Origin of the sequence: Corynebacterium glyciniphilum AJ 3170, assembly GCF_000626675.1 — a bacterium.
In the GTDB taxonomy this organism is placed as follows: Bacteria; Actinomycetota; Actinomycetes; order Mycobacteriales; family Mycobacteriaceae; genus Corynebacterium; species Corynebacterium glyciniphilum.
Window position 1 is genome coordinate 2,684,875 of sequence record NZ_CP006842.1, and the last position, 57,671, is coordinate 2,742,545.

The window sequence follows — 57,671 nt, forward strand, 5'->3', positions numbered from 1 at the left end:
GCGCCTCCTGGACGATATTCTTCGTCACCTCACTGATCAGGTACGCAGCAATAACGCCCAGACCTCCGATCACCAGGCGACGCAGTACCCCGTGGTCACGGACCAGCGCCCACACTGCAACGATCCCCGCCGTTGCGACGAGAGCGAGAAGCGCCGCTTCGGTGAACACGCTCACCGCCCCACTGAGCGGTGATTCCGCAGTCCCTTCCGCGACCGTCCGGTACAGGGCGTCACGCACCGGGTAGGTCACGACGGCAGTCAACACCAGGACGAGGACGACGGCACCGGTGGTGCCGGCGGTGCGTGGGGCAATAGCTGATCTCGACATTGGGCTGAACGCTACCAACCTGGTGCCCCTGATCCCAGTCAGCCCGACCGGAAGTTTCGGTTGACAATCCATCACGCTCCGCCCTACACTTACCGAACGATCGGTCAGTTCATGGCCGAGGCAACGACCGGAGGTAACCATGACTGCCACGACGACACCGGACCAGGCATTCAACGAGCTCATCGACAACGACGCCCGCATCGAATCGACAGACTGGATGCCCGAGAAGTACCGCAAGACCCTGACCCGCCAGATCTCACAGCACGCGCATTCGGAGATCATCGGTATGCAACCTGAGGCCAACTGGATCTCACGGGCCCCCAGCCTCAAGCGCAAGGCGATTCTTATGGCCAAAGTCCAGGACGAGGCCGGCCACGGCCTCTACCTCTACTCCGCTGCCGAGAGCCTCGGAACCGACCGGGCCACGTTGGTGCAACAACTGTTGGACGGCACCGCAAAGTACTCCTCGATCTTCAATTATCCGGCGCGTACCTGGGCCGACATCGGTGCGATCGGGTGGTTGGTCGACGGCGCCGCGATCGTCAACCAGGTTCCGTTGTGCCGTTGCTCCTACGGCCCGTACGGGCGGGCCATGGTACGCGTCTGCAAGGAGGAGTCCTTCCATCAGCGTCAGGGATGGGAGATCCTGCACTCCCTGGCCAACGGCACCGCTGCTCAGAAGCAGATGGCACACGAGGCGATCAACCGTTTCTACGGCCCTGCCCTGCAGATGTTCGGCCCACCCGACGGGGACTCCCCCAATTCCGAACAGTCCATGGCCTGGAAGATCAAACGTTTCTCCAACGACGAGCTCCGTCAACGTTTCGTCGACACGATCGTCCCCCAGGCGGAGGCACTCGGGCTCAGCTTCGACGACCCCGACCTGGTGTGGAACGAGGAACGCGGCCACTACGACTACGGCGAGCTCGACTGGGACGAGTTCATGTCCGTCATCAAGGGCCACGGCCCGTGCAATACGCAGCGCATGGAGCACCGGCGTCAGGCCCATGCCGATGGAGCGTGGGTCCGCGATGCCGCCGCCGCCTACGCCGAGCGCTCCAACGCCGTCGAGACCGCACTGATCAGCGCCTGACCGCCTGACCACGTGCCTGACTTGTAGACAGACGAAAGAGAAGAGGAACACTATGTCCACCAACTGGCCGCAGTGGGAAGTATTTGTCCGGTCGACCCGGGGTCTCTCCCATGTCCACGCTGGCTCCCTGCACGCTCCCGACGAGACCATGGCGCTGCGTAATGCCCGTGACCTTTTCACCCGTCGCAATGAAGGCACGTCAGTCTGGGTTGTTCCGTCAGCGGCGATCACCGCGTCCGACCCGGACTCCAAAGGCGGTTACTTCCAGTCGTCCTCCGGGAAGAACTACCGCCACGCGACGTATTACACCGCCTCAGAAGGGGTGAAGCACCTGTGAATACCACCACTGCTGTCAGCACGGACTCCGCCACACACATGTCCGTCGGCGACGCGATCACTGCCGAGCAGGTCACCGACATGATTGCGAGCACCGGGGGGAATGCCTCGCGGGAAATCGCTGACTACGCTCTCCAGCTCGCCGACGACTCGCTGGTCCTCTCCCAACGCCTGGGGTGGTGGATTTCGCGCGCGCCGGAGATGGAGGAGGATGTCGCCCTGGGCAACATCGCCCTCGACGTCCTCGGCCACGCCCGGTTCCTCTATACCTACGCAGGCAGCGCCTGGGGAAAAACCGAGGACGAGCTGGCCTATTTCCGTGACGAAGAAGACTTCCGCTCCTGCCGGCTCGTCGAACAACCCAACGGGGACTTCGGCCACACGATCGCACGCCAGTTGATCTTCAGCCTCTACGCCGGCGAGCTCTACTCACGACTGTCCGCCTCCACCGACCCCATGCTCGCCGCTATCGCGGACAAGGCCGTCAAGGAGGTTAGCTACCACATCGACCACGCCATCCAGTGGTTACTGCGTCTCGGTCTGGGCACCGACGAATCCCACCGCCGTATACAGGCCGGGCTGGAATCAATGTGGCCGTACAAGGATGAGCTGTTCACCGACACCGAGACCATCGACCGGGCGAACGAGAAGTCGCCGGGGGCGATCGTCCGACCGTCGACTCTCAAAGAGACCGTGGACGCCCACCTGGCGACGGTGATCGAGAAGGCCGGACTGTCGGTGCCCACCGTGCCGGCGGCCGCCGACCTGGGATACGCCCGAACAGGACGGTTCAGTGAGCACCGCGGCTACATCATCACCGAGATGCAGTCGCTGGCCCGCCAACACCCGGGAGCGACATGGTGACCGCCGACTCGACTGCACCGGACACACAGACACAGGTATGGGCTGCCGCGGCAACGGTCACAGATCCGGAGATTCCCGTCCTCACGATTGCCGACCTGGGGATCTTACGGAAGGTCGCTGTCGACGGTGACTCCGTGACGGTGACGATCACACCGACGTACTCCGGTTGCCCGGCGATGTCCCAGATCACCGCCGACGTCACAGACGCTGTGGCACGCACCGGATTCGACCACTCCCGGATCCGGGTAGAGACCGTGCTCAGCCCGGCCTGGACCACCGACTGGATGACCGAGGAGGGCAAACGCAAGCTCACGGAATACGGCATCGCCCCGCCGACCCACCGTTCCACCCCCACCGGCCCGGTAAGTCTGCAACTCGGTCTCCCCCGTCCGGATGTCCCCTGCCCCCGGTGCCAGTCCCACAACACCCGTGAACTGACCCGGTTCGCCTCCACCTCCTGCAAGGCGCTGTACGTGTGCAATGACTGCCACGAACCCTTCGACTACTTCAAGGTGCACTGATGACAACCACGACCCCCCGCACCCGTGCCCGGTTCAATCCCCTGACGGTCTCCGAGGTCAGGCCCCTGACGGAGAATGCCGTGGAAGTGTGTTTCACGGTGCCCGAGGACCTGGTCGCCGACTACAACTACGTCCCGGGCCAGTACGTGGCCCTACGAGCAACCATCGACGGGACCGAGGTCCGGCGGTCGTACTCCATCTGCGCCGCCCCGGTGCCTGGCGAGATCCGGGTGGCGATCAAAAAGACCCTGGGCGGCGTCTTCTCCACCTGGGCCAACGAGGCTCTGGCTGCCGGAGACGTCATCGAGGTGATGAACCCACAGGGGGCCTTCACCCAGAAAGTGCGGACCACGGCGATGAACGACCCGGCAGAACTCGTCGCCGAACAGCTCGACCATAATCCGCGGGCCCGTCTCGTCGCTTTCGCTGCGGGTTCGGGAATTACTCCGGTCATGGCGATCGCCACCGCAACGCTGGCCGGTTCCCCCGACGCCACCTTCGAACTTGTCTACGCCAACCGGTCGACGGTGGACGTGATGTTCGCCGAAGAGATCGGCGATCTGAAGGACCGCTACCCTGACCGGTTCACCGTCCACCACATCCTGTCACGTGAGAACCGGACGAGCCCACTGCACACCGGGCGCGTCGACGACGAGAAACTCTCCCTCATGCTGGACCGCATGCTCCGTGCCGGGGACGTGGAGGAGTGGTTCCTCTGCGGTCCTTTCGACATGGTGCAGCTTGCCCGTGATGAGCTGAAAGACCGGGGTGTCCCGGAGGAGCGCGTCCGATTCGAGCTGTTCAGCACGGGAAAGCCGTCGAGTCCGGACGGTCAGCACGGACGTGTCGTCGAGGTCAAGGACAACGAGCCGACATACGAGGTCGAGTTCACCTTGGACGGCTCGTCGTCCACTGTGGACTCCCCTCGGTCCGCCCGGGAAACCATTCTCAACGCCGCGCTGCGCAAGCGTCCGGATGTCCCCTTCGCCTGTGCCGGAGGCGTCTGCGGCACCTGCCGGGCGAAGTTGGTGACGGGCACCTGCGACATGGACGAGAACTTCGCCCTGGAGCCGGATGAAGTCGACGCCGGGTACATCCTCACCTGCCAGTCCCGGCCGACCAGCGACGCTGTGAGTGTGAACTTCGATGCCTGAGCAGCACGACGACACCCACACCGGGCGCGCCACCGTCACCCTGTCCGTGACCGACGCTGTCGCGGAACTCGTCCTCGATGCTCCGACGAAACTCAATGCGCTGACCGCAGGTGACCTCGGCGAGCTTCGTTCTCTTCTGGACGACGCCACTGCACAGGCCCGGCGCGGGGAGGTACGTTCCCTCGTCCTACGCGGGCAGGGTCGCGGATTCTGCGCCGGACGCGATGTAACCGGCACTGCCCCCGACAACGACGACGCTTCCGGATACCTGGCTACCCTCGAACCGGTCCTCCATGCTCTGGAAGAGTTCCCCGCACCGACATTCGCCGCCGTCCATGGAGCCTGTCTCGGGGTCGGTTTAGGGTTGGCCATCGCCTGTGACGTGGTCTATCTGTCCGAGACGGCGAAGCTCGGCTCCCCCTTTGCCGCACTCGGGGCGACGCTGGACTCCGGCGGTCACGCATATTTCCTGTCCCGGCTCGGCAGGCACCGTTCCCTTGACCTGATCTACAGCGGTGAACTGATCAGCGGCGGACAAGCGGTCAGCGAAGGATTGTTCTCCCGGTCCGTGCCTGAGGACCAGCTCCTGGAGTTCACCCGGTCAGCAGCCCGGAAAGCAGCGACGGGTCCCACCGCCGCCTTTCTCGAATCCAAACGACTGCTGACCACCATTGATTCTGACTCCCTCAGCCCCCGCGAGGCGCTCACCCTCGAAAATGCCGCTCAGGTCAGACTGTCCCACACTCCCGATTACGCCGAAGGTTTCCGCGCTTTCCAGGAAAAGCGGACGCCTGTCTTTACCGGAAAGGCCCACCGATGACTCACCTTGATTCCCGCGCCGCCTACATTGTCGAGGCACGCCGGACCCCCGTGGGACGCTACGGCGGTGCATTGGCGTCGGTACGTCCCGACGATCTCGCCGCCGCCGTCATCTCCGACGTCCTGGAGAAATCCGGTGCCGACCCGTCCTCAGTGGATGAGGTGATCCTCGGCAACGCCAACGGCGCCGGTGAGGAGAACCGCAACGTCGCACGGATGGCCTGGCTTCTCGCGGGCGGGCCCGAGCATGTGCCCGGCATGACCGTGAACCGTCTCTGTGCCTCCGGTATGAGTTCGGTCGCCGACGCCTGGCACAAGATCGCGGCCGGCGTCGCCGACCTCATCGTCGCCGGTGGAGTGGAGTCGATGACCCGCGCCCCATGGGTCCAGGAGAAACCATCCACGGCGTGGGCGAAGCCCGGACCGAGCTTTGACACGTCGATCGGCTGGCGCTTCACGAATCCGAAGCATCTCGAGGTCGACAAACGGACCCTGTCGATGCCGGAGACGGCCGAAGAGGTCGCCGACGTCAAAGAGATCACCCGGACGGATGCAGACGCTTTCGCACTTCGCTCGCACACCCGGGCGCTCGCTGCCATCGAGGCAGGGCAGTTCGCCGCTGAAATCACCCCTGTCACTGTGCACGGTCGCAAGGGCGCAGTGACTGTCATCGAGACTGATGAAGGCCCGCGTGCGGACACCACTCTGGACACACTGGCGACCCTGCGTGCGATTGTCCGTCCGGACGGCGTCGTCACCGCGGGAAATTCATCGTCACTCAATGACGGCGCCTCAGCTCTGGTCATCGCCTCTGGTGAGGCGTGCCGTCGCTACGGGCTGACTCCGCGCGCCCGCGTTGTCACCGACGCTGCAGTTGGTCTCGCCCCCGAGATCATGGGCATGGGGCCGGTCCCTGCCACCCGGAAGGCCCTGGACAGAGCTGGGTGGAGCATTGACGACCTTGACGCGGTGGAACTCAACGAGGCATTCGCCAGTCAGTCCCTGGCCTGTATGCGCGAGCTCGGCCTGGACGTCCGCGACGATATCGTCAACGCCTCCGGTGGTGCCATCGCCCTCGGCCATCCTCTTGGCTCGTCGGGGTCCCGGCTCGTTGTCACACTGCTGAACCGGCTTGAGCGGGAGGGCGGTCATCGTGGCCTGGCTACGATGTGTGTCGGCGTCGGGCAGGGAACGGCCATCCTCATTGAGCGGGTGGACGCATGACGTTCTCCACACTCTCCTTGACCGACGAGACGCGCGGAGCAGCAACCTATGCTGTGGCCAGGCTGAACCGCCCCGATGTACGCAACGCCATAGACCAGGCAATGGTGAACGACCTGCACGCCGTGTGCACAGATCTCGAAGAACGCCCCCGCACGCTCGTCCTTACCGGCTGCCAGATTGACGGCACGAACGGACCCAGGGGAATTTTCGCCTCGGGTGCAGACATCACCCAGCTTCGGGAGCGCCGTCGTGACGATGCCCTGCGGGGGATCAACTCGCAGGTATTCGACCGGATCGCGAAACTGCCGATGCCGGTTATCGCAGCGATTGACGGTGCAGCCCTGGGCGGAGGCGCAGAGCTCGCCCTCGCCGCAGACTTCCGCCTCGGAACCCCGGGTACTCGTTTCGGGCAGCCGGAGACCGGGCTCGGCATTGTTGCCGCAGCCGGTGGTCTCTGGCGGCTCAAAGAGGTCACCGGTGAACAACTGGCCAAGGAGATCCTTCTGGCCGGCCGGATCCTCACCGGCGAGGAATGCCGGGACAGCGGGATCCTGCTCTCACTGCACTCTCCTGAGGACCTCGTCGATGCCGCTGCCGCGCTGGCAGAGCGCATCGCCGCCCAGGATCCGCTGGCCGTCCGCATCTCCAAACGTGTCTTCTCCATGCCTCGCGATGCACACCCGCACGTCGACGAACTCGCCCAGGCTGTCCTGTTCGAGTCACAAGAGAAGTTCGACCGCATGCAGGCCTTCATCGACAGAAAGAAGAAATAACATGACCGATCCTGACCACTCCTCCACCTTGCCGGATGTCGTAGGGGTCATCGGTGGCGGACGCATGGGAGCTGGCATAGCTCATGCTTTTCTCGTCGCCGGATGCGCCGTAACCGTGCTGGAGGCTGATCCGGACGCCTCGGCAGCCGCACGCAACCGGGTTATCGACCAGATCCAGGCTTCTGCAGACAGGGGGAAACTTACCGGCTCACCGGTCGAGACCTTCGAGCGTCTCACCGTCTCGGAGACGACCACCGACCTCGCGGGATGCGGTCTCGTGGTCGAGGCGGTCCCGGAGGACATGTCCATCAAGACTGAGGCCCTCACCCGCGCAGCCGCCGTCGTCGGGGACTCTGCCTGGATTGCGACGAACACCTCGTCTCTCTCCGTCGACGATCTTGCTGCCGCGGTCGGGGGCGTCACGGGCCGTCCGGAGAAGGTGTGTGGTCTGCACTTCTTCAACCCGGTACCTGCCTCGAAGCTGATCGAGGTGGTGATCGCTGACGCGACCTCTGCGGAACTCGCCGAAAAGGCTCCCACGTGGGTCACTGCCTTGGGAAAGACACCGGTGGTGGTGAAGAATCGCCCCGGCTTCGCGTCATCGCGGCTTGGTGTGGCCATTGCGCTGGAAGCAATGCGTATGGTCGAGGAAGGCGTCGCTTCTACGGAGGACATCGACAACGCCATGACCCTGGGGTACAAGCATCCTGTCGGCCCGCTGGCCCTGACCGATATCGTCGGACTCGATGTCCGACTCGGCATCGCCGAGTACCTGGAGTCCACTCTCGGGGAACGGTTCGCTCCACCACAGATACTCCGGGACAAAGTCAGTGCGGGGGAGCTGGGCCGTAAGTCAGGCCGAGGCTTCTACGAGTACCCGTCCTGACGTGACGCATAGGTCTGTCCGGATCAGTCCACCGTCCGGTCCCGCCCTGCGAGTACCCCTGCCCAGAGCATCGCGACGTTCACGGCGATGAGCATGGTGAGCGCCGGTGTCCAGGATCCGGTGGCATCATGTAGGGCACCGACGGCAACCGGCCCGAGGGCGGCAAGGATGTAGCCGACGGACTGGGCCATTCCTGACAACGAGGCCGCCGTGGTGTGGTGTCGGGTCCGCAGTCCGAACAGGGACAACGAGAGTACGATACTCGCACCACCACCGATGCCTGCGATGCAGGCCCAGATCCCCGTCAGTCCGGGCGCAATGAGGATCCCGGTGACGGCGATGAGCAGAGTCGCTGGAATGAGGACTCCGAGGACCCGCTGATCCCGCAACCGCACCAGCAGGGCAGAGCAGACGAGACTACCGGCGATGCCGAAGACATTGAAGAAGAGCAGATGGGAACCGGCGGTCGCCCCACTGATTCCGGCGTCCTGCTCAATCGACGGGAGCCAGGTGACCAGGACATAGTACACAGTGGACTGCAGCCCCATGAATGCAGCGACCTGCCAGGCCAGCGCACGGCGCCACACCGGTTCCGGGGCCCGCGCAGCAACCGGTGTTGCCGCGACGGTGGACGTGGAGCTCCCCCTCCGCAGCTGTGGAAGGACGACGGCAATGGCCAGCAGTGCGAGGCCCGCCCACATCCCCAGGGGCAACCGCCACCCCAGGGCCGTCAACCCCGCCACCGGCACCGCTACACCAGCGGCGATTGCGGCGCACCCCGACTGCACTGCAGAATACGCTCCGGTAACCTGACCGATTTTCGTAGGAAAATCGCGCTTCACCAATGCGGGGAGCACGACATTCAGGACCGCGATGGCAATGCCGATCAGGAGGGTGCCGATCCAGAGCAGGGCGATCGGCGGCGTCGACCGAGCGAGCAGACCCGTGGCGAGGACGGCAAGTCCCACAGCGATGATGCGCTCCAGTCCGAACCGGTGTGCCAGTCTCGGCACCAGCGGCGACACGACCGCGAAAGCCAACAGAGGCAGACTAACGAGAAAGGATGCCGCGGACGAGGAGATGCCCAGATCCTCCTCGATGTCGGTGAGTACAGGCCCGACAGTGGTGATCGCCGCACGCAGGTTGCCTGCGACAAGAAGTATCCCGGCCACGACGAGCACGGCAGGGACAGGGGGCGTAGGAGCGGTACGGTGTCGCACCGGGGTCTCGTCTGTCATTGCTGTGCCTCCCGCGGTGCCTGGTCAGGTGAAGACCGGTGGATAGTGGCGTAGTCCTGCACCAGCGAAACAGTACGTGTGGCGGCGTCCGCGGCGGCGTCGGCCTCGTGGTCGGCGACGGCCTGGACGATGGCGGCATGTTCCGCGTCGATGTCGGCGATAGCGCCGGAACGGTCAGCGACGTTGATGTCCTCATGGGAGAAATGCAGGAGTGCCTGCTCATTACCGCCTACTCCGCGGTAGAGCTCCGCCAGCAGGGCATTTCCCGATGCCTCCATGAGTACGCGATGGAAAGTGATGTCCGCGGCTGCGTAGGCGTCGTGATCGGCGGCGACGGCGCGTGAGGCAAGTGCGTCTTTCAATGCACCGATCTGCACGTCGGTGGCCCGCAGTGCCGCAAGCCTGGCACCCTCGCGCTCAAGGACCGCGCGAACCTCGGCAACGTCCTGCTCCCGGTCCTGGTCAATACGCCGTGCAAGAGTCGGGGCAAGATCACTGGTGGCGGTGACGAAGGTACCGTAACCGGCGCGCGCCCCGAGCATTCCAGCGTGCACAAGGGCACGCACGGCTTCACGAACGCTGTTTCGACTGACACCCAGATCCTCGGCCAGGTCATTCTCTGTGGGAATGAGCGCGCCGACCGGGAATTCTCCGGAGGCTATACGCCGCCGCAGCTGGTCGGCGACCTGCTCGGACAAGGTGGGGTGCGGCTGAATCCTGGGCATGCAGAACAGCCTAGCAGCAAAGAGCCAAATGTAGGATAATTAGCCCCCCCCCCGGCGCCCGGAGTCACTGCCGCGACACAACAAGATTGCTGATCCTCGCCGTACACAGGCGACGTCCGCCGTCATCCGTGATGACCACCTCGTGGGAGCAGATCCGCCTCCCGAGCCGTAGCGCCGTCGCAGTCGCCGTGACAGCCCCCGTTCTCACGGACGCATGGTGCGTTGCGTTGATATCCACGCCGACCACAGCTTTCCCCTGCCGTGACGCGTACTTCAGAGCTGCCCACGATCCGACCGCTTCAGCGAGCGCCACCATGGCTCCGCCGTGCAACAGCCCGAGCGACTGCCGGTTTCCCACCACAGGCATCGTTGCAACCACCTTTTCCGGACTCTCCTCAAGGATCCTCACCCCCATCTTCTCGTCGAGCTCCCCCAGCCTGATCTGCCACATCTCGTCGTCCACCCGATCTCCTCACCTGCTGTGTGTTGTATCACTTCTTTTCCATGCGATACTATAGCTCTACCGACCGATCGTTCGGTAACCAAGCATCACAGAAAGGACGGCCGTGACTGCTTCCGCACCTGCACAGACCGACGTCACCACCCTTCCCAGCTACATCGCCGACCAATGGGTCACCCCTGACCCGTCAGCCCCCGGCGCGCACATCACGACCATTGCCGACGCCTCGACCGGCGCAGTCACCGCGCAGACCGTCACCGACGGTCCCAGCTGCCCCATTGACAGCGCCGCTGCCGTTGAGCACGCCCGGAGCGTCGGGCAACGACACCTTCGCGAGCTCACCACCCATGAACGGGCGCTTATCCTCAAGAATCTCGCACTGTACCTCAACGAGCGACGGGACGGCCTCTACCAACTGTCCTTCGCCACCGGAACGACCAGCCGCGACAATCTCATCGACATCGACGGCGGCATCGGGACGCTCTTCGCCTTCTCATCGAAGGGACGCCGCGAACTCCCCAACACCAACGTCATTCCCGACGGCGCCGTCGAAATACTGAGCAGAGACGGCAGCTTCGTCGCCCAGCACATCTACACCGCGATACCGGGCGTGGCTGCACAGATCAACGCCTTCAATTTCCCTGTCTGGGGAATGCTCGAGAAGTTCGCCCCGGCATTCGTCGCCGGAGTGCCGTCCATCGTCAAACCAGCCACCCAGACGGCGCCCGTCGCGGTCGACTGTGTCCGGCTCATGATCGAATCCGGTCTCCTACCCGCTGGTTCGCTCCAGATCATTGCCGGCGCAGGCCGAGACCTCATTGACCACCTCGACGAGCGGGACCACCTCGCCTTCACCGGGTCCGCCGACACCGCCCGCCTTCTGCGTAGCTCCGAGGCCGTCCAGAACCGTGGTCTGCGTTTCTCCGCCGAGGCCGACTCCCTCAACGCCGCGATCCTCGCCCCGGACGCCACACCGGACACCCCGGAGTTCGACGCCTACATCAGGATCCTGTTCGGCGAGATGACCGCGAAGGCCGGACAGAAGTGCACCGCCGTCCGACGCGCGATCGTGCCGTCGACACTCGTGGACACCGTCGTCGACGCACTCGCGGCAAAGATCAGTGACAAGGTCGTCCTCGGCGACCCCCGCGAGGACGGCACCACGATGGGGCCTCTGGTCTCCACTGCTCAGCAAGCCGACGTCGCTGCCGCAGTCCAGACCCTGGTCGATGCCGGTGCGACCGTGCGACACGGTGGCGGAGTCCCGGACGGAATCGACGGAGGCGCCTTCTTCTCTCCCACGATCCTGTCCGTAGACGACGCTCGGACGCCCGCCGTCCACGACACCGAGGCCTTCGGCCCCGTGGTCACCGTCATCGGTTACGACGACAGGCTCACCGGAGACATAGCTGACGCGATCGAACTAGCCAACCTCGGCCGCGGCTCGCTGGTAGCGTCCCTCGTCACCAATGACATGCAGACTGCCGCCACCGTGTCACGCGGCATCGCTCCCCTGCACGGACGCCTCCACCTTGTCAACAGGCAGGACGCGAAAACCTCCACCGGTCACGGCTCGCCACTGCCCGTCCTGGTCCACGGCGGTCCCGGACGCGCCGGCGGCGGCGAAGAGCTCGGTGGTGTCCGCGGCATCAAGCACTTCATGCAACGTACCGCAGTGCAGGGTTCCCCCGACCATCTCACCGCGGTCACCGGTGAATGGGTCCGCGGTGCTGCCGCGCACACTGTCACACGGCAGGCCATCGATGCAGGCACCGGCATCCATCCTTTCCGGAAATCACTGGCAGACCTACGGATCGGTGATCAGCTGGTCTCCGAACCACGGACGGTGACGCTGGACGACATCCAGTACTTCGCCGACACCACCGGCGACACCTTCTACGCCCACACCGACGAAGCTGCGGCTACCGCGAACCCGTTCTTCCCCCGTCGGGTCGCCCACGGGTACCTGCTCGTCAGCTGGGCCGCGGGTCTTTTCGTCGAGCCGGATCCCGGGCCGGTCCTCGCCAATTACGGGCTCGAGAATCTTCGCTTCATCACGCCCGTCAGCTACGACGACACCATCCGCGTCACGCTGACGGCAAAGCGCATCACCCCGCGCGTCACCGACGACTACGGGGAGGTCTGTTGGGATGCCCTGATCACCAATCAGAACGATGACATCGTCGCCACCTACGACGTATTGACCCTCGTGGAGAAGGAAGACACCACCTACGCGACCTGGGGAAAATGATGAGTGCCACTACCACCCTGCAGACCACCGCAGAGACAATCCTCGCCCCCGGCGTCGCCGACGACCCTGCATTTGACTGGGTCCGCGGCATGTTCCGCGACGACCGCGCCTCCCAGTTCCTCGGCATCACGATCACCACACTCTCCGAAGGGCTCTGCGAAGGCGAATTCACCCTGCGTTCCGAGATGTGCAACGGACACGGAAACGCCCAGGGCGGGTTCCTCTACGCCTTCGCCGACTCCCTGTTCGCCGGGGCATGCAACGCCGGCGGGCAGCCGACCGTGGCCGCATTCAACACCATGCACTACATCGCGCCGGGAAAGGAGGGCCAACGTATCCACGGCCGCGCCATCCAGTCCGACACCTGGGGACGCAACGGCATCACTGATGTCGAACTCGCCTGTGACGGTCGTGTCATCGCACAATTCCGCGGCACCTCACGTGCCGTCACTCTCAAGTAGTCCCCGACTATCTCCGCTGTACCCGTCATAGCTGTTCACGCCTGCTCTCCACCGAATCCCTCTGGAGTCCCCCGTGGCTACACTCGCCCCGGGCGCCATGCCCGCGCCCGAACCCACCAGTACCGCCGTCCCCACCGACGTTCGCTCGCCTGAGCGCCGACGTGAGGAACGTCGGGTCCTCGCCGGCACGATGGTCGGCACCACCATCGAGTGGTACGACTTCTTCATCTACGCTCAGGCCGCAGCATTCGTCTTCGCGCCACTGTTCTTCGAACCCGTCGGATCCCAGAGCACACTCGCCCAGATCTTCTCCTGGGCGTCACTGGGCATCAGCTTTCTGTTCCGCCCCCTCGGCGCCGTCATCGCCGGACACCTGGGCGACCGCTACGGGCGGAAGCTTCTCCTCGTCCTCACCCTCGTCGGGATGGGGCTGGCCACCGCACTGATCGGGTTACTTCCCACCTACGCCTCCATCGGGGTCGGAGCACCGATACTGCTCGTCCTGCTCCGCATTCTCCAAGGACTGTCCGCTGGAGGTGAGTGGGGCGGTGCCGCCCTGATGGCCGTCGAGCACGCGCCGCGGGAGAAGCGGGGCTGGTTCGGTGCCTACCCGCAGATCGGTGTTCCGCTCGGCCTCATCCTCGCAACCACATTCATGATGGTCTTGACCAGCTCCATGTCCGACGACGCCTTCCTCTCCTGGGGATGGAGGATCCCGTTCCTCTCGTCGATCATCCTGATCCTGACCGGCTACGTGATCCGCCAGTCTGTGGACGAATCGCCGGTGTTCGTGGAGATGCAGGCCCGCAAGAAGGAGGCGTCCGCGCCACTGAGCTCACTGTTCCGGCACCACTGGCGGGGTGTCGTCCTCGCCGCCCTGATCTTCGCCGGCACCAACGCCGTGGGCTACATGATCATCGCGTTCTTCTCCTCCTACGGCACCTCACAACTAGGCATGACAAAGACATCTACTCTGGTTGTCGCCCTCTGCGGCGGCGCCGTCTGGTTGGTCTTCACCTTCCTCGGCGGGTGGATGTCCGACCGCATCGGCAGGCGCATGACCTTCATGATCGGCTATGCCTTGCTGATCGTCTGGTTGATCCCGATGTGGTCGCTGATCGACACCGGCGAGACAGGGATGTTCATCCTCGCCGTGGTGATCCTGGGCATAGCACTGGGCCCCTGTTACGCACCGCAGCCAGCCCTGTACGCCGAAATGTTCCCCGCCCGCGTGCGCTACTCCGGTACCTCGATCGGCTATGCGATCGGTTCCGTCATCGGCGGGGCTTTCGCACCGTTGATCGCACAGCTACTGCTCGACTCGACAGGACAGTCCTGGACGATCGGCCTGTACCTGGCGATCGTGTGTGTCATTTCCTTCCTGGCCGCCTGGGCAGTTCCGAAGTCCGTGGAGAAGGGGGACCTGCGGGTGTGACAACCGTAAGATGCCCCGGAACAATCAACGCCATCCCCTCCTAGGAGTCATTTTGACCAACTTACCCACCACCCTGCCGCCCCTGCCCTCCAGCTACGACGAGCTACTCGCCGCTGTTTCAGCGACTGCTGACCTGGGACGGCCCGTCTACGATCCAGCGACCGGTGAGCTCATCAGCCATGCACCCGTGCACGGTGCCGATGTTCTCGACGACGCCGTCACCACAGCGCGCACCGCACAGAAGGATTGGGCGCGGCGCACTGATTCCGAACGCCGCGACCTGCTCCTTCGCGCGGCCGATGCACTGGAAGCCGTCGCCGAACCGCTAGCGGAGCTGCTCTCCCGCGAGCAGGGTAAACCGCTGAACGGTCCGAATGCCCGCTTCGAGGTCGGTGGCTGTCAGGCCTGGACCCGTACTGCCGCCACCACGCCGCTTCCCGAAGAAGTCCTGGTTGACGATGGTGAAACCTACGCGACCCTCGCGTACCGACCAATAGGCGTCGTCGGTGCCATCGGCCCCTGGAACTGGCCGATGCTGATCTCCATCTGGCAAATCGCGCCGTCGCTGCGCATGGGAAACACGGTGATCCTCAAGCCATCAGAGAACACCACCCTCTCGGTGCTGGCCATGTGTCACGTAATCAACCAGGTTCTCCCGGACGGGCTCCTGACAGTCGTCGCCGGTGACCGCGCAGTCGGGCGTCTCGTCCCCACCCACCCCGGAATCGACAAGATCATGTTCACCGGCTCGACAGCCACCGGCAGAAAGATCGCGGAAGGTGCGGCGGGGACCATCAAACGTCTCACGCTGGAACTCGGAGGAAATGACGCCGGCATCGTCCTGGGGGACGCATTCGGCGCCGATACTTCCGACCCGGAGGTCGTTGCCGCCAACGACAAGGTCGCCGAAGGGATCTTCTGGGGAGCGTTCATTAACACCGGGCAGACATGCGCGGCCCTCAAGCGGCTCTACGTACCTGACTCCATCTACGACGTCGTCTGTGAGTCACTGGTCCGGGTAGCTGCCAAAATGCCGATGGGGGTGGGATTGTCCGAAGAGAACGTCCTCGGACCGCTTCAGAACCAGAACCAGTTCGACATCGTCGACGATCTCGTGAAGAAGGCCGTCGAATCCGGCGCGACAGTACTCCTGGGCGCCGACCCTGACTACGACGCCGCCGGGTTCTTCTACCCGACCACGCTGATCTCCGACATCGACGGGAACAACCCCCTGGTGACTGAGGAGCAGTTCGGACCGGCCCTGCCGATCATCAGGTACTCCACGTTGGACGAGGCGATCACAGAAGCCAACCGGTTGAACGTGGGCCTGGGTTCATCCGTGTGGTCAGCGGACCGGGAAGCGGCGCGCACAGTCGCGGAACAGATTGAAGCAGGCACGACCTGGATAAACTCCCACGGGACGATCGATCCCCGAGTTCCTTTCGGTGGCATCAAGAGCTCCGGCTACGGGCTTGAGTTCGGGACAGAGGGGCTCAAGCACGTCGCGGTGCCCCATGTGATCAACGGTTGACGACCCCCACGCGGGAAGAAGGCCCCTCGCCGAAGCGAGGGGCCTTTCCATTGGTTCCCTCATGAGGAACATCACGTGTCAGTGTCCGCAGTCGCAGTCCCTGCCCTCGCAGCAACCGTGAGCCTTCGTCGGCTCCGGGACGTCGAGGGCGGGGTTACGATCGAAGAACCCCTCTGCGCGCAATGTAAAACCCACGCTGTCGACCGGCATGATCGGCCAGTCCTCAGTACGGGGAAAGTGTGTGAGGCCGAAGGTGTGCCAGACGACGTCCTGCTGGCCGTCGAGGTCACGGTCCGCCTCGATCCAGTCCGTGATCCCGTCGATCCCCGGATTCTGGTTCGCGAAATCGGACGTCGGGTACTTCTGGGATTCGTCGTACCGTGTCACCCAAAGCGCGTGCCGCATTACCGCAGCCCGACGTGCGATCGACGACTCCGGGTCTGCGAGAAGGGGTGGTCCGCCGTTCGGATGGAGTTTGTATCCGACCGGTTGTCCCAGCCTGTTGACTGATTCGGGGTTCGAAATCACCCAGGCACGTCCCTTCGTACCATCACTGTCGCGTATCGCCTGACGTTCGGTAGGCAACACCGTTCGTTGACGGGTGAATGCATTGCCCCGGGGATTGTCTGGTCCGAGCGGAACCCTCACTACATCCTCTTCCTCAACTCTCGAGGGGCCACCGTCGAGGGCAAAGTCCAGGCGTGCGGCGAAGAGGTGCTGATGGAAAGGCGCTCCCAACCCCGGCGCAACCTCAGACGTGTGGGATGGATCGTCCAGGTACCCGGAGCTAAACAGGATCCCGGTGGCCTTTGCGTCGAACTCAATGGTTCCGTCCAGGTAGAGGTACCAGTAAAACCCGTAGTCGTAGTTCCCCACAGTGGTGAAGAACGAAATCACCAGTCGCCGGTTACGCCGTGTGTACGAGGTCTCCGTCCACAGGTCGGAGTGCTTGGCAAGGATCGACCAGTCTTCCTCGTGCATACAGATGCCGTTACTGATGGTCCGCGGATTAGCGTCATTGTCAGCGATCGTCGGAGAGAGGTAGGTGATCTCTCCCAGACAGTCGCAACCCAGTTCCAGGGAGTTCGCGCATTGGCCGATAAGGTACTCACCCGTGTCGAAGTAGTTCTGCCACGACCGAACCGGGCTGGGGTCTCCGTATGGAACGACCATCTCCGCGATGGAGGCACGATTGAGGATCCGGCGACGTCGTGGGTTGGCGGGGTCGGCGGGGTTGACGTCGTCGAAGCAGACATTGTAAAGGACGAGACCGTCGCGCATGTCAAACCCTATGTCGAGACTCCACCGTTCCCACTCGACATGGTTGCCGTCAGACACGGTGAAGGACGGCCCGTCAGGCTGCGTGATCACAATGGGCTTCTGTGTCTCCCGCAGTGGTCCGGTAAGTTCCTCTGACGTGTAGTCGCCGCTCTCTTCCGGAATGTCGACGACGAAAAAATCCTCTACATCGGTGACCGCGCCGATGGTGAGGTCGATGTGGGCGAGGAGACCCTCGATCGGGTGGGCCCAGGCAGGTTCCTCCGGGGTGGGCTGAACGAAGGCGAGCCCGCGGAGCATGCGATGACCGGCTTCTCCCGGATAATCGAAGACACCTGCGGACAACGGTGCGACACGGACCGTTGCGACGTCGAGACCCCGCTTGTCCAGGGCCGCCAGCCACCGGTCGTCCGCAGCCAGGAGCTCCTCAACGACCCCGAAATCCTCGTCCTTCACAGGGAGTTCGCCAGCAAGACTAGTATCCAGGACCGTCGTCGACTCGATACTCCCCTCCGACACGGACACGACGGTGTCACGCGACGTGTCATCACTGGTTTCGACGGTCTGCACCCTGAAACGCCGGTTCACGGGGGCTTCTTCCACCTCAGGGAACGGCGGATCTATCAACCCGAGGTATGCCAGTCGGGTAGTGCCGGTGAAGAGTCCGGAGGACACGAGAATCTCCCGCACCCTGGTGACTTCCTCCGGTGTCACGAGTGTGTGTGCCATGACTGCTCACTCCTTCGGCCGGTTGTCGACCAGTCGCTTTGCCTTGCCCTCACCAGTGTCAAGCTCCCGGAGGACCTCGACCGCGGTCGAGATTCCGATACGGTTTTTGATCTCACGGGTCAGCCAGGCGGCAGCGTCGTCACGGTGACCGTCACTGAGCCCGTCGACGGCTTCGACCTTGATCGTCAACGTGTCCATCCTCCCCTTCCTATCGAGAACGCACTGGTAGCGCGGACGCAGATCCGTATGTTCAGTGATGATCTCCTCGAACTGGGAGGGGAAGCAGTTGACTCCCCGCAGGATGATCATGTCATCGTTCCGGGCGAGGATCTTGTCGATCCGGCGCATCGACCGAGCCGTCCCGGGCAACAATCTGGTGAGGTCGTGGGTGCGGTAACGAATGACGGGGAACGCCTCCTTGGTCAGTGAGGTGATCACCAGCTCCCCTACCTGGCCGTCCGGCAACTGCTCTCCAGTCTCCGGGTCAACGATCTCCGGGTAGAAGTGGTCCTCCCAGATCGTCAAACCGTCCCGGGTCTCGACACACTCCTGGGCAACCCCAGGCCCCATCACTTCAGACAGGCCGTAGATGTCGGTGGCGGTGATACCCATGACGTTCTCCAGCTCGTCACGCATGCCCGCTGTCCAGGGTTCTGCCCCGAAGATCCCGGCACGGATAGAGGTCCCCGAGGGGTCAATGCCTTCCTTCATCATCCGGTCAACGATATTGAGCATGTACGACGGCGTGCACATGATGCCGTCGGGCTCAAAGTCCTGAATGATCTGGACCTGGCGTTCCGTCATCCCCCCGGAGGTGGGGATAGCGGTGGCACCGAGCTTCTCGACTCCGTAGTGCACGCCGAGCCCACCGGTGAACAGACCGTAGCCGAAGGCGACCTGGATCTTGTCGCCGGGGCGCATTCCACCAGCGCGGAGCGACCTGGCCACCAGTTCCGACCACGTCTCGATGTCCTTGTGGGTATACCCGACAACAGTGGGGCGTCCCGTCGTCCCGGACGAGGCATGGACGCGCGCGATCTGTTCCTGGGGTACGGCGAACATACCGAAGGGGTAGTTCTGTCGGAGGTCCTCCTTTTCAGTCATCGGGAACTTCGCCAGGTCCGCCATCTCCCGGAAGTCATCCGGGTGAACACCAAGGTCGGTGAAGGCCTTCCGGTAATGAGGCACGTTGTAGTACACGTGTCGCAGCGTGGCCTTCGCCCGGTTGATCTGCAGTGCCGTGATCTCGTCACGTGAGGCGTATTCGATGTCCAGTTCCGGGCCGCCGCCGGCGACGCGGTTCGTGATCAGCGCAGTCATGCTCACCATCTCTTCTCGCAGTGGGGATTACCCTGAACCGTCCGACCGTTCGGTCGGTAGGTGGGATGATCGATATCCTACACAAAACATGACCCGAGTCACTAACTACGCGGCGATCCCCCGAAAAACCAGCTGTACAACATTGTCCTGCAGCGCCCCGACACCGGTCTTACCCTCCGAGTCGAACCACTCCACGACAGAATTCACCATGCCGAGCTGAAGCCTCGCCTGGAGTCGAGCATCGACATCCCCCCTGATCTCCCCCGCATCTTGCGCATGAACCATCAGATCCTCCACGAAGCGCGTCAACTCGCGCCGCCGTCCGAGTGCGGCAGTCTCCACCGGTGAATTGCCCCGCAGGCGGAGCAGCAGCGCGACATACGGTCGGTCATCAATCGCCAATCTGACCGACTCTCGCAGCAGGTACTCGAGCTTCTCACTCCAGTTCCCCTCAAGCGCCTCACACCTGCGCCTGGCGGACTCCAGGCCGGCGAGAGCCCGGTCGGATGCCACCTCAAGGATCTCCTCCTTGGAAGCCACATGGTGGTAGATGCCCGCCTTCGATATCCCCAGCTCCTTGGCGAGCATCCCCATGCTGGTGGCCTCATAACCACGACGGTTGAAGACCTCGACACACGTACGCAGGACAGTTTCACGGTCGTAGGCGTTACGCCCTCGAGTCTCAACCACCACAGTCCCACTCCTCACCATTGTCTTTATTCAGACTGTACTCACGAGACTCACCGACGCAGCGCTCCAACCCCTGGAAACCACGAAATAGAGGTACGGGTCGTAGCGGTTCAGAAGTTGCTCCGCAGGAACCCGTAGGCGGGGTTCACTCCCCCGTTGCCCCCGTAGCTCGAGACATGGGCGTACTGCCCCGGCGCCAATCCGAAGGGAACCTCGGCGACCATGCTCCGGTTGTCCGTGCCACGGATGTCGGAACTGCCGGTCAGCCCCTGGTCAAGAGCGGTCATCTGGGTGATTGCCTCCGCGCGGCCACGCGTATTTTTCGTACGCTCATCAGAGTTGCAGATGTAGTCAGCAGAGTCACAGACATCCATGACCCGGTCTGCAAGCTCACCGTAACCTCCGGGAAGTGCCCCAAAAACCCCTTCCCCACCGCGGGCGGTGCCGCCCTCCACTGAACCTGCACCTCGGTTAGGGCTGGAGATCACTGCGGCAGAGCCGAACCTATCCGCATCGATCGGCCCCCGTCCGTGCCCGATATCTGCCGCCACCCGGGACGCCACGTCCGCTCCCAGTGAATAACCGGCGAGACTGATCGTCGACGAGGGACACTGGGCTGCCGTGCCAGCGATGAGCTGACGGGTCTTGGCAATACCGTCCGCCTGGATCTGCGTGTACGCAGTGGAGACGAACGGGACGGCGTTGTAGGCGACCGTCCGGGTCGTGGAGGTCCCGAATGTCTCGAGCATCGCCCCGAGATCCGAGGTGTAAGCACCCACCGGCAGATTGTCGGGCATCCCCGGCGCCGACTGGCCGCCGCCAGGAACAATCACGACGATATCCGGCTCACACCGGGGGATGGCGGGAGTAGCCACGACACCGGTGGAGAATCCGACAGCGGACGCCACCGGAGCGCTGACGACGGCCACCGCGACGGCAACTGCCGCAGCGCCGACAGTTGAGCGCATTCCGCGACGGCGGTGGGAGAGATTGAGACGCACGGGAACTCCTGGGAGGGGTGTACAAACTCCGACATGAAACAACGTCAGGATTATAAGCACGTCTTCTCCCCCGGGGCGCCGCAACCCCGGGGACCGTCCCGGGACCATCCGGGACCGGGCAGGACAGAAAACCCCCGGCCTGCAAATGCAGACCGGGGGCTGTCGGTGGAGCCGCCGGGAATTGAACCCGGGTCCTTCGCGACCTTGCCAGGGCTTCTCCGTGCGCAGTCCGCGGTCATCTCTGCTCGGCTCTCCGGGTCATGCGGACGTGCCCGGATGATGAGCCCAGTCGTCCTGAAATGTCCGCTACTCGCCCGAACGACAGGACGGTAGCGTCAAGTCCCTTAGCTGATGCCAGTGACCGGGTCAGGGACCTACCCGGGCTGACAGACACGCGGTCGCTGATTAGGCAGCGAGGGCGTAGTCGCGCTGAGTGTTCTTCTCGGCGCCTATAGGTTGCTGCGACGCTTACGGTGGTCTCCAGCCTGCACCGGCACGCTTCCCCTGGCTCAATGCACGAAGTCGAAACCTGATCGACCCCTTGTAGTGCATCCCCGCCACCGGAAAGCTCGGCGATGGCAGGATGGCTCACTCTAGTTCGGGTGAGTTACCCCAGTCAACCTGGACGCTCAGCCCTTTATTCCCTTGATCCGGCGACCCAGTTCACGGGTCGCCTCACGCTCCTCGGTGCGACGCTTGATGTCCTGGCGCTTGTCGTAGTCCTGTTTACCGGTCGCCAGCGCCAGCTCAACCTTCAAGCGTCCTGACACGAAGTAGAGTTGCAGCGGCACCAGGGTGTTGTTTCCGTCGCGGACTTTCCCCATCAACGAGTCGATCTCGCCACGGTGGAGCAGGAGCTTGCGAACCCGACGCGGCGAGTGGTTCGTCCACGTCCCCTGTGCATATTCGGGAATGTGGAGGTTACGCAGCCACACCTCGCCGTCATCGATGGTGGCGAAGGCGTCCACCAGCGACGCTTTGCCCTCGCGCAACGCCTTGACCTCGGTCCCGACGAGGGCCACGCCAGCCTCAACGGTGTCGAGGATACGGTAATTGTGGCGGGCCTTACGGTTGGTGGCGACGACGAGCGGGCCACCGTTCTTCGTGCCGGCCTTCCCCGACTTGGCGGCCTTCTCGCCCTTTTTCCGTCCGGAATCCACCGGTGTGCTCTTCTTCGCCATAGCCCGACGAAGTCTACCTGCTTACTTCTTCACGTACCAGCGCAGTGTGACCTGCGCAGTCACCCCGGCGACGAGAGCGCCGGCGACGATGACAAACGGAGAGACGAGCCAGATGTCGGATGCGGTGATTCTGGCTATCAGGTTCGCGTCGTACAACGACCCCAATGCCTGATCCAGCAGGAAGCTCTTGCCCAGCAGCAGCGCCCCCACCGACAGGAGGGAACCGATGAGGGACGCCAGCACGGCTTCGAGGATGAACGGCGCCTGGGTGTACCACCGGGTTGCACCGACCATGCGCATGATGCTGGTTTCGTGACGGCGGGAGAATGCGGCGAGCTGCACCATGTTCATGATCAGGAAGACCGCGGCAACCGCCTGCACGGCGGCCAGAACGAAGCTGGCGTTACGCACCGCATCGAGATTCTGCGTCGCCCCACGCAGGTCGTCCTGCTGGTCGACGATGGTCGCAACTCCGGGCTTCTCGGCGATCTCGTCGATGGGACTGGTGTCCAACGGGTCGGCCAGGCGAACGTGCAGCGCCGCAGGGAAGGCGTCCTGCGAGGTCTGCTCGACGAGGACGGGATCGGACTGACCGAAAAGCTCCACGAAACGCTCGTAGCTCTGGTCCTTGTTGCGGTAGGTCACCGACTCGACGTCGTCGTCATTCTCGAGGGTGTCCCGGATGTCCTTGCAGACATCACTGGAACAGTCGAGGTCGTTGGCGGAGATCTCGTCGTCGAGCTGGACCATCACCTCGATCCGGTCGAGGTAGAGCTCCTTGGTGTCGGCGGTCATGTTGGTGATCAGTACACCGGTGGCCAGCAGGGCCAGGGAGATCGCGGTGGTGATGATCATCGCGACGGTCATCGTCACGTTACGGGTCAGCCCCGCGAAGGCTTCCTTGAGGACGAAACGGATCTTCATGGTCGTGTTCCTTCCCTAGCGCCCGACGGCGTAGATGCCGTGGGCGTCGTCGCGGACGAGCTTTCCGTTGGACAGTTCCAGCACGCGGCGCCGCATGGAGTCGACGGCGACGTCATCGTGGGTACTCATCACGACGGTGGTACCACCGCGGTTGATGCGATTGAGCAGTGCCATGATCTCTGCCGAGGTGTCCGGGTCCAGGTTGCCCGTGGGCTCGTCGGCGAGCAGGACGAGAGGACGGTTCGCTGTGGCGCGGGCAATAGCGACACGTTGCTGCTCACCGCCGGAGAGTTCATCAGGCATCCGCTGTCCCTTGCCCGCGAGGCCGACCATGTCCAGGACTTCCGGGACCGCCTTCTCGATAGCCTCCCGACGCCGACCGGTCACCTCCAGCGCGAAGGCGACATTGTCGTACACATTCTTGTTCGGCAGCAGCCGGAAGTCCTGGAAGACGTATCCGATCTTCTGCCGGAGCTGAGGGGTCTTCCGTTTGGGGAGGGTGTTGACGTGGAAGTCGGCGACGTGGAGATCGCCCGCGTCGACTTCCTCCTCGCGGATCATGAGCTGCAGGAACGTCGACTTTCCCGAACCGCTGGGACCGATGAGGAAGACGAACTCCCCTTTCTCGATCTCAACCGAGATGTCCTGCAATGCAGGCCGGGTGGACGTCCGGTATGTCTTGCTGACCTTGTCGAATGTGATCACGTCGCTACCGTACCCGACCCCGTGGGACAAAAGAAACAGATGTGACTGCTGTGACAGGTCTATTTCTGTGCATTTCCTGCACGTCGCCTGCCGCGTTGGTAGTCTGCTCCCCCATGACGCCACAGGAGACCCCGACCTCGTCGGAGACAGTAAAGACGTCGGAGAAGAAGAGCAGCCGCACCCCCGGCATTCTCGGATGGGTGGAGCGCCTCGGCAATCTCCTGCCGAACCCGTTCTGGCTTTTCGTGTGTCTGGCGGGAATCGTCCTCGTGGCGAGCTGGCTGGGCTCCCTGATCGGGATGCACGCCACCGATCCCCAGTCCGGTGACGACGTCGAGGTCACCAACCTCCTCAGCACAGACGGACTGCAGCTGATCGTCTCTGAGGCCGTCACGAACTTCACCTCCTTCCCACCACTCGGCGTGATCATCACCGTGATGCTCGGCGTCGCGGTGGCCGAGCATTCCGGCCTCATCTCCGCGGCAGTGCGGTCCATGGTGGCCCGGACGGGCCCCAAAACCCTGACTTTCGCCGTCGCCCTGGCCGGTGTCACCGGCTCTATCGCCTCGGACGCCATCTTCATCGTCATCATCCCTCTCGGCGCGATGGCTTTCAACGCCCTGGGACGGTCACCCATCGTGGGCGCGATCGTCGCGTTCGCCGCCGCAGCCGCAGGCTTCGACGCCTCGCTGCTGCTCAACATCACCGATGTCCTGCTCGCCGGCCTGTCGACCAGTGCCGCACAGCTCGTGGACCCCGAGTACGTGGTGAACCCCCTGGCGAACTACTACTTCGTCATCGCCTCCTCGATCGTTCTCGCCCTGATCATCACAGCGCTGACCGAACTGTTCATGGACAAGAAGATCCACCAGATCGTCGATCACGACGACATCAACTACGACGAGGTCAATTTCACCGACGAGGACGGCCATGTCGTCACCGACCTGACGCTGAAGGACAGTGAGCGCGGCGGTCTCAAGCTCGCCGGTCTCGCAGGTGCCGCCTTCCTGGCGGTCTACTTCGCTCTTCTGTTCATCCCCGGGTCACCGCTGCAGGGTGACGGTGGAGCTGTCATGGAGAGCCCGCTGATCACCGACATCGCCGTGCCTATCTCCGTCGGGTTCTTCCTGCTGGGCACCGTGTACGGACTGACCGTCAAGAGCATCACGAAAGCCACCGACATTCCGGACTTCATGGCCAAAGGCCTGCAGACGATGTTGCCGATGCTGGTGCTGTTCTTCGTCGTCTCACAGTTCATCGCCTGGTTCGAGGCGTCAAACCTGGGTATCTGGTTGTCGATCAAGGGCTCGGACCTGCTGCAGAGCTGGGACCTCCCCACCCCCGTGCTGTTCGCGTGCTTCGTCCTGATGGTGGCTTTCCTCAACATGATGATCACCTCCGGCTCGGCACAGTGGGCGCTGATGGCCCCCATCGTGGTGCCCATGATGATGTACATCGGGATCTCTCCTGAAGTCACACAGATGCTGTACCGCATCGGCGACTCCACGACCAGCATCGTCACCCCGATGAACCCCTACTTCGCCATGGCGTTCGCGTTCCTGCTGCGCTACTACAAGAAAGCCGGGCTCGGCACGCTGATGTCGATGACGATCCCCTACTGCCTGACGATGATGCTGGGCTGGTTCCTGCTCTTCCTCGCCTGGTGGGCGCTGGGCGTCCCGCTCGGCCCCGGCGCGCCGATGGAGTACCCGGCGGGCTGAACGCCATGAGTCAGAGGACACGGTACTGCTGCCGCCCCTCGCGATCGCGCACCATGACCCCGCGGCGGCGTAGACCGTCCAACGCCTCCTCGGCCGCACCGGGCCGATCGTCCGCCAACGCCCGACGTCTGGCCCGCAGCAGCTCCTCGGCCTCGTCACCCAGGCGACCGTCGCCCTCGACCCACGTGGTGTAGTCCTGCGAGTACGGGTCGACCGACTCCAGCTCCGGAAAGCCGTGGTCGCGCAGGGCCATCCGCAGGCCCGGGAGCATCTCATCCTCGACCGGACCGCGGAACACCTCGCGTGTCTCCTCGTCGAGGACGATCAGTTCCTTCTTCTCGGCAATCACCCGGCGGGCCCGGGACCGCAGAAGATGCCGGTCAGCATCCTTTGAGTGCACCGTGATCCCGTCCGCCCCGACCTCGACCGACCCCGCACTGTCGGACCAGGACGCGACGATCACGAACCCGACCACCGCGCCGACCACGGTCAGAACAGGCAGGGCCCAGACAAACGACAGTTCAGCGGCGAGACGCAACGGCCCCGGCGCATCCCCGATCAGCCCGATCAACCACCCCACCAGGGGCCCGACGATGAATGCGGCGATCAGCCCCGCTACCGCACCACCGACAGTGAAGATCGTCGTATATCTGGCGGGGATCCGCACAGTTGTCGTGCCACCAGAGTCACTCATGGTCTTTTCCTCCACGGTCTGTTCCTTTCAGGTACCCCAGGACGGTCCGGCGGACTTCGGGGGACGGCGACCGTCCCGGCTCGGCGTTGAGATAGCAGGCGTCGATGATCGTGAGCACCCACTGCGCAGCGAAAGACGGGTCCAACGTCCTGTCGATCTGACCGTCCTGCATTGCGCGGGAGATCAGTGCGGCAAGGCCGGCACGTTGCGTCGCGGCCGCCTGCTCCGACGCCGCGATGAGCTCGGGGTCGTGCCCCATCCTGCGCAGGGACTCCACCAGCATCCCCTGCGCATAGGGGTAGGCGGCCTCCGCTGCCAGCGCGTCGACGATCGCAAGGACCGCCTCGAGCGGGTCCGCAGCATCGGCATGCTCAGCAATGAGCCGTTCTGCGGCCGGGATGTCCTGCTCGAACGGAGCACGGAACAATGACGCTTTGTCCGGGAAGTAGTAGAAGATGCTCGCCGGACTGGTGCCGACGGCGGCGGCGATCTGCGCCACGCTGGTGTTCTCGAATCCCTGGGTCGCGAAGAGACGTGCGGCCTCGTCGGCGATCCGTGACTTCTTCCGTGCCACCTCGTCCGGGTCCGTCCGACGTGCCATGTACTGTCCTCCCTTGCGGTCCGTATTATTTGACTGATCAGTCAGATAATACACAAGGGTGGTCGCCGGGCACACCCGCCAGGGCTCCGTCACCGGCACGCCACCTGCCGTGGGCGTAGGCTCGGGCCTCACATCGCCCACGCGCCCACTCTCCTCTGCCCTTGCGCGCCGTGGAACAGAACGACACCGCCGTCCGGACATGCTCCCGGACGCATACGACGAGAGCGAGGAGCGCCGTGCTGCACGACCTACCGGCAAGCGATCTCATGGCACTGACAGGTCTACGACCCGTCGGCGACCGCCCTCCTGCTGCCTGGTGACCGCCTCAGCCAACCAGCTCATCCCCCGTCACTGATGAACACGGGTCGGCACGCCGACCCACAGGAGATTGATCATGTCACCGCACACGTCACCGTCCACACCCACCGCCGACACCGGTGCGACGTCCCCCGCAACCACCCGTCCCGAGAAAGCAGACGACGTGGAAGCCGTGGTCAAGCGCTCACTCGGGCTCGCCGACAACTGGCTGCAGGTCAAGGAAACGAGCAAGTCGACCAAGCAACTCGCGGACATGGTCCACGAGCCCAGTGGCGTGGAATTCACCTTCAGCTTCGTCGACCGCGTCGCCCGCCCTGAAGACAACAAGGTCGCGGCCGACGAGTTCGCCAAGATCGCCCACCCGGTCAAGCGGCAGGCACCGGTGCCGGGTTTTCTCGGCATCGTCGACCAGATCCTCATGACCGCCGGGTCAATAGCCGCGCCACTGCTTCCCCAGATTGTGATGCCGATCGCGCGTGCGTACCTGCGCTCCGTGGTGGGACACCTCGTCCTCGACGCTGAGGGCTCGACGATGGACAAGATGCTGGACGATGCCCGCGAATCCGGCTTCCGCCTCAACATCAATCTCCTGGGCGAGGCCGTCCTCGGCGAAGACGAGGCCGTGCGCCGTCGCGACGACCTCATCGACCTGGTACGTAACCCCAAGGTCGACTACATCAGCGTCAAACCCTCCGCCGTCGTGTCCCAGCTGAACCACTGGGACCTTGACGGATCCACCGAGAGGCTGAAGGAACGGCTCCGCCCGCTCTACCGTGAAGCCCTGAAGCGCTCACCGCACCCCTTCATCAACATGGACATGGAGGAGTACAAGGACCTTGATCTCACCTTGAGGATCTTCACCGAACTGCTCGGCGAGGACGAATTCCTCGACCTCGAGGCAGGGATCGTCCTACAGGCCTACCTCCCGGACTCCTTCGACGCGCTCCGCCAGCTCACCGACTTCGCCCAGACACGCCGTGAACGTGGCGGGGCGAAAGTCAAGGTACGGATCGTCAAGGGTGCGAACCTGTCGATGGAGCGTGTGGACGCCGAAATCCACGACTGGCCCCAGACGCCCTACCTCACGAAGGCCGAGGTGGACGCGAACTACCTCCGACTGCTCGACTGGGTCCTTCGTCCGGAATACTCCGACGCCATCCGCATCGGTGTGGCCACCCACAACGTCTTCCACATGGCGCTGGCGCACGAGCTTTCCGTCGAACGCGGCGTCGAAGACCAGATCGACGCGGAAATGCTGCAGGGCATGGCGCCGGCCCAGGCCGAAGCCGTGCGGAACGTCGTCGGCGAGGTGATCCTCTACACCCCGGTCGTCAAGAAGGAGAACTTCGACGTCGCGGTGAGCTACCTCGTCCGCCGCCTCGAGGAGAACGGCGCCAAGCAGAACTTCCTGTACGCCATGTTCACTCCCGAAGATGACGAAGAGACCGGCATGACCCCCATGGAGGGGCAGCGCGAACGCTACCTTGCCGCGGTTCGAGACCGGTGGTCCACCGACGCCGGGCCCCGTCGTACACAGGACCGCGCCGAGGAGTCCCGCGAGAAACTCGGTGCCCGCTCTGCCAGCGTCCCCGGCAACTTCGTCAACGAGCCGGATACGGACTCCGACCTGCCGGCCAACCGTGAGTGGGCTGCACGTATCGTCGACCCGTCCTCCGACCCCGGCCCGGCGGTCAGCGAGGAGGTCTCCGACCCCGCCACCGTCGACAAGGCCGTCGAACGCGCCCTGGAAGCACACGATGCCTGGGCGTCGAAAACCGGCGCAGAGCGCGCCGAGATGCTGGACCGTGCCGCCGATGCCCTCGCCGACAACCGCCACCGCCTTATCGCTGCCGCCGTCCACGAGGCGGGCAAGACGGTAGCGGAAACCGACCCCGAAGTCTCCGAGGCCATCGACTTCTGCCGGTACTACGCGGAATCTGCGCGCAAGATCGACCGTCACCGCGGCTCCACCTTCACCCCCTACCGGACGGTGGCCGTCGTCCCACCATGGAACTTCCCGATCGCGATCCCCGTCGGCGGCTGCATGGCCGCACTGGCCGCCGGAGCCTGCGTGATCATCAAACCGGCACCGCAGACCCTGCGCATCGCCGAGATCTTCGTCGAGGCACTGCGCGAGGCGGGCATCACCGAGGACATGCTGCAGCTCATCAACGCCGATGAAGGTGAAGCAGGTAAACGCCTGGTGTCGCACGAGGACATCGATTCGGTGATCTTCACCGGCGGATCCGAAACTGCACGGCTGTTCCGTTCCTGGGATCCCCGGATGGTCATCAACGCCGAGACCTCCGGAAAGAACGCGATCATCGTCACCCCGGCGGCGGACCCGGACCTGGCGGTGTCGGACATCCTGGCGTCCGCCTACGGCCACGCCGGTCAGAAATGCTCCGCCGCGTCGCTGATCATCACCGTGGGTTCCATGGGCAAGTCCAAGCGGTTCATGGGACAGCTGGTCGATGCCGTGAAATCACTGAACGTCGGCCCGGGGCACGACATTTCCACCGACATGAACGGGATCATCGAACCGGCGGGAGACAAACTCCTGCGCGGACTCACCAAGCTGGACAAGGGCGAGAAGTGGCTGGTGAAACCCGAACCGCTGAACGGGACCGCGGAAGACGCCACCCTGTGGAGTCCCGGACTGCGCGACAATGTGCGCCCCGGCGCCTGGTTCCACACCCACGAGTGCTTCGGGCCGGTCGCCGGCGTCATGCACGCCGATACCCTGGAGGAAGCCATCGAATGGCAGAACTCCACGGGATACGGGCTGACGGCCGGCCTGCACACCATCGACCGTGACGAGACGGCTTTCTGGCGCGACCGGGTTGAAGCCGGCAACGTCTACGTTGAACGCGGCATCACCGGTGCCATCGTCCAACGGCAGTCCTTCGGCGGGTGGAAAGGCTCCTCAATCGGCAGCGGTGCCAAAGCCGGCGGCCCCAACTACGTGGCCCAGCAAGGACGCTGGACTGAAGGAGACATCAGCGAGCTCCACAGCGGCAGCGTCTCCACCGCGATCACCCAGATGCTGCGTGAGTTCCACGGTCTGGCGCACCCGGTGCTCACCGAGGACGACCACCGCTGGCTCCGCCGCGCCGCAGAGTCGGACGCGCAGGCCTGGACCTCAGAGTTCGGTATCGAACACGACCGGACGGCTCTGGTGGTGGAGTCCAACGTCTTCCGTTACCGGCCCCTGCTGGAACCGTTGCGCGTGCGTATCGGCGCCCACGCCAACCTTCGTGACCTGCTGCGCCTCTACCTCGGCGCATCGGTGACGGGGACGGAACTCAAGGTGTCCGCCGCACCGGCCGTCACCTCGGAGATGGGTGAGCTGGCCAACCGGATCCGCATGGTCTCCGACATGGAGTTTGCCGCTGAAATCGGGGTGCAGCCCAGTGTGCGGATCCGCACTCTGGGTGACGTCGACGAGAATCTCTACGAGGCCGCCGCACGCTCAGGCTCGGTCGTCCTCGACCAGCCGGTCCTTCCGGACGGCCGGCGGGAGCTGCTGCCGATGCTCCTGGAGCAGGCCGTAACCACCACCGAGCACCGCTTCGGCTACATCCACGGCACCACGCCGTAAGTAGTTGTGGGGCGGGTGCGGGTCCGCCGTAACCTCCACGCCGCTCCCCGTCACGCTCGCCTGACCCCGGGCTGTTGTTGGTCTTAGCCTCCGAAAACCAACAACGGCCCGGGGTTTCGCGATGCGGCATCGTTCCAGGTCCATAATCGATGACTACAATCATCCCCATGACAACCCCAGCCATCTCGGCGTACGGATCCCGTGCCGAGGAGTACACCGAGGCCGTGGGGCACATCGATCATGTCGAGAACGCGGATCTCGAACTGGTCAGTGCCTGGGCTCAGAGCGTCGACGGCCCGATCCTCGACGTCGGTTGCGGTCCCGGTCAGTGGACGCACTGGTTGCACGATCAGGGCGTCGACATCGCGGGCGTGGATCCCGTCTCGGAGTTCATCGACCTGGCACGGCAGACGTATCCAGACGTCCCCTACCGCCTCGGACGTGCCGAGGAACTCGACGTCCCAACCGCGTCCCTCGGAGGAGTCCTGGCCTGGTACTCCTTGATCCACTCCACCCCGACCGACGTTGCTGCGGCACTCAGGGAGTTCTCCCGGTGTGTGCGGCCCGGAGGGGGCCTGCTGCTCGGATTCTTCACGGCCGCCGAGCACGGAACCTTCGGCCATGCCGTCGCCACGGCCTACTACTGGCCACTCACGTCACTGATGCCACTCGTCGAGGACGCCGGGTTCACCGTCACCCACGCTGCGACGCGCCCCGGGCGTCCTGAGCGCGCTCACGGGGAGATCATCGCGGTCAGGAAAAGCGACGCTACGTCCCCTTGACGTTCATCACCTGACGCAGCTTGTGCACCACCCGAACCAACGGCTCTGCGTCTGCCATCACCACGTCAATGTCCTTGTACGCGTCCGGAATCTCATCGACGAATGCGTCACCGGGACGGTAGACGATGCCGTCCATCCGGGCGTCCAGGTCGTCCGCGCTGAACCGCTTACGCGCCTGGTTCCGTGAGAACCGACGTCCGGCGCCGTGGGGTGCCGAGCGCAGGCCCGGCGTGAACCCGCGCCCCTCGACCACGTAGGACGCTGTTCCCATGGAGCCGGGGATCAGGGCTTTCACACCCTCATCCGCGCGGACCGCACCCTTACGGGTCAGCCACACCGTCCGTCCGTAGTGCTGTTCTTCGACGGTGTAGTTGTGGTGGCAGTTGATCCGTTCGGTCTCCTCGACCTGCCTGCCGACCCACTCACCGAGCAGGGTGGAGAACCTGTCCATCATCTCCTCGCGGTTCAACCAGGCGAACCGCTGCGCCCAGGCGAGATCCCGCAGGTAGGAGTCGAACTCGGGAGTACCTTCGGGCAGGTAGGCGAGGTCCTGGTCCGGGAGCTGCACCCAGAACTTCCGCATCAGCCGCTGAGCGGTCTTGATGTGCTTCTGCGCGATCTTGTTGCCGACGCCGCGTGAGCCGGAGTGCAGGAACATCCAGACCCGGTCCTCCTCGTCGAGACACAACTCGATGAAGTGGTTACCGCCACCAAGTGACCCCAGCTGCTGACGCCACTTCTTCGAGTGCCCCAGGTCCACGCCGGTCTCCTCCGCCATGGTGGCGAGCTCACGGGTCCTGGCCTCGGCGGTGCCGCCCAGTACCCACCCGTTGTAGTTGCCCGGGGAGAGCGGAATGGCGAGCTCAATGGCGTCCCGCAACTCCGTGAGTTCCCGTCCGACCAGGTCACTGCTGGTGAACGATGTGCGTACGCCGATCATTCCGCAGCCGATGTCCACGCCGACAGCAGCAGGGATGACTGCCCGCTCGGTCCCGAAGACCGTACCGACGGACGAGCCTTTGCCGAAGTGCGCATCGGGCATCAGGGCGACGTGGGGGAAGACGAAGGGCAGACTGGCAAGCTGGCGTGCCTGGTCAAGGGTGTTGTCGTCGACGTCGGAGGCGAAGCCGAGGAGCTTGTTCTCCTTCAGCGTCACTCCCGGTATGCCGACGGAGTCAGTGGACATGATGGTCGTCCTTTCTGGTGAAAGGGCGAAGCAATCAGGCGCACGTCCGGAGAGGGACTCTGCCGCCACGCGGGTCTACCACTGGTGGCAGATCCTCAGCGGCCTTAAGGCTCTCAGCGTGATCAGCGTGATCAGCGTGATGTCTCAAGCGTGACATTCGTCCGGACGGGGCACCGACGCCTCGCCCGGAACATGGGTGAGAGTCAGTGAAGGCTGCGTAGCTGCAGCGACCCCGTAAAGAGGGCAGCGGGCAACTTGGCGGGCACCGGCAGGTGCTGTTGCACATGCAGGCGCTGGACCTGGCGGTCACGATGCTTCGCGTCCATGCCGCTCCCTTTCCCGGAACACTGACTCGTCATTGGCTTTTACCCGGGGCGTCGTGCTCCGGGCCGCTTGATCATGGCACAGGATCCTCAGTTCGACAAGGGCTCCCTGCGATCTCTACCGGTCTGGGTGGTGCGGGGCGTCCCCATTTCCTTTCGCACGGATACGAGCGATTCCCGCCGCCAGTGCTTCCGCATCGCTCTTACTCACCGCTGGATAGGAACCGTATTCGACGCGCTCTTCAGGGTCCGGTCCGCTCTCACTCCCCATCGACACGAAGATCCGCAGTACGTCGGCGGCTGTGGGTTGCGCATAGTCCGAGATCCTGTCGACTTCCGGGGAATATTCGTCGTCCGGCAAGCCGTCTTCGTCGATTTCCCGGAGAATGTCGCGGAGTCCCCAGGGGTCTACCTCGTAAAACAGAGCAAGGAGTTCTTAGCGGTGCTCGTCCATGCCAGCCAGGCTACATCGTGTCTCCTGCAGGGCCACCGCTATCAGCGTGCTCTACGGCGGACAACAACCCAAGCGGCGCACCATATGATGCCGCAGAACACCAGGGTCATGTCGGTCTTGAGGGGCCGAGACCGACATAACCCCGGGGTCCTGCGAAGGGAGGAGCATCACAGGACGTGCCGCAACACAGCTAGTGGACCCGACGCGCGCCGGCAGACGGGTCAGCGGTGAAGAACGTCGGGACAGGAAAATTCCGCTCACGGGCAGCCGCAGCAACACCCGAGGCAACGGGCTCCACCTGGCCATTCCTCACGATCGCGATCACGCTGCCGCCAAACCCTCCCCCGGTCATCCGCGCACCCAGCGCCCCACAGGCCAGCGCCGTCTCCTGTGCGCAGTCCAGTTCCGGCACCGTCACCTCGTACAGGTCGCGGAGGCTGGCGTGGCTGGCATTCATAAGCTCTCCGAGTGAGCCGGGCGAGCCGCATGAACCGCCGGAGTCAGCGAACGCCCGACCCTCCCGCAGCATCGGTACCGCGTCGTCCCTGGTCCGTCGGATCTCGTTGACGACATGGTGGACCCGGCGCAGCGCGGTCCGGGTGGTCTCATCCTGCGTCATCCCCGTATCATCCAGCAGGTCACGGGCTACCCGCGTGGTTGACCAGGAGGTCACGGCGTCCTGCAGCGGGGAGGCATCCGACGACCTCTCCACCACCTCCCCCAGCGTCGCAACGCCGAGATAGTTCGCAACGGCGTCGATGACCCCACGTCGCGATGCATACTGGCCGTCGACAAGGCGATGTTGTGCATTGGTGTTAATGATCAGCAACGACAGTCCCTCTGCCGCGAGGTCGCAGGGAACCATCTCGACCGAGTCGTCGAGGAAATCGACGGCCAATGCCATGCCCGCACGCCCGTAGAACGCGCTGCGCTGGTCAAGCCCGCCGGTCGACGCCCCGACGACCTCGTTCTCTGCCCGCATGCACGCCGTAACCAGCCGCGGAAGCGCCTCCGTATCTGGCACCCGTCCGGCGGCGAGTTCATAGGCGGCCAGCGCGACGGAGCACTCGAGTGCCGCGGAACTGGACAAGCCGGCGCCGACGGGGACATCGGACACCAAGGCGATATCCAGACCATCGCAGTGCGAAATCACACCGTCCTGGAGCCCCGCCCACACGGCGCCGGCAGCGTAGCCGGCCCAGCCGTCGGGCCTGCCCGGGCCGACAGCATCCAGGCTGATCTCCACGTACTCGGCAGCATCCGCCCCCGGCAACACCGACACCAGACGCAACAGACGGTCAGCCCGACGCCCCACCGCGGCGGCGGTGTTCTGCGGCAGCGCGAACGGCAGGGACATCCCACCGGCGTAGTCGACATGCTCGCCGATGAGGTTTACCCGCCCCGGCGCAGCCCACACACCCTCACAGTGCGCGCTGTCACCGAAGTGGACAGCGAAGAGCGCGCAGGCATCGGACGCGAGACGGTGGTCGTCGCGGGTCGTCCACCAGACTGGTGTCACTGCCATTCCGCCTCCTGCGGCCATACCGCACGAATCCTGTCTGCGACCGCCTCCGGGGTGGTGTCGCTGATCCACGCCCCGAACGCGGATTCTGAGCCGGCGAGGAACTTCATCCGGTGCGGCGAGCGCATCAGGGAGAACAGCTGCAGGTGCAGACGTCCTTCCCCGCGCAGTGACTCGTCGTCCCCCACCAGCCGCGACTGGACCGGCACCTGATTCCACGCGGCGATGTACGGTGTCCGCTCCACGCCCTCGAAATACCGGTCAACGGCGATGTAGAGCGGCTTGAGGATGCACGGGAGGGCCGCGCGTTCGTCCTGCGTGAGGTCGGTGAAGTCCGCGACTGCCCGGTTCGGCACCACCATGACCTCGACGGGCCACTTCGCCGCGGCCGGGACGAAGACAGTGAAGTCGTCTGTGCTGGCGATGATCCGGGTGCCGGCACGATGTTCGGCGGCCAGCACATCGTCGAAAAGGTCGCGTCCGGTGGTGCCTCGATGATCACGTGCGCGTTCCAGGATCTGACGGGAACGCGGTGGGAGGAACGGGTAACTGTAGATCTGGCCGTGGGGATGCTGCAGTGTCACCCCGATCTCTTCGCCCCGGTTCTCGAACGGGGCGACCTGAACGACACCGTCGATCTGTGACAACGCCGCTGTACGGTGCGCCCAGGTCTCGACCACCGTGCGGATCCGGCTCAGCGGCAGGTCGCGGAAGGACAGTGCACTATCCGGGATGAAGCAGATGACCTCACACCTCGCGGCTGCCGGACGTCGCGGGACAAGATCTTCTCCGTCCACCGCCCACGCATAATCCGCCGGGTCGTCCGGCATGGCGATCCGTGTGGAGAAGGACGGGAACCGGTTCTCGAAGACGACGACGTCATAGTCACCAGCCGGGACCTCCGTGGGCAGGTTCCCCGGGGTGGTCGGCGCCAGCGGATTCTCGTTCGCCGGGGGCATGAACGTGCGGTTGTTGCGGTGCGCGGCATAAGTCACCCACTGCCCGGTCAGTGGGTCGCGGCGCATCTCGGACTCGGTCACCGACCCAGGCAGGTCCCGGGAATCACGGCGTTCGCGGGTTACCCGCCCGGCGAGGACCTCCGGGTCGTCGTCGAAGTAGATCAACTCCCGGTCGTCAGCGAGGGTGATGGGGGTGATCTTCAGCGGGTGCTCCCCCATCAGGTGTCCGTCCCGGGCAATTTGTCCTCGTCGATGAGCGATTCGTCGACGACCACCGGGTTCAGCTTCGCCCAGAGGATCAGGGCGGCGGAGACGACGAGAAGCGCGATCCCGGCCCAGACGTTGTCGATCATGGACTTCGCCTCGCCGGTGTCGGGGTTGACTCCGGGATCAAGGAACGCGGCACAGAGCAGCAGGACGACCCCGTAGATGCCGAGGAGGGCCGCGGTGACGGTCCGGATGTCGAAGGCTCCCGCCTTGTGCTTGACAGGTGCCGCCGGATCAGTGGTTGCGGTGTTCACAGGGTTCACAGTGTCGGACATTGTTCTCTCCTTTCGGTGCTGGTCAGTACGGGTCAGTGGAAGATGATGTTGAGGATCACGGTGATGGCGAGAGCCAGCATCCCCAGCGGGACCGTACGGCGGTACCAGGGCAGCTTCTTCTCTTCCGGGTCCTCGAGCATGGCCTTCGGGGTCACCGACTTCACGAAACCGACGAGTTCCTTGTCGGGCTTCGGCGCCGTGAAGGAGGTGACGATCACGGACACCAGGATATCCACCGCGAACGCCAGGCCGGCGGCGACGAAAGCCGTCCCCTGTCCCGGGAGGTTCACCAACGGGTCCTCGCCGAGGGAGAGTGCCCAGAAGATGATGGCGGCGGCGGTACCGGCGACCAGGCCGGACCAGCCTGCGTGCGGGGTCATCCGCTTCCAGAACATCCCGAGCAGGAAAGTGGCGAACAGCGGGGCGTTGAAGAACCCGAACAACGTCTGCAGGTAATCCATGACATTGCCGAAGTTGTTCGCGATCAACGCGGTGCCGACGGCGATCACGGTGGCACCGACGGTCGCCCACCGTCCGACGGTGAGGTAGTAGCCGTCCTCCCTGTCCTTGACGACGTAGGCCTGCCAGAGGTCGTAGCTGAACACCGTGTTGAAGGCTGAGATATTGGCTGCCATTCCCGCCATGAACGAAGCCAGCAGCCCGGCGATGGCCACGCCCAGCAGGCCAGTCGGCAACAGATCGCGCATCAGGTAGAGGATGGCGTCGTTCGGGGCGGCATCCCCGCCTTCGCTGTAGGCCGCCACGATGACGCCGGCGATCATGCCCGGGACGATCACGATGAACGGGACGAACAGCTTCACGAAAGCGCCGATGATCGGGGTCTTACGCGCGGCACTGATGGAATCGGACGCCATCGCCCGCTGCACTTCCACGAAGTTGGTGGTCCAGTAGCCGAAGGACAACACGAAACCCAGCCCCAGCACAATCCCGATGACCGAGAACACCGGGCTGCTGAACCCTGACAACTCCTGCGCCGGCCACGCGTGATTCTGGAAATCCTGGACCTGCTCCTTGAGGGCACCCCAACCACCGACCCGGTTCAGGCCGATGATGGTCAACGGCGCGAGAGCGGCGACAATGACGAAGAACTGCAGGACCTCGGTGTAGATCGAAGCAGACAGCCCGCCGAGGGTGATGTAGGAGAGCACGATCAGCGCCGCGACGATCAACGTGACCCACAACGGCCAGCCGAGCAGGGCATTGACCACCTTGGCCAACAGCACCAGGTTGACCCCGGCGATGAGCAGCTGGGCGACGGCGAAGGACACGGCGTTGACCAGGTGTGCGCCGTTGCCGAAACGACGCCGCATGAACTCCGGCACCGAACGGACCTTCGAACCGTAGTAGAAGGGCATCATCACGATGCCGAGGAAGATCATCGCCGGCACGGCGCCGATCCAGAAGTAGTGCATGGTCTGCAGGCCGTACTCGACACCGTTCGCGGACATGCCGATGATCTCGACGGCACCGAGGTTGGCGGCGACGAACGCCAGCCCGGTCACCCAGGCGGGCAGACCACGCCCGGAGAGGAAGAAGTCGATGGAGCTGGAGACCCTGCGTTTCGCCGCCCAGCCGATGCCGAGGACGAAGATGAAGAACAGGGCGACCAGCGCGTAGTCCACCCAGCTCGCGTCGAGCCGGAGGACGTTCTGTGCGGTCTCCATGAGGGATGCGCTTTCTGTCGGGGTCAGGGAGGGGGTCGGTAAGAATCAGTGAGGGACAAGCACGTCGAGGTGCCAGGAACAGGTCAGGCACTGCCCTGGCGGTAGGCGCGCCAGTCCGGCGCCCGAGTTCAGGGCGTCCGGAGGGGTCGTCATGGGCTCCACGGCGACAGCGCGCCCTCCCGGGCGGCCCGGATACGGCATTCCGGTCCGCACGTCCGGCGTGAAGATCTGGAACCAGCGCAGTTCCGGGGAGGTACTGAGCACCACACCTGCCCCGTCGGGACGCGACAGTGTGAACTGCGGGTCGTCGGTCCACAGGCAGTGGTCGAGCACGCGTCCCGCAAGAGGGTTCACCAGGTGCGGGAGTATGTCGACGTCCTCCTGTTGCTCCCCGCACGGCAGACCTCGCCCATCGAGGGGCAGGTGCAGGTGGTCCGGCACAGCCAGTGAACAGGTGTCTGTCGGTGCCCCGAGTGCCGACGGGTAGAGGTGAAATCCGCAGGCTGCCGGCATGTCTGCCGTGCCGTCGTTACGCAGGGTCAGGTTCGCACGGAGCCCGCGGCCGGTGATGCGGTAGGCCACGGACAGGTGGATCGGCCACGGCCATCCGGGTTGCGGGCCTGGTTCGACGACGAGACAGACAGCGTCCGCGCGATGCTCCACCACCGTCCACTCCCGATCAGAGACGAAGCCGTGCAGGGCGGTCGCCCTCCCCGGTTCCGTGATGCCCAGTCGATGGCGCTGACCGTCGAAGTCGAAGGCCCCGTCCCGGGTTCGGTTCGGCCAGGGGGCGAGGACGACGTTGGCCGACAGAGGTGCTGTGACCTGCTGATCCGGGCCGGCGTATCCCTCGAGCAACTCCTGGCCCCGCCAGGTCAGCCGCGAGGGTCCCCCTCCACGCAGTGCCAGGGTTGCGACACACTCGCCCGAGACGACCGTCACACTCGCCGGGGCAGCTGTCATTCAGCTCACACTAGTCCAGTTTATTTAAGGAAGGAACCTTTCATCCCCGATGCCGCCTCCCACTGCAGGACACCAGGTTTATGTCGGTTTCGCCCCCTCCCGGCCGACACTACCCTGGGGTCCGGCGGGGACGCCCCCGCGCCCCGCATGTCCCCTACGATCCGGTGTCTCGCCTACGCCCCGTCGCCCTGCTGCTCCGCCATCCGCCAGCGGATCCCGGCTTCGAGCAACCCGTCAATGCCACCGTCGAGCACCTTGGACGGGTCGTTGACCTCGAAGTTCGTCCGCAGGTCCTTGACCATCTGGTACGGGTGCAGGACATAGGAGCGCATCTGGTTACCCCAGGAGTTCGAGCCGTCGCCGCGCAGGGCGTCCATTTCGGCGGCCTCCTCCTGACGCTTGCGCTCGAGCAGCTTCGCAGCGAGGACGCGCATGGCCGACGCCTTGTTCTGAATCTGCGACTTCTCGTTCTGGCAGGTCACCACAATGCCGGTGGGAATGTGGGTCAGCCGCACCGCCGAATCGGTGGTGTTCACCGACTGGCCGCCAGGGCCGGACGACCGGTAGACGTCCACCCGCACATCATTGTCGTCGATGTCGACGTGGTCAGAGGTCTCCACCACCGGCAGGACCTCCACCTCAGCGAAGGAGGTCTGACGGCGCCCCTGGTTGTCGAAGGGACTGATGCGCACCAGGCGATGGGTGCCCTGCTCCACCGACAGGGTGCCGTACATGTAGTCGCCGTGGACGACAAAGGTCGCGGACTTGATGCCGGCCTCTTCGGCGTAGGAGATGTCGTAGACCTCAACCTTGTGCCCGCTCTTCTCCGCCCAGCGGGTGTACATGCGCATGAGCATCTCCGCCCAGTCCGCGGCGTCCACGCCGCCAGCGGCGGAACGGATGTTCACCACCGCCTCGCGTGAATCGTATTCGCCGGAAAGCATGGTCGTGACCTCGAGGGAGTCGATCTCCTCACGCAGGTCGGCAAGCTCGGTCTCAGCGAGTTCGGCGGCCTCGGCGGCGTCATCCCCCTCAGATTCCTCAGCCATCTCGTACATCACGGGCAGGTCATTGAGTCGGTCGCGCAGGCCACGCACCTTCTTCAGACGCGCCTGGACGTGGCTGAGCTGACTGGTGATCTGCTGGGCGTGGTCGGGGTCGTCCCACAGGGACGGGTCGGCGGCCTGGTCCTCGAGTTCGCGCGCGCGGGACTCCAGCTCATCAAGGTCGAGCACCTTTTCGATGGTGGTGAGGGTGGAGTCGAGGTCATCGATCGCGGAGATCACATCGGGCTGCATGGTCGTCCAGTCTACTCACCCCAGGGGCGGTACCCGGGCCACACCCCGTGCACAATAGATGCATGAACTCCCCCATCCCCGCGGACGCCCTGCAGGCCATCACGAAGACGTTCATCATCTCGCACGACCGGGACGACGACGGCACCCTCGCCCAGGCGTTGGTGTACAACGCCGGGCGACTGGCCTGGCGGATGCGGGAAGCGGGTGTCACCACCGAGTTCAAGACGTCGGTCTCCGACGTGGTGACGGCGGCGGACCGCGCGGCCGAAGACTTCGTCGCCGAGGCGCTGCGCACGCTACGCCCGCAGGACGGCCTGCTCGGCGAGGAGGGCACGTCCGCACCGTCGGAATCAGGTCGCACCTGGGTGATCGACCCGGTGGACGGCACATACAACTTCACCACCGGCTCCGACTACTGGTGCTCGGCCCTGGCGCTGGTCGACGGCGATCCCGAGGATCCGGAGAAGCTGCACTTCGGCGCGGTCCACCGTCCGGCAATGGGGTACACCTGGTTCGGCGGGCCGGACCTGCCCACCACGCTGGACGGCACGCCGGTCGGCACGCTGCCGGACCTCCCCCCGGAGAAGTCCTGTCTGAGCGGCTACCTGCACCCCACGGACATCGCGACCCCGGAGCTGAACCGTGTGTTCACCGGCACGGTGAAGGACTTTGCGACGGTGCGGTTCAATGGGTCGGCGTCGGTGGACATGGCCGGGGTGGCGTCAGGCAATGCGGGCTGCTGGTTCCAGCACAGCGTCCTGCCGTGGGACCTGCTGCCCGGGCGAGCATTGATCGAGGGCGCGGGCGGCCGTTGTGAACGCGTCAGCGCCGGCGGCAAACGGTGGTCGGTGGCAGGCTCCCCCTCCAGTGTCGGTCACGTGGTGGAGAACCTATCCTTGGAGCCATGAGTGCACCCACGTCTGACTGCCCCGACTATTCTGACGACCTGACCCTGGCGCTGTACCTCGCCGACGTCGCCGACAAGGTCACCATGGACCGTTTCGGGGCGGGCGATCTGGAGATCACCACGAAACCGGACTTGACCCCGGTGTCCGACGCTGACACCGAGGTGGAGCGGCAGCTGCGCGAGATCCTGTCGACCCGCCGTCCCGACGACGCCGTGCTCGGCGAGGAATTCGGTGGGGACACCGGGGACGCAACGAGGACGGGCCGGCAGTGGGTCATCGACCCGATCGACGGGACGAAGAACTTCGTCCGCGGGGTGCCCGTGTGGGCGACACTGATCTCACTGGTCATTGACGGGACGCCCGTCGTCGGCGTGGTTTCCGCACCCGGCCTCGCGCGACGGTGGTGGGCCGCCGAGCAGATGGGCGCGTGGGCCGTCTTCAACACGGGCGAGGCACGCAGGATCTCGGTGTCGAAGGTCTCCGATATCGCGGACTCCTCGATCTCACTGTCCTCGTTGGAGGGGTGGAAGAAGGTAGGACGCCGCGATGAACTCATCGCACTGACGGACGCAGCATGGCGACTGCGGGGCTACGGGGATTTCTGGTCCTACTGCATGGTCGCCGAGGGGACAGTGGATATCGCCGCCGAGCCGGAAGTCAACCTCTGGGACCTGGCGGCCCTGGACATTCTCGTCCGCGAGGCCGGTGGTCAGTTCACCGCCCTCGACGGCACGCCGGGCCCCCACGACGGCTCCGCGGTGGCGAGCAACGGACTGCTGCAGGAGCGGGTGCTGTCCGCACTGGATGCAGGGCAGAACCCTGCCACCTGATTTTCCGCTACCGTGGGCAGGGACAACGAATACAGACACCGGATTCTCGAAAGGGCGACACCTGTGACTTTCACCGTCCCGAACCCCACCCCTGTGACGAAGACGCCGGAGTGGCAGGCTCTGGTCGCCCATGCGACACGTTTTAAGGGAACCACGCTGAAGGACCTGTTCCGGGAGGACCCGGGCCGGGCGGGTGACATGACGTTCGAGGTCGGCCCGCTGCACGTGGATCTCTCGAAGAACCTCGCCGACGAGAACACCGTGCGCCTGCTGCTCAATGTGGCGCGGGCGAAGGGGATCGAGGATTATCGTCAGGCGTTGTTCAATGGCGAGCACGTCAACACCACGGAGGACCGTGCGGCACTGCACACGGGTCTGCGCGTGCCGATTGACCAGGACCTCAGCGTCGACGGTCAGGATGTCGCCGAGGACGTCCACCACACCCTCGACCGGATGCGCGGACTCGCCAAGGCGTTGCGCAGCGGCGACTGGCGGGGGGCGACCAACCACACGATCAAGAACGTGGTGAACATCGGCATCGGCGGCTCTGACCTCGGCCCCTCGATGGCGGCACAGGCACTGCGCCCCTACTGCACCGCCGGGATCACCCCGTACTTCGTCTCGAACGTCGACCCGGCGGACATCACCGCCACCCTCGACGGTCTTGACCCGGCATCCACCCTCTTCGTCGTCTCTTCGAAGACGTTCACGACCTCGGAGACCCTGGCCAATGCACACAGTGCGAAACGGTGGCTGCTCGATGGCCTCAAACGGCTCGGCGTCGACACCTCCGACGACGCGGTGGTGAACGACGCTGTCGCCAAGCACTTCGTCGCCGTGTCGACGAACGCCGAGGAGGTCGCGAAGTTCGGCATCGACACCCGCAACATGTTCGGTTTCTGGGACTGGGTCGGTGGCCGGTTCTCGGTGGACTCGGCGATCGGGCTGTCACTGATGGCGGCGATCGGGCCGCGGGACTTCATGGAGTTCGTCGCCGGTTTCCACGACGTGGACAACCACTTCTACTCCGAGCCGCTGGAGATGAACGCGCCGGTGCTGATGGGCCTGTTCGGGGTCTGGTACACCTCGGTACTGAACTCCCAGTCGCATGTGGTCCTCCCCTACTCGCAGGACCTCGGCCGCTTCCCCGCCTACCTCCAGCAGCTGATGATGGAGTCCAACGGCAAGTCGGTGCGTCTCGACGGCGAGCTCACCACCGCCGAGACCGGTGAGGTCTACTGGGGCGAAGCCGGCACCAACGGCCAGCACGCCTTCATGCAGCTGATCCACCAGGGCACCCACCTCATCCCGGCGGACTTCATCGGCTTCGTCAACCCGCACACCGACCACCGGAGCTCCGACGGGGAGACCAGCATGCACGACATGCTGCTGTCGAACTTCCTCGCCCAGTCGCGTGTCATGGCCTTCGGCCGGACCGCCGAGGAACTGCGCGAGGCGGGTGTGGACGAGAAACTCGTCCCGCACAAGGTCATGCCGGGCAATCGCCCGTCCAGCACGATCATCGCCGACAAGCTGACCCCGCGTACCTTGGGCTCGTTGATCGCACTCTACGAGCACATCTGCTTCGTGCAGGGTGTGGTCTGGGGCATCAACAGCTTCGACCAGTGGGGGGTCGAGCTGGGCAAGAAGCAGGCGAATGAACTGCTCCCGCTGCTGGGCAACAACACCGACTCCTCAGATGTGGACACCGGGGACCCGTCGACGGATTCGCTGCTGCGCCACATCCTGCGCAACCGGAAGCGGTAGGTCTGCACTCGTCCTGAGGCCCCGGGGCATTGTTGGTTTCTCTCCAGGAAAACCAACAATGCCCCGGGGCCTCAGGAGGTGGCGAGCGAGGACAGTGCCCTCCTGATGGCATTCATAACCAGCTCTCGAAGCTCGCCGGGTGTACGCAGATGGTGTTTGGTGAACCGCAGGACCTCCCATCCGAGATCCCGTAGTGCGAGAAACTGGTCGAAATCAACGTCGGTCTGACTGTGGGAGAGGTGGTGCGCGCCGTCGTAGTACACAGCGATCTTCAACTCGCGGCACCCCAGGTCCGGTAATGTGTGACGCGGCCAGCTACCGGGAGCCCCCGGTTCCAGGTCGACCCTCGTCTGTGACGTCCAGGAGTACGGTGCAGGCAAGAGGTCACGAACCATCAACCGCATCACGGTCTCCATCGGTGACTGGGCACCGTCGTCAGCGATGTCGAGCAGTGGTGCCAGCTCTTTCCGGTTGACCAGGCCCGCCGATGCCTCGAGAATCTCGGCACGCGTGATCCAGGTGCACTGGGCGAAAGCGTCGATAAACTGCACAGCCCGGACCTCCTTCCGTGTCATACCGGGCACATCATGGACCCACCACTCGTGACGCGACGTGAGAATCGTCCACAGACACTGTGCGGCGGCGACAGGCGGGGTCACCACTCTCAAGTTCGGGTAGCCGACGACAGGGGAGGTAACCTCCACGTTCTCCGGCAACGGTTGAATGACCGGGTACATGGGTACCCGCGCAGCCTCAGCGGTCACCGCGGATCTCCGGTGTTTGTTCCCGCTGAGCAGCACAACCGGCGCGTGGTCCGCCCAGTCCGGTCGCAGCCCGTGAGCTGCCGCAGCGCCCCACCCACCGAGCACGGCGTCCGGTCGGAGCAGATGATGTGCCAGAGCGCGGACCATGACGTCGCTTCCGAAGCCGCCGAAAGAGTCCGGGTCATGACCGTCTTCTGGCATGGGTACCACCACGTTGAACGCCACCTGCACGTAGCGGTGTCTAAGTTTCCAGTCGCTGACGGTGCCCGACGCCCGTAACTCGGACCTGATCTGTGGTGTAACCGTGGGCATGACCCGACGCGTGTACGTCGGCCCTCTGCCGCGCGGTCGTGCAGTATTCCCCATGACGTGGCCTCTCCCCCTGTGCGCTCCCCGCGTACTCCGTGAGCACGCAGTACACCACCCATCGGCGCATCCGTCCAGCTTCCCCCCACGCAGCCGGTGCCCCTGTGAAGAACTTCCACCCGACGTTGGACGAGCAGTCCACAGGCCCCCGCAGCATTGTTGGTTTCTCTCCAAGAAAACCAACAATGCCCCGGGGGCACGGGAAACGCCGCTCTCACGCCTGGCAGACCGGGCACCACCAGATGACCCGCTCCAGTTCGCCGTCGTCGCCACCGGCATCCACCCCACCCAGGAACCCCTTGTGAATCGCGGTACCACAGCGACGACAGGGTTTCGCCGCCCGGCCGAAAACATAGTTACCCATGCCGGGACGTCGGTCGCCGGTGAAGAGCCGTCGGGGTTCGCGGCGGTTCTCCCACATCACTTTCCGGGAGAGGTCGAGCAGATGGGCGGCCGTGGCTTCTGCCTCCGGACCGCTACCGACCGGATGACGCGGGTCCACACCTCCGAGGAAACAGATCTCCGCCCGGTATTCATTGCCGATCCCGGCGACATTGCGCTGGTCCAGCAGTGCCGCCCCGATGCTACGGTCAGGGCGCGCGAGGATTCTCCCCAGTGCTTCATCACGTCCGAAGACCGCGTTCTCCCAGTCCGAGGCAAGGATGTCCGGTCCTAGATGACCCACGACCTGGTCATAGTCGTCCCGATCGAAGAGCCGAACGAAGCCGAGGCTGTGTCCGACGGTCTCGATCTCCGCCCCTCCCGCATGCTGTGGAGACAGTCGCAGGACGACCCGCGCAGTGTGGCCGGGTCTGCGCCACCGGGATCCCGCGGCGTGGACGGACCAGACCCCTTCCATTTTCAGGTGGGTGTGCAGGATGCGTCCACCGAAATCCATGAAGAGGTGTTTGCCGTAGGGCCAGACCCGGACTGCCTGGCGGCCGGTGAGGTCCTCGGTGGCGAACCGGGGCACACGGATATCCGAGCGGGTCACGGTCCGGCCGGTCATCCACTGCATGCGGTCGGACAGCTGGAGTACGGAATCGCCTTCAGGCACCTACATCCCCCTCTCTCTTTCCTCGTGTGACGGTACGGGCCAGGGTACGCCCGGCGGCCCTGTAGACCGGACGGGCGAAAGACAGTCGAGAAAACCTCCGATCCGGTATCACCGCACGATCAGCCCCTTCGGTGTCAGGCGTGCCCCGGCCTCCGTCCACATGCTCGTGGCGACACCCATCACGTCCATACCGTTGATACGCTCCACCGTGACCGGGGACAGCCGTCCGGCCTGCACCGCGTCCGAGAGAACCGCGACAACGGCGGCCACGTCCCCCGGGTCCGGTGACGCCGGCCCGTCGGACAGTGTCGGCCTGGTGAAGACCGTGACGGTCCTGCCACCGCGGGTCAGGTGAGCCAGGAGCCGTCCCTCACGCAGGACGACCAGGGCACCGGCACCGCGGGTGGGTCGCGATGCATCCTCAGTAGGAAGTTCGGGCCAGGGCACGGCCGCACCGTAGGGGTTTGCGGGGTCCGACGCCGCCAACAGCACCGGCGATGTCGCCGCCTCCGCCCCGGCACCGGTACTTTCCTCGACACGGCGCAGCTGGTCGATGATCTCGCGGGAGGCGAACTGCGCACCGCCGAGTCCGTCGACAATGTAGCCGCGCAGGACGGTGCCGTTGTCCTCCCACGCGGTCAACATGCGGTAGGCGGCGGCGAATCCGCCCTCGGTGTGCTCCGACATCACCGAACCCCGGGTGACCACCGCGTACCGGTCCAGCCATGCTTCACCGGTGGCGATCGCACGGTCCGTCGCGGCGCCGGCCTTCTCCGGCACCTGCGACCAGCGGCCGGGAACGCCTGAGTGTGCGTTCATCGCCGCCCGGCGGGACCGCACCTCTTCGGACGCGACGGTTTGTGCGAAGGTGCTCCGCCCCATCCGGAGTCGCCGGGTAGTGCCCCGCCCCCGGTTCCGGCGAGGGGCTTTATGTGCCCCGGATCCTCGTGAGGAGCCACCGCTTCCGGCGCGGTCGGTGATGCCGGTTCCGGCCAGCCGGGCACGGACCGCGGCGAAGGAGTCGGGCATGAGCTTTCCCGCGTCGAAAAGTTCCCAGATGGCGGAATCGACGACGTCATGACTGTGCAGGTGCTGTGCCTGCGACGTCTCGTCGGTAGACAGTCCCCGCTCGATCTCGGAGGCAAGAAACGCCCCTCCGCCACTGACCCGGTCACGCACCAGCGCCGCCACGGACCCCAACGCATTCTGGTCCTCACCATCTTCCACCCCGTCCATTCCTTCTACGAGCAGGGGTGCGAGGTCGGCGGGCAGCAACATGATCCGAGGGTCGGTCGCCGAGGTTGCCCCCGCTCCGATGACGAGGATCTCCCCGGAGGCGACGAGATCATCCAGGTCGTTCGTCCGGTAGCCGGGGATCCGCGCGGGGAGCACGACGGTTTCCCAGGCACTTGCAGGGAGGGCGACTCCGGCAAGCTGTTCGATGACGCCGGACAGATCCTCTCGCTCGCCGGCGCCGAGACCGTGCCAGTCCGCCAGCACCGCGGCGTAGGTCTGCACACTCACGGGTTCGAGGGCTCCGCGGGCCTTCGCCAGTGTGGCTGCACGAAGCCGACGCAGAACACCCGCGTCGACATACTGATCCTCATGTGACTCCAGCCGTCGCCCGCTGACCCAGCGTTTCGCCAGCGAGTCCGCGGTGGCCACGCCCAGGCCGAACTCGGTAGCGACATCGGCGGCGGTGAACGGCCCGTGGGTCCGCGCCCATCGCAGGACGAGCTGGTCGACGGCGTCGGAGACGGTGTCCCTCGCTGCGGGGACCCCGGGGGGCACCGGGATCCCCAGACCGTCGCGCAGCAGGGTGATGTCCTCGACAACGGCCCAGCGCAGTACACCACCGACCTTCACTTCACAGATCCGTCGCGGGATCATGGTCTGCACCTCCGGCAGAACGATTCCCTGCGGGTCCTCGGTCCGTCGCGCAACCTCTGCGGGAGCAAGCGGCCCCAGTGCACGGAGCATGTCCACCACCTGTTCGGCGCTGCGGGCGCGCCGTCCCTCAGAAAGCCATTGCAGTGACTCCACGACCTCGGCGACCACATCCGGGTCCAGCACAAGGCCCTCACCCCTGGCACCGAGAACAGCGGCGAGCAGAGCCGGGTCCACCGTCAATGCCGCCGCCCGCTCAGCGGAGTCCCCTTCGTACAGGAACGCTCCGGTGTAGCTGAACAGCAGGGACTCAGCGAAGGGCGAGGGGGTGTCGGTGCTGATCTCGGCGACGCGCATCGACCTGGTGCCCACGGCAGCGACGACCTTTTCCAGGGCGGGGAGGTCGTAGACGTCACGCAGGCACTCGCGCATGGTCTCCACCATGATCGGGAATTCGGGGTGCGGTCGCGCCACGTCGAGCAGTTGGGCGGCGCGTTGACGCTGCTGCCACAACGGCTGGCGTTTCCCGGGGTTACGCCGCGGAAGCAGCAGTGCCCGCGCCGCGCATTCGCGGAAGCGTCCGGCGAACAGCGCCGAGGAACCCACCGACTCCGTCACCTCGGCGACGACCGGTGCGGTGTCAGCACCGGACCTATCGCCGGTGAGCAGCTCCGCCCCGGGGGCCTCCTCGGTGTAGGGCAGACGTAGGACGATGCCATCATCCCCGGCGACAGCCATGGCGTCGATACCGGACCTCCGGGACAGGGACGCCCCGATCGCCAACGCCCACGGCGCATTCACCGACCGTCCCCAGGGGGTGTGCACGACAACCCGCCAGTCCCCGACCTCGTCGTGGAAACGTTCGATGAGAATCGTGCGCTCATCAGGGACGACCTGAGTGGCCTCACGTTGTCCGGAGTAGAAGGCGTCGAGGTTCTGTCGGGTGTTGTCGTCGAGGAAGTCGGCTCCCCTGAGATCCCCGGCGCCGCCACCTCCCCATGCCCGGCGTGCCGCCCCGATCACCGGGGCAAGTTCGGCGGGACGCCCCTCGGCGTCACCGACCCAGAACGGCAACCGCCCGGTGTGCCCGGCTGCCGGAGTGACAATGACCTGGTCACGGGTGATCTCTGCGATCCTCCACGACGATGCCCCGAGGGTGAAGACGTCCCCCACCCGTGACTCGTAGACCATCTCCTCGTCGAGTTCACCGACACGGCGTCCCCCGGCATTCTCACCGTCAGCCGGGAGGAAGACGCCGAACAGTCCGCGGTCGGGAATCGTGCCTCCGGATGTCACCGCGGTGCGCTGTGCTCCGGGGCGGGCCTCGAAACGGCCGGTGGAGGCATCGTAGATGACCTTCGGACGGAGCTCGGCAAAATCTGTCGACGGGTAGCGCCCGCTCACGAGCTCGACGACACCGTCGAAGGCTTCGCGCGGCAGCGCCGCATACGGGTGGGCGCGCCGGACGGTACGGAACCAGTCCTCGACATCCACCGTGCTTTCGCCATCCCCGCCTCCGGCCGCGAACTGCGCCGCCACCGCGACGGTCTGCTGGGCGAGCACGTCCAGCGCATTGGACACCACCTGCAGGGGTTCGAGGTCACCGGCGAGCATCCGGTCGACGATCACGGTCGCCGCCTCCGCATCCTGGCGGTGCAGCGGGTAGATCGTCGCCCGGGAGACCGCCCCGACGGAGTGCCCGGCGCGCCCGCAGCGCTGTACCGCCGAGGAGACGCTCGGCGGGGCCCCGACCTGGATGACGTGGTCAACCAGCCCCATGTCGATCCCGAGTTCCAACGACGACGTCGCCACCACACAACGCAGGGAACCGTCCTTCAACGCCGCTTCGATGTCTGCGCGTTCGTCTTTGGACACCGAGCCGTGATGCGCGCGGGCGATGACCTGTGGCGCGGCCGGAACCGCACCGGACTGCGCCATCAGCTGTGCCGGGTCACGACGGGTCGGAGCAGCCAGTGACCCGGGGTCATGTTCTTCAGCCCACATCTCGTTGAGGGCACCGGTAAGGCGCTCGGCAGTGCGCCGGGCGTTGACGAACACCAGCGTGGAACGGTTGTCCATCACCTGCTCGTAGATTGCCCGCTGCACATGCGGCCAGACGGACTTCTGCTGTGGCAACGCCGATTCCCGGTCCACACCGGAGGCGACCCGGCTGCCGCTGCCGACATCGGTGACCCCGCCGATCCCCTCGCCGATCAGGGAGGGGCCGAGCAGTGCCTCGTCGACAGGAGTGCTCGCGTCACGTCCTGTGTCTTCTCCGTCTTCTTCTGCCGCAGCCGACACGTCCTCCACCGCAGGGGGGTCCTGGAAATCCTCGACCACACTGCGCACGCGGACGTCCCACAGTTTCTGTGCGGGAGGGTTGACCACCGTCACCGGACGGTCACCGCCGAGGAATGCGGCGACGGTGTCGACCGGATTCACCGTGGCCGACAGGCCGATGCGCTGGACGCCGGTGTCACTGAGCTGTTCCAGCCGTTCCAGGCTGAGCGCCAGGTGGGTGCCCCGCTTCGTGCCTGCGACCGCGTGCACCTCGTCGATGATCACCGTGTCCACGTCCCGCAATGTGCCTGCGGCTTTCGAGGTGAGCATGAGGTACAACGACTCCGGCGTGGTGATCAGTACATCCGGCGGGGTCCGCAGCAGTTTCGCCCGCTCGGCCTGGGGAGTGTCCCCCGAGCGCACTCCGACACGCACCGGAGCGATGTCCGTGCCCGTGGCCGCCGCGGTCCGGGCGATCCCGGCCAGAGGGACCTGCAGGTTGCGTTCCACATCCACACCAAGCGCCTTCAGTGGTGAAATGTAGAGCACCCGGGTACCGGTGTTCCGGTCTTGCCGCTCCTTCATCAACCCTTCCGAACTGAGCCGCGACAAGGCCCAGAGGAACGCCGCCAACGTCTTACCCGACCCGGTGGGGGCGACGACGAGCGCGTTGTCGCCCCGGCTGATCGCATCCCACGCCCGGGACTGCACCACCGTCGGCTCGGTGAAGACCTCCCGGAACCAGGAGGCCACCGGCGTCGAGAAACGGTCAAGGGGATCGGTCATGCCCACCAGTCAACCACGCGTGCCGGACATGAAACTTCCGCACTATGTTGTACTGGACACGGACCTGCGTCCTATCTCCGACTACACTAGGGCGCCATGACGCGCTTCATCGACGACGAGACCCTTGCCGGTCGCCTTGCCCAGGGCACCGGAGAGATCCTCAAGGGGGTCCGCAACGTCGGGCTGCTCCGAGGCGGGGACCTGGGGGCGGCCGGTGACGCCATCGCCCAGGACTGGATCGCCCGGTCTCTGGCGCTGCACCGTCCCGAGGACGCCGTGCTTTCCGAGGAAGCGACCGACGACCTCACCAGGCTCGGCCAGGACCGTGTCTGGATCATCGACCCACTCGACGGAACCCGCGAATACGCCGGCGTCCGCCAAGACTGGGCGGTGCACATCGCCCTGGCCGTCCAAGGCCGCGTGACCGTCGCCGCCGTCGGGATGCCCGATCTGGGCCAGGTGTTCACCTCCGCAGAATCCCGCGCCGTCGCCGGGGCGCCGACGAACAGATTCGTGATCTCCAGGAACAGCACCCCGGAGGTGGCCCCCCATGTCGCGGAAGCTCTCGGCGCAGAGTTGACGACGATGGGCTCCTGCGGTGCTAAAGCCATCAGCGTGCTGCTGGGCGACAACGACGCCTACATCCACGCCGGCGGACAGTATGAATGGGACAACGCCGCCCCTGTAGGTGTGTGCCAGGCAGCGGGTCTGCACTGCAGCCGCCTCGACGGATCCCCCCTGATCTACAACAACGAGGACACTTACCTCCCGGATCTTCTGATCTGCCGCTCTGACATCGCGGACGATATCCTTGCCGCGGCCGCGGAGTTCTCCGCGCAGCACGGTTCATACACCACCGTGTAGCGCCTCCGTCATTAGAATCGGTGCGATGAACATCCTGCGCACCACCCGCGGTCACAAGGACCGGACGAACTCCCCCTCTCTGGCCGCATACGGTGGTCTCGCCGTCGCAGGCACCGCAGGTCTGGCAGCAGCGGCCGCGCTTCCTGCGCTCACCGCGGATCTCATCCAGCGCCGCGGACGCAGAGAACGTACCGCACCGCGTCCCGGCACGTTCTCGACCACCGTCGGCGACTCCGAGATGACGGTCTACACCGACGGTCGGACTCTCTACGACGACATGATCGAGGCGATCGACAACGCCCAAGAGATTATCCTCATGCAGAACTACCTGTGGAAGAACGACGAGGGTGGCCTGCGGTTCATCACAGCACTCAACGCCGCGGCTGACCGGGGCGTGAACGTGTACGTGATCTACGACGGATTCGGGAATCTGGTGGTTCCGCGATCGTTCTACCGGAACTTCTCCGACAAGGTGCATGTCGCCCGCCTACCTTTTGTCACCCGCAAACTGTGGACCGCGCCGGTACGCACCACCGGCGTCAACCACTCCAAGATCCTCGTGGTCGATGACGAGACCGGCTTCATCGGCGGCTACAACATCGGATCCCAGTTCGCCGGGCATTGGCGCGACACACACGTCCGGCAGGTCGGGCCGAAGACGTGGGGGCTCCGCAATGCGGTGACCCGGGTCTGGAACGAGAAGTGGCCGGAAGGTGGGGACATCCCCTGGACCGCTCCCGACAGCTGGGATTCCCGGATCCAGGTGGTGGCGAATCTACCGGTGCAGCTGGTCTACCCGCTGAGGAACATGTACCTCACCGCTATCGAACGCGCCCGGGACCATATCTGGATCACCACCCCCTACTTCATTCCGGACCAGCAGATTCTGCAGGCCCTGTACCGGGCTGCGGACCGGGGAGTGGATGTGCGTCTCATGGTGCCCAAGGAGTCCAACCACATGATCGCCGACTGGGTGAGCCGTGGGTTCTACGGCGAACTTCTGGAACACGGCATCACGCTGCACCTTTACGCCGCAACGATGATCCACGCGAAGACGGCCACCATCGACGGGGAGTGGTCCACCGTCGGTACCGCGAACATCGACCGTCTGTCGCTGTCCTTCAACTACGAGACGAATGTCGAGGTCACCGACAAGGATTTCGCAGCGACGATGGAGAAGATCTTCACCGCCGACATCGAACACTGCGAGACGGTGAACTCCACGTCCTGGCGCGATGAGCACCCGTTGGCACGTGTGGCGGAGATCGCCCTGATGCCACTCAGGAAAGTGTTGTGACCCAGGTGGTGGCGGGCGCCGCACGGACTCTATTCTGGAACCCATGAGTCCTACGTCCCCGGTCCCCACTCCTTATGAGGATCTCCTGGCCGAGATCCTCGCTGACGGCACGGCGAAGGGCGACCGTACCGGCACCGGCACCCGTAGCCTGTTCGGCCGTCAGATCCGCTACGACCTCTCCGCCGGCTTTCCCCTGATCACCACGAAGAAGGTCCACCTCAAGTCCGTTGTGGGTGAACTGCTGTGGTTCCTGCGTGGAGACTCGAACGTCGCATGGCTCCATGAGCACGGTGTGAGTATCTGGGACGAGTGGGCAGACGACAACGGCGATCTGGGGCCGATCTACGGCGTTCAGTGGCGCAGCTGGCCCACCCCGGACGGCCACCATGTCGACCAGATCGCTGCCGCTCTCGAGACCCTCACGTCGAACCCGGATTCCCGGCGCAATATCGTCTCCGCATGGAATGTCTCGGAGCTGGATAATATGGCGCTGCCGCCCTGCCACCTGCTGTTCCAGCTCTACGTCGCCGACGGAAAACTCTCATGCCAGCTCTACCAGCGCAGTGCTGACATGTTCCTCGGCGTGCCGTTCAACATCGCCAGCTACTCGATTCTCACCCACATGTTCGCCCAACAGGCGGGGCTGGAGGTCGGTGAGTTCATCTGGACCGGCGGCGACTGCCACATCTACGACAACCACGTCGATCAGGTACGCCGGCAGCTTGATCGGGAGGCTCGCCCCTACCCGACGCTGTCCCTGACGAAGGCTGCAGACATGTTCAGCTATACCTTCGACGACATTTCCGTGGACGGTTACGACCCGCACCCGGGTATCAAGGCACCCGTGGCGGTATGACCGAAAACACGGAGAACACGCAGAACACGGAGAGCGCAGAGAACACCATGAGTGACACTACGAGCACCGCCACGAGTGCCGCCCTGTCCCGCCGCGACTTGCACGACGCCGGGCTACCCGACGACATCGAGATCGCCATGATCTGGGCGCAGACCACCGACGGGGTCATCGGCGATGGATCCGACATGCCCTGGTACCTGCCCGAGGATCTCGAACACTTCAAGAACTCCACCGTGGGGGCCCCTGTGGTGATGGGCAGGATTTCCTGGGAGGCCCTGGACCCCCGGTACCGTCCCCTCCCCGGGCGCGACAATGTCGTAATCACCCGGAACTCCTCCTACGATGCCCCCGGCGGGACCGTGTGCGCCTCAATCCCGGAGGCCGTGGTCGCGGCACATCGGATTGCAGCGAAGCAGACCGATGGCACCGTGCCGACAGTATGGATCCTCGGCGGTGGTGAAATCTACCGGCAGTGCCTCCCCGTGGCGGACCGCGTGGTCGTCACCGAAATCGCCTGCGGCGCACCCGAACGGTTCAGCGTGATTGCGCCGGACATGCGTGCGACACTGCAGGACGGCTCCTTCACCGTCTCGGACGGCCCCTGGTTGGATTCTGAAAAAGGTACCGCACTGACCGGTGAAGACCCGCTGCGTTACCGTATCTGCGAATACACAGCCACAACATCCTAGGAGATTGCCTTGTCCGTCACTCTGTACACCACCACCTGGTGCCCTTTCTGCCAGCGCCTCACGGCCGACCTCGATGCCACGGAAACCCCGTACGAGCGCATCGACGTCGAGCAGAACCCTGAGGCCGGTGAGTGGGTGAAGTCCGTCAACGACGGCAACCGGGTTGTCCCGACCGTCAAGTACTCCGACGGCACGTACGCGACCAACCCGCCTGCCGACGACGTGCGGGCGAAGCTGGAGGAACTGGGATAGCCCCCTCCACAGATGCACATATTTTCGGAAGCAGTTGCGTAGGATCTGCTGCGCATCACTGTCGACACCGCTCCGCTTTCCACCCCCGTTAGGCTCCTGCTTAGTTGCATGTCAGGACGACCAGCGGGGGTGCATTGCGTTCAGCACCCAGCGTAGGCCACGTTTTGCCTTGAAATGGTTTCCCGGGGTTCTGTAACTTGACACCCATCCACAGCAATTCTGTGACCATTATCACTAACAAGAAAGGGAGCCGATGTCGACACCCGACCTGCGGCACACACCGTCCCCCGAGGAGTTCGTGGAGGCTCAGAAAAGCCCCGAATTCCAGGAACTCCGAAAGAAACAGCGGGGCTTCGCTTTTCCCGTGACGATCTGCGCCCTGATCTGGTTCGCGGTCTACGTCGTGCTCGCCATGTTCGCACCTGACCTGTTCTCCGGAAAAGTGCTCGGCAACATCAACGTCGGAGTCATCCTGGGCCTGCTCCAGTTCGTGACCACCTTCGCCATTACTTACGCCTACGTGAAGTTCGCTGACCGTGAGATCGAGCCGCGCACATCCGCGTTGCGTGACCGCCTCGAACGCACCGGTGACTTCGCCGAGACCGGCCCCGCCAGGGCATAAGCCCCGTCGACACAGAAGACTCTGAACTGAGAGAAGATATGCAGACACACCTCCTCGCCCAGTCTGACGCGGGCAACCCCATCCTCAATATCGCCATCTTCGTCGGCTTCATCGTGATCACGATGTACATCGTGACCCGTGCCAGCAAGTCCCAGCAGAAGGACTCTGCCAAGGACTTCTATACCGGTGGCGCCAGCTTCTCGGGAACCCAGAACGGCCTCGCGATTGCCGGTGACTACCTCTCGGCGGCGTCCTTCCTGGGCATCGTCGGTGCGATCGCGCTGAACGGTTATGACGGATTCCTCTACTCCATCGGCTTCTTTGTCGCCTGGGTCGTCGCCATGCTGCTCGTCGCCGAACCGCTGCGTAACACCGGCAAGTTCACCATGGCGGATGTACTGTCTTTCCGTCTGAAGCAGCGTCCGGTCCGACTTGCAGCCTCCTTCGCGACACTGTTCGTCTCGCTGTTCTACCTGATCGCCCAGATGGCCGGCGCCGGTTCTCTGGTGTCCGTGCTGCTCGACATCCACGAGAAGCCTGCACAGGCTGCTGTGGTGGCCGTGGTCGGCGTCGTGATGATCGCCTACGTCCTCATCGGCGGCATGAAGGGCACCACCTACGTCCAGATGATCAAGGCCGTGCTGCTGTGTGCCGGCGTGTTCATCATGGCGGTGATCATCCTGGTGATGGTCAAGGGGAACTTCTCCGAACTGCTGCAGATGGCAGTCGACAGCCATGCTGATGCGGGCACCGCGAACCCTGAAGCCATCCTGGAACCCGGCATGCAGTACGGCGGTTCTCTCATGGGCCAGCTGGACTTCATCTCCCTGGCCATGGCACTGTGCCTCGGTGTCGCCGGTCTGCCCCACGTCCTGATGCGTTTCTACACGGTGCCCACCGCCCGTGAGGCCCGCAAGTCCGTGACCTGGGCCATCGTGCTGATCGGCGGGTTCTACCTGCTGACCTTGATCCTGGGCTACGCCGCCGCCGCCTACGTCGGTGTCGACAACATCAGGAACGCACCGGGTGGCGCGAACGCCGCGGCACCGCTGCTGGCACTCGAACTCGGTGGGTCGATCTTCATGGCTCTGATCTCGGCGGTGGCGTTCGCTACCGTCCTCGCCGTAGTCGCCGGCCTGGCGATCACCGCCTCTGCCTCTGTCGCCCACGACTTCTACGATGCTGTGCTCCGCGGCGGAAAGTCCACCGAAGCCGAACAGGTCCGGGTCTCGAAGATCACCGTGGTCGTCATCGGCATCGCCTCGATCATCCTGGGCATTCTGGCCATGGACCAGAACGTGGCCTTCCTGGTCTCCCTGGCCTTCTGCATCGCCGCCTCCGCCAACCTGCCGACCATCCTGTACTCCCTGTACTGGAAGCGCTTCAACACCACCGGTGCTGTCTCTTCCATCTACGTGGGTCTGATCTCTTCGCTGGTCATCCTGTTCTTCTCCAACTCTGTTTCCGGCACCGAGACGGCAATGTTCAACACCTCCGACTGGTCGCTGCTTGACCTCACCAACCCGGCCATCATCTCCATCCCGCTCGGCTTCCTGGCCGGCATTGTCGGCACCTACCTTGGCAAGCCGGACAACAAGGACGCACTGCAGGCCGAGATGGAAGTCCGCTCCCTCACCGGCGTCGGTGTCGAGGCTCCGGTCGACCACTAGGCCGCCAGGCCTTCCAGCGACTCCACCCCTTTCCCACCACACCGCCACACCACACCCACTGCCCGCCCCCTTCCACCTCACCACGGTGGAAGGGGGCGGTGGCGTTCCTGCACACAAAAATCGACCGGTACTCTCAGCACCATGACTGACGCCCTCGTCTCTTTCGCGTGGATCGCCGCTGCCGGGCTCCTTGCTCCGGT

49 protein-coding genes, 1 other RNA gene and 1 pseudogene (2 of these 51 only partly in view) are annotated in these 57,671 nt (G+C 64.7%); 27 read left to right on the forward strand and 24 right to left on the reverse strand.

The features are described 5' to 3' along the window. Positions 1-529: pseudogene (locus CGLY_RS17835) on the reverse strand (phosphatase PAP2 family protein); its annotated part reaches 203 nt to the left of the window's first position; the annotation flags it as partial. Between CGLY_RS17835 and paaA the strand changes: the two are divergent. The 9 genes from paaA to CGLY_RS12600 are packed head-to-tail and all read left to right on the forward strand — an operon-like array spanning position 468 to position 7,998. Then, positions 468-1,421 (forward strand): 1,2-phenylacetyl-CoA epoxidase subunit PaaA, encoded by a 954-nt coding sequence (gene paaA / locus CGLY_RS12560; RefSeq protein WP_038549898.1) that lies wholly within the window; start codon positions 468-470, stop codon positions 1,419-1,421. The pseudogene CGLY_RS17835 and the gene paaA overlap by 62 nt on opposite strands. Positions 1,422-1,473: 52 nt before the next feature. Next, positions 1,474-1,758, forward strand: coding sequence for a 1,2-phenylacetyl-CoA epoxidase subunit PaaB (gene paaB, locus CGLY_RS12565; RefSeq protein ID WP_038549899.1), 285 nt, complete (start codon positions 1,474-1,476; stop codon positions 1,756-1,758). A 38-nt stretch (positions 1,759-1,796) separates the two neighbouring features. Continuing rightward, a complete protein-coding gene (paaC, locus tag CGLY_RS12570) occupies positions 1,797-2,621 on the forward strand; it encodes a 1,2-phenylacetyl-CoA epoxidase subunit PaaC (protein ID WP_052540939.1) in 825 nt (274 codons plus the stop codon). After that, positions 2,615-3,142: a 1,2-phenylacetyl-CoA epoxidase subunit PaaD gene (paaD, locus tag CGLY_RS12575; protein WP_038549903.1), complete on the forward strand. Its 528-nt coding sequence runs from the start codon at positions 2,615-2,617 to the stop codon at positions 3,140-3,142. Before paaC ends, paaD begins: the two co-directional genes overlap by 7 nt. Continuing rightward, the gene (gene paaE, locus CGLY_RS12580; protein WP_038549905.1) at positions 3,142-4,296 is read left to right on the forward strand and encodes a 1,2-phenylacetyl-CoA epoxidase subunit PaaE; all 1,155 of its coding nucleotides are present in this window, start codon (positions 3,142-3,144) and stop codon (positions 4,294-4,296) included. The genes paaD and paaE overlap by 1 nt, the downstream gene beginning before the upstream one ends. Continuing rightward, positions 4,289-5,116, forward strand: a complete 828-nt coding sequence (locus tag CGLY_RS12585) for an enoyl-CoA hydratase/isomerase family protein (protein WP_052540164.1) — start codon at positions 4,289-4,291, stop codon at positions 5,114-5,116. The genes paaE and CGLY_RS12585 overlap by 8 nt, the downstream gene beginning before the upstream one ends. Next, the gene (locus CGLY_RS12590; protein WP_038549907.1) at positions 5,113-6,339 is read left to right on the forward strand and encodes a thiolase family protein; all 1,227 of its coding nucleotides are present in this window, start codon (positions 5,113-5,115) and stop codon (positions 6,337-6,339) included. The genes CGLY_RS12585 and CGLY_RS12590 overlap by 4 nt, the downstream gene beginning before the upstream one ends. Then, positions 6,336-7,112, forward strand: coding sequence for an enoyl-CoA hydratase/isomerase family protein (locus CGLY_RS12595; RefSeq protein WP_038549909.1), 777 nt, complete (start codon positions 6,336-6,338; stop codon positions 7,110-7,112). Before CGLY_RS12590 ends, CGLY_RS12595 begins: the two co-directional genes overlap by 4 nt. A gap of 1 nt (position 7,113) precedes the next feature. Then, complete coding sequence (locus tag CGLY_RS12600) at positions 7,114-7,998, forward strand: 3-hydroxyacyl-CoA dehydrogenase family protein (protein WP_038549911.1); 885 nt, start codon at positions 7,114-7,116, stop codon at positions 7,996-7,998. A 23-nt stretch (positions 7,999-8,021) separates the two neighbouring features. On the opposite strand, the gene CGLY_RS12605 is transcribed toward CGLY_RS12600, so the two are convergent. From CGLY_RS12605 to CGLY_RS12615, 3 genes are all read right to left on the reverse strand, one after another. Then, positions 8,022-9,236, reverse strand: a complete 1,215-nt coding sequence (locus CGLY_RS12605) for a CynX/NimT family MFS transporter (RefSeq protein ID WP_038549913.1) — start codon at positions 9,234-9,236, stop codon at positions 8,022-8,024. Next, a complete protein-coding gene (locus CGLY_RS12610) occupies positions 9,233-9,961 on the reverse strand; it encodes a FadR/GntR family transcriptional regulator (RefSeq protein WP_052540165.1) in 729 nt (242 codons plus the stop codon). The genes CGLY_RS12605 and CGLY_RS12610 overlap by 4 nt, the downstream gene beginning before the upstream one ends. Positions 9,962-10,025: 64 nt before the next feature. Continuing rightward, positions 10,026-10,412 carry a hotdog fold thioesterase gene (locus tag CGLY_RS12615; RefSeq protein WP_052540942.1) on the reverse strand — a complete coding sequence of 129 codons (387 nt, stop codon included), beginning with the start codon at positions 10,410-10,412 and terminating at the stop codon, positions 10,026-10,028. Between the two features lie 115 nt (positions 10,413-10,527). Between CGLY_RS12615 and paaZ the strand changes: the two genes are divergently transcribed. From paaZ to CGLY_RS12635, 4 genes are all read left to right on the forward strand, one after another. Further along, on the forward strand, positions 10,528-12,672 hold the full coding sequence (gene paaZ, locus CGLY_RS12620) for a phenylacetic acid degradation bifunctional protein PaaZ (protein ID WP_038549917.1): 2,145 nt from the start codon (positions 10,528-10,530) through the stop codon (positions 12,670-12,672). Further along, positions 12,672-13,133 (forward strand): hydroxyphenylacetyl-CoA thioesterase PaaI, encoded by a 462-nt coding sequence (gene paaI, locus CGLY_RS12625; protein ID WP_174411421.1) that lies wholly within the window; start codon positions 12,672-12,674, stop codon positions 13,131-13,133. The genes paaZ and paaI overlap by 1 nt, the downstream gene beginning before the upstream one ends. A 97-nt stretch (positions 13,134-13,230) precedes the next feature. Next, entirely contained in the window at positions 13,231-14,568 is a 1,338-nt protein-coding gene (locus CGLY_RS12630; RefSeq protein ID WP_038549921.1) for an MFS transporter, read from the forward strand. Between the two features lie 52 nt (positions 14,569-14,620). After that, positions 14,621-16,099 carry an aldehyde dehydrogenase family protein gene (locus CGLY_RS12635; RefSeq protein WP_227590273.1) on the forward strand — a complete coding sequence of 493 codons (1,479 nt, stop codon included), beginning with the start codon at positions 14,621-14,623 and terminating at the stop codon, positions 16,097-16,099. Positions 16,100-16,177: 78 nt separating this feature from the next. Here CGLY_RS12635 and CGLY_RS12640 read toward each other — a convergent pair whose 3' ends face one another. The 8 genes from CGLY_RS12640 to ftsE all read right to left on the reverse strand — a co-directional run bounded on the left by CGLY_RS12640 (position 16,178) and on the right by ftsE (position 23,927). Next, positions 16,178-18,106, reverse strand: coding sequence for a primary-amine oxidase (locus CGLY_RS12640; protein ID WP_038549924.1), 1,929 nt, complete (start codon positions 18,104-18,106; stop codon positions 16,178-16,180). A 6-nt stretch (positions 18,107-18,112) separates the two neighbouring features. Continuing rightward, positions 18,113-19,426 (reverse strand): phenylacetate--CoA ligase PaaK, encoded by a 1,314-nt coding sequence (paaK, locus tag CGLY_RS12645; protein WP_174411422.1) that lies wholly within the window; start codon positions 19,424-19,426, stop codon positions 18,113-18,115. A 105-nt stretch (positions 19,427-19,531) separates the two neighbouring features. Next, positions 19,532-20,116, reverse strand: coding sequence for a TetR/AcrR family transcriptional regulator (locus CGLY_RS12650; protein ID WP_081804071.1), 585 nt, complete (start codon positions 20,114-20,116; stop codon positions 19,532-19,534). A gap of 110 nt (positions 20,117-20,226) precedes the next feature. Continuing rightward, complete coding sequence (locus tag CGLY_RS16845; RefSeq protein ID WP_052540166.1) at positions 20,227-21,117, reverse strand: cutinase family protein; 891 nt, start codon at positions 21,115-21,117, stop codon at positions 20,227-20,229. 163 nt (positions 21,118-21,280) lie between these two features. Then, positions 21,281-21,658: a transfer-messenger RNA gene (ssrA, locus tag CGLY_RS17225) on the reverse strand. Positions 21,659-21,746: 88 nt separating this feature from the next. After that, the gene (gene smpB / locus CGLY_RS12660; RefSeq protein ID WP_038549935.1) at positions 21,747-22,298 is read right to left on the reverse strand and encodes an SsrA-binding protein SmpB; all 552 of its coding nucleotides are present in this window, start codon (positions 22,296-22,298) and stop codon (positions 21,747-21,749) included. 21 nt (positions 22,299-22,319) lie between these two features. After that, entirely contained in the window at positions 22,320-23,222 is a 903-nt protein-coding gene (gene ftsX / locus CGLY_RS12665) for a permease-like cell division protein FtsX (RefSeq protein WP_038549937.1), read from the reverse strand. Positions 23,223-23,237: 15 nt separating this feature from the next. Continuing rightward, positions 23,238-23,927 carry a cell division ATP-binding protein FtsE gene (gene ftsE, locus CGLY_RS12670; RefSeq protein ID WP_038549940.1) on the reverse strand — a complete coding sequence of 230 codons (690 nt, stop codon included), beginning with the start codon at positions 23,925-23,927 and terminating at the stop codon, positions 23,238-23,240. A 113-nt stretch (positions 23,928-24,040) separates the two neighbouring features. Here ftsE and CGLY_RS12675 point away from each other — a divergent pair, with 113 nt between their 5' ends. Further along, the gene (locus CGLY_RS12675; RefSeq protein ID WP_081803923.1) at positions 24,041-25,648 is read left to right on the forward strand and encodes an AbgT family transporter; all 1,608 of its coding nucleotides are present in this window, start codon (positions 24,041-24,043) and stop codon (positions 25,646-25,648) included. 10 nt (positions 25,649-25,658) lie between these two features. Here the strand turns inward: CGLY_RS12675 and CGLY_RS12680 are convergent, their stop codons facing one another. Then, the gene (locus CGLY_RS12680; RefSeq protein WP_038549942.1) at positions 25,659-26,342 is read right to left on the reverse strand and encodes a YqeB family protein; all 684 of its coding nucleotides are present in this window, start codon (positions 26,340-26,342) and stop codon (positions 25,659-25,661) included. Next, entirely contained in the window at positions 26,335-26,943 is a 609-nt protein-coding gene (locus tag CGLY_RS12685; protein WP_038549944.1) for a TetR/AcrR family transcriptional regulator, read from the reverse strand. Before CGLY_RS12685 ends, CGLY_RS12680 begins: the two co-directional genes overlap by 8 nt. 394 nt (positions 26,944-27,337) lie before the next feature. On the opposite strand from CGLY_RS12685, the gene CGLY_RS12690 reads away from it, so the two are divergent. Continuing rightward, positions 27,338-30,862 (forward strand): proline dehydrogenase family protein, encoded by a 3,525-nt coding sequence (locus tag CGLY_RS12690; RefSeq protein ID WP_052540167.1) that lies wholly within the window; start codon positions 27,338-27,340, stop codon positions 30,860-30,862. 167 nt (positions 30,863-31,029) lie between these two features. Continuing rightward, positions 31,030-31,644 (forward strand): class I SAM-dependent methyltransferase, encoded by a 615-nt coding sequence (locus tag CGLY_RS12695; protein ID WP_038549946.1) that lies wholly within the window; start codon positions 31,030-31,032, stop codon positions 31,642-31,644. Here the strand turns inward: CGLY_RS12695 and CGLY_RS12700 are convergent. The 7 genes from CGLY_RS12700 to prfB form a co-directional block, all read right to left on the reverse strand. Continuing rightward, positions 31,631-32,830, reverse strand: coding sequence for an RtcB family protein (locus CGLY_RS12700; RefSeq protein ID WP_052540168.1), 1,200 nt, complete (start codon positions 32,828-32,830; stop codon positions 31,631-31,633). The genes CGLY_RS12695 and CGLY_RS12700 overlap by 14 nt on opposite strands. A 967-nt stretch (positions 32,831-33,797) precedes the next feature. Continuing rightward, on the reverse strand, positions 33,798-35,132 hold the full coding sequence (gene galK / locus CGLY_RS12710; protein WP_038549950.1) for a galactokinase: 1,335 nt from the start codon (positions 35,130-35,132) through the stop codon (positions 33,798-33,800). After that, positions 35,123-36,292 (reverse strand): galactose-1-phosphate uridylyltransferase, encoded by a 1,170-nt coding sequence (gene galT / locus CGLY_RS12715; protein ID WP_174411444.1) that lies wholly within the window; start codon positions 36,290-36,292, stop codon positions 35,123-35,125. Before galT ends, galK begins: the two co-directional genes overlap by 10 nt. 14 nt (positions 36,293-36,306) lie before the next feature. Continuing rightward, positions 36,307-36,630, reverse strand: coding sequence for an LPXTG cell wall anchor domain-containing protein (locus CGLY_RS12720; RefSeq protein WP_038549955.1), 324 nt, complete (start codon positions 36,628-36,630; stop codon positions 36,307-36,309). Between the two features lie 32 nt (positions 36,631-36,662). Further along, complete coding sequence (locus tag CGLY_RS12725; protein WP_038549961.1) at positions 36,663-38,315, reverse strand: sodium:solute symporter family protein; 1,653 nt, start codon at positions 38,313-38,315, stop codon at positions 36,663-36,665. Between the two features lie 45 nt (positions 38,316-38,360). Further along, a complete protein-coding gene (locus CGLY_RS12730; RefSeq protein WP_038549964.1) occupies positions 38,361-39,278 on the reverse strand; it encodes an aldose epimerase family protein in 918 nt (305 codons plus the stop codon). Positions 39,279-39,451: 173 nt separating this feature from the next. After that, positions 39,452-40,576 carry a peptide chain release factor 2 gene (prfB, locus tag CGLY_RS12735; RefSeq protein WP_038549968.1) on the reverse strand — a complete coding sequence of 375 codons (1,125 nt, stop codon included), beginning with the start codon at positions 40,574-40,576 and terminating at the stop codon, positions 39,452-39,454. Positions 40,577-40,638: 62 nt separating this feature from the next. On the opposite strand from prfB, the gene CGLY_RS12740 reads away from it, so the two are divergent. The 3 genes from CGLY_RS12740 to pgi all read left to right on the forward strand — a co-directional run bounded on the left by CGLY_RS12740 (position 40,639) and on the right by pgi (position 44,081). Continuing rightward, positions 40,639-41,484, forward strand: coding sequence for an inositol monophosphatase family protein (locus CGLY_RS12740; RefSeq protein ID WP_038549971.1), 846 nt, complete (start codon positions 40,639-40,641; stop codon positions 41,482-41,484). Beyond that, positions 41,481-42,314 carry a histidinol-phosphatase gene (gene hisN / locus CGLY_RS12745; protein WP_038549976.1) on the forward strand — a complete coding sequence of 278 codons (834 nt, stop codon included), beginning with the start codon at positions 41,481-41,483 and terminating at the stop codon, positions 42,312-42,314. Before CGLY_RS12740 ends, hisN begins: the two co-directional genes overlap by 4 nt. Before the next feature lie 63 nt (positions 42,315-42,377). Next, positions 42,378-44,081 carry a glucose-6-phosphate isomerase gene (pgi, locus tag CGLY_RS12750; RefSeq protein ID WP_081803924.1) on the forward strand — a complete coding sequence of 568 codons (1,704 nt, stop codon included), beginning with the start codon at positions 42,378-42,380 and terminating at the stop codon, positions 44,079-44,081. 71 nt (positions 44,082-44,152) lie between these two features. Here pgi and CGLY_RS12755 read toward each other — a convergent pair whose 3' ends face one another. From CGLY_RS12755 to CGLY_RS12765, 3 genes are all read right to left on the reverse strand, one after another. Then, positions 44,153-45,046 carry a DUF559 domain-containing protein gene (locus CGLY_RS12755; protein WP_227590274.1) on the reverse strand — a complete coding sequence of 298 codons (894 nt, stop codon included), beginning with the start codon at positions 45,044-45,046 and terminating at the stop codon, positions 44,153-44,155. A gap of 379 nt (positions 45,047-45,425) precedes the next feature. Beyond that, positions 45,426-46,268 carry a DNA-formamidopyrimidine glycosylase family protein gene (locus CGLY_RS12760; RefSeq protein WP_038549983.1) on the reverse strand — a complete coding sequence of 281 codons (843 nt, stop codon included), beginning with the start codon at positions 46,266-46,268 and terminating at the stop codon, positions 45,426-45,428. A gap of 108 nt (positions 46,269-46,376) precedes the next feature. Next, positions 46,377-51,221, reverse strand: a complete 4,845-nt coding sequence (locus tag CGLY_RS12765; RefSeq protein ID WP_038549985.1) for a DEAD/DEAH box helicase — start codon at positions 51,219-51,221, stop codon at positions 46,377-46,379. Positions 51,222-51,317: 96 nt separating this feature from the next. Between CGLY_RS12765 and CGLY_RS12770 the strand changes: the two genes are divergently transcribed. The 8 genes from CGLY_RS12770 to CGLY_RS12805 form a co-directional block, all read left to right on the forward strand. Continuing rightward, positions 51,318-52,085, forward strand: coding sequence for a 3'(2'),5'-bisphosphate nucleotidase CysQ (locus tag CGLY_RS12770; protein WP_038549987.1), 768 nt, complete (start codon positions 51,318-51,320; stop codon positions 52,083-52,085). A 25-nt stretch (positions 52,086-52,110) separates the two neighbouring features. Further along, positions 52,111-53,382: a phospholipase D-like domain-containing protein gene (locus CGLY_RS12775; RefSeq protein ID WP_052540169.1), complete on the forward strand. Its 1,272-nt coding sequence runs from the start codon at positions 52,111-52,113 to the stop codon at positions 53,380-53,382. 43 nt (positions 53,383-53,425) lie between these two features. Then, positions 53,426-54,238, forward strand: a complete 813-nt coding sequence (locus tag CGLY_RS12780) for a thymidylate synthase (RefSeq protein ID WP_038549989.1) — start codon at positions 53,426-53,428, stop codon at positions 54,236-54,238. A 47-nt stretch (positions 54,239-54,285) separates the two neighbouring features. Then, on the forward strand, positions 54,286-54,927 hold the full coding sequence (locus tag CGLY_RS12785) for a dihydrofolate reductase (protein WP_052540945.1): 642 nt from the start codon (positions 54,286-54,288) through the stop codon (positions 54,925-54,927). A gap of 3 nt (positions 54,928-54,930) precedes the next feature. After that, positions 54,931-55,179, forward strand: coding sequence for a mycoredoxin (locus tag CGLY_RS12790; RefSeq protein WP_038549992.1), 249 nt, complete (start codon positions 54,931-54,933; stop codon positions 55,177-55,179). A gap of 253 nt (positions 55,180-55,432) precedes the next feature. Further along, positions 55,433-55,801, forward strand: a complete 369-nt coding sequence (locus tag CGLY_RS12795; protein WP_038549994.1) for a DUF485 domain-containing protein — start codon at positions 55,433-55,435, stop codon at positions 55,799-55,801. A 38-nt stretch (positions 55,802-55,839) separates the two neighbouring features. Further along, positions 55,840-57,471 carry a solute symporter family protein gene (locus CGLY_RS12800; RefSeq protein WP_038549995.1) on the forward strand — a complete coding sequence of 544 codons (1,632 nt, stop codon included), beginning with the start codon at positions 55,840-55,842 and terminating at the stop codon, positions 57,469-57,471. A gap of 141 nt (positions 57,472-57,612) precedes the next feature. Beyond that, on the forward strand, positions 57,613-57,671 hold the 5' portion of the coding sequence (locus tag CGLY_RS12805) for a cation:proton antiporter (RefSeq protein WP_038549996.1). The gene runs 1,144 nt beyond the window's last position; only the first 59 of its 1,203 coding nucleotides appear in the window; its start codon is at positions 57,613-57,615; its stop codon lies beyond the right edge, outside the window.

Excerpts from the sequence above, each read along its gene's own strand:
- CGLY_RS12765 (WP_038549985.1), bottom strand. The coding sequence starts at position 51,221 with ATGACCGATCCCCTTGACCGTTTCTCGACGCCGGTGGCCTCCTGGTTC.
- CGLY_RS12785 (WP_052540945.1), top strand. The coding sequence starts at position 54,286 with ATGAGTGACACTACGAGCACCGCCACGAGTGCCGCCCTGTCCCGCCGC.
- paaB (WP_038549899.1), top strand. The coding sequence starts at position 1,474 with ATGTCCACCAACTGGCCGCAGTGGGAAGTATTTGTCCGGTCGACCCGG.
- CGLY_RS12755 (WP_227590274.1), bottom strand. The coding sequence starts at position 45,046 with ATGCCAGAAGACGGTCATGACCCGGACTCTTTCGGCGGCTTCGGAAGC.
- CGLY_RS12720 (WP_038549955.1), bottom strand. The coding sequence starts at position 36,630 with ATGTCCGACACTGTGAACCCTGTGAACACCGCAACCACTGATCCGGCG.
- CGLY_RS12775 (WP_052540169.1), top strand. The coding sequence starts at position 52,111 with ATGAACATCCTGCGCACCACCCGCGGTCACAAGGACCGGACGAACTCC.
- ftsX (WP_038549937.1), bottom strand. The coding sequence starts at position 23,222 with ATGAAGATCCGTTTCGTCCTCAAGGAAGCCTTCGCGGGGCTGACCCGT.
- CGLY_RS12690 (WP_052540167.1), top strand. The coding sequence starts at position 27,338 with ATGTCACCGCACACGTCACCGTCCACACCCACCGCCGACACCGGTGCG.
- CGLY_RS12800 (WP_038549995.1), top strand. The coding sequence starts at position 55,840 with ATGCAGACACACCTCCTCGCCCAGTCTGACGCGGGCAACCCCATCCTC.
- CGLY_RS12770 (WP_038549987.1), top strand. The coding sequence starts at position 51,318 with ATGACGCGCTTCATCGACGACGAGACCCTTGCCGGTCGCCTTGCCCAG.
- CGLY_RS12700 (WP_052540168.1), bottom strand. The coding sequence starts at position 32,830 with ATGTCCACTGACTCCGTCGGCATACCGGGAGTGACGCTGAAGGAGAAC.
- CGLY_RS12685 (WP_038549944.1), bottom strand. The coding sequence starts at position 26,943 with ATGGCACGTCGGACGGACCCGGACGAGGTGGCACGGAAGAAGTCACGG.
- CGLY_RS12600 (WP_038549911.1), top strand. The coding sequence starts at position 7,114 with ATGACCGATCCTGACCACTCCTCCACCTTGCCGGATGTCGTAGGGGTC.
- galK (WP_038549950.1), bottom strand. The coding sequence starts at position 35,132 with ATGGCAGTGACACCAGTCTGGTGGACGACCCGCGACGACCACCGTCTC.
- CGLY_RS12675 (WP_081803923.1), top strand. The coding sequence starts at position 24,041 with ATGACGCCACAGGAGACCCCGACCTCGTCGGAGACAGTAAAGACGTCG.
- CGLY_RS12740 (WP_038549971.1), top strand. The coding sequence starts at position 40,639 with ATGAACTCCCCCATCCCCGCGGACGCCCTGCAGGCCATCACGAAGACG.
- paaK (WP_174411422.1), bottom strand. The coding sequence starts at position 19,426 with ATGACTGCGCTGATCACGAACCGCGTCGCCGGCGGCGGCCCGGAACTG.
- smpB (WP_038549935.1), bottom strand. The coding sequence starts at position 22,298 with ATGGCGAAGAAGAGCACACCGGTGGATTCCGGACGGAAAAAGGGCGAG.
- CGLY_RS12780 (WP_038549989.1), top strand. The coding sequence starts at position 53,426 with ATGAGTCCTACGTCCCCGGTCCCCACTCCTTATGAGGATCTCCTGGCC.
- CGLY_RS12640 (WP_038549924.1), bottom strand. The coding sequence starts at position 18,106 with ATGGCACACACACTCGTGACACCGGAGGAAGTCACCAGGGTGCGGGAG.
- CGLY_RS12680 (WP_038549942.1), bottom strand. The coding sequence starts at position 26,342 with ATGAGTGACTCTGGTGGCACGACAACTGTGCGGATCCCCGCCAGATAT.
- CGLY_RS12590 (WP_038549907.1), top strand. The coding sequence starts at position 5,113 with ATGACTCACCTTGATTCCCGCGCCGCCTACATTGTCGAGGCACGCCGG.
- paaE (WP_038549905.1), top strand. The coding sequence starts at position 3,142 with ATGACAACCACGACCCCCCGCACCCGTGCCCGGTTCAATCCCCTGACG.
- prfB (WP_038549968.1), bottom strand. The coding sequence starts at position 40,576 with ATGCAGCCCGATGTGATCTCCGCGATCGATGACCTCGACTCCACCCTC.
- paaA (WP_038549898.1), top strand. The coding sequence starts at position 468 with ATGACTGCCACGACGACACCGGACCAGGCATTCAACGAGCTCATCGAC.
- paaD (WP_038549903.1), top strand. The coding sequence starts at position 2,615 with ATGGTGACCGCCGACTCGACTGCACCGGACACACAGACACAGGTATGG.
- CGLY_RS12605 (WP_038549913.1), bottom strand. The coding sequence starts at position 9,236 with ATGACAGACGAGACCCCGGTGCGACACCGTACCGCTCCTACGCCCCCT.
- CGLY_RS12795 (WP_038549994.1), top strand. The coding sequence starts at position 55,433 with ATGTCGACACCCGACCTGCGGCACACACCGTCCCCCGAGGAGTTCGTG.
- CGLY_RS12610 (WP_052540165.1), bottom strand. The coding sequence starts at position 9,961 with ATGCCCAGGATTCAGCCGCACCCCACCTTGTCCGAGCAGGTCGCCGAC.
- CGLY_RS12585 (WP_052540164.1), top strand. The coding sequence starts at position 4,289 with ATGCCTGAGCAGCACGACGACACCCACACCGGGCGCGCCACCGTCACC.
- CGLY_RS12595 (WP_038549909.1), top strand. The coding sequence starts at position 6,336 with ATGACGTTCTCCACACTCTCCTTGACCGACGAGACGCGCGGAGCAGCA.
- CGLY_RS12725 (WP_038549961.1), bottom strand. The coding sequence starts at position 38,315 with ATGGAGACCGCACAGAACGTCCTCCGGCTCGACGCGAGCTGGGTGGAC.
- CGLY_RS12730 (WP_038549964.1), bottom strand. The coding sequence starts at position 39,278 with ATGACAGCTGCCCCGGCGAGTGTGACGGTCGTCTCGGGCGAGTGTGTC.
- CGLY_RS12695 (WP_038549946.1), top strand. The coding sequence starts at position 31,030 with ATGACAACCCCAGCCATCTCGGCGTACGGATCCCGTGCCGAGGAGTAC.
- CGLY_RS12615 (WP_052540942.1), bottom strand. The coding sequence starts at position 10,412 with ATGTGGCAGATCAGGCTGGGGGAGCTCGACGAGAAGATGGGGGTGAGG.
- hisN (WP_038549976.1), top strand. The coding sequence starts at position 41,481 with ATGAGTGCACCCACGTCTGACTGCCCCGACTATTCTGACGACCTGACC.
- CGLY_RS12630 (WP_038549921.1), top strand. The coding sequence starts at position 13,231 with ATGCCCGCGCCCGAACCCACCAGTACCGCCGTCCCCACCGACGTTCGC.
- paaI (WP_174411421.1), top strand. The coding sequence starts at position 12,672 with ATGAGTGCCACTACCACCCTGCAGACCACCGCAGAGACAATCCTCGCC.
- paaC (WP_052540939.1), top strand. The coding sequence starts at position 1,797 with ATGTCCGTCGGCGACGCGATCACTGCCGAGCAGGTCACCGACATGATT.